This is a genomic window from Emticicia sp. MM (assembly GCF_001649495.1).
Genome location: NZ_LXHX01000016.1, coordinates 1 through 57,160, shown reverse-complemented (window position 1 = coordinate 57,160; position 57,160 = coordinate 1). Strand labels below are relative to the sequence as shown.

50 protein-coding genes are annotated in these 57,160 nt (G+C 36.5%); 31 read left to right on the top strand and 19 right to left on the bottom strand.

What is annotated here, in order from left to right; translation table 11 throughout:
* The coding region (locus A6M55_RS02650; RefSeq protein WP_064196351.1) for a trigger factor at nucleotides 1–1,294 on the top strand (1,294 nt) is incomplete at its 5' end.
* Nucleotides 1,295–1,363: 69 nt separating this feature from the next.
* Here A6M55_RS02650 and gpmI read toward each other — a convergent pair.
* The 6 genes from gpmI to hisS form a co-directional block, all read right to left on the bottom strand.
* Nucleotides 1,364–2,899, bottom strand: a complete 1,536-nt coding sequence (gpmI, locus tag A6M55_RS02645) for a 2,3-bisphosphoglycerate-independent phosphoglycerate mutase (RefSeq protein WP_015029762.1) — start codon at nucleotides 2,897–2,899, stop codon at nucleotides 1,364–1,366.
* 115 nt (nucleotides 2,900–3,014) lie between these two features.
* Complete coding sequence (locus tag A6M55_RS02640; protein WP_064196350.1) at nucleotides 3,015–3,542, bottom strand: hypothetical protein; 528 nt, start codon at nucleotides 3,540–3,542, stop codon at nucleotides 3,015–3,017.
* Entirely contained in the window at nucleotides 3,542–4,045 is a 504-nt protein-coding gene (locus A6M55_RS02635; RefSeq protein ID WP_064196349.1) for a low molecular weight protein-tyrosine-phosphatase, read from the bottom strand. Before A6M55_RS02635 ends, A6M55_RS02640 begins: the two co-directional genes overlap by 1 nt.
* Before the next feature lie 423 nt (nucleotides 4,046–4,468).
* The gene (locus A6M55_RS02630; protein WP_064196348.1) at nucleotides 4,469–6,112 is read right to left on the bottom strand and encodes an amidohydrolase; all 1,644 of its coding nucleotides are present in this window, start codon (nucleotides 6,110–6,112) and stop codon (nucleotides 4,469–4,471) included.
* Nucleotides 6,113–6,229: 117 nt separating this feature from the next.
* Complete coding sequence (gene mltG / locus A6M55_RS02625; RefSeq protein ID WP_015029758.1) at nucleotides 6,230–7,267, bottom strand: endolytic transglycosylase MltG; 1,038 nt, start codon at nucleotides 7,265–7,267, stop codon at nucleotides 6,230–6,232.
* Nucleotides 7,268–7,273: 6 nt separating this feature from the next.
* Nucleotides 7,274–8,635: a histidine--tRNA ligase gene (hisS, locus tag A6M55_RS02620; protein ID WP_015029757.1), complete on the bottom strand. Its 1,362-nt coding sequence runs from the start codon at nucleotides 8,633–8,635 to the stop codon at nucleotides 7,274–7,276.
* 283 nt (nucleotides 8,636–8,918) lie between these two features.
* Here hisS and A6M55_RS17385 point away from each other — a divergent pair, with 283 nt between their 5' ends.
* Nucleotides 8,919–9,062, top strand: a complete 144-nt coding sequence (locus tag A6M55_RS17385; protein WP_015029756.1) for a hypothetical protein — start codon at nucleotides 8,919–8,921, stop codon at nucleotides 9,060–9,062.
* Between the two features lie 56 nt (nucleotides 9,063–9,118).
* Here A6M55_RS17385 and A6M55_RS02610 read toward each other — a convergent pair whose 3' ends face one another.
* Nucleotides 9,119–9,979 (bottom strand): hypothetical protein, encoded by an 861-nt coding sequence (locus A6M55_RS02610; protein ID WP_064196347.1) that lies wholly within the window; start codon nucleotides 9,977–9,979, stop codon nucleotides 9,119–9,121.
* A 159-nt stretch (nucleotides 9,980–10,138) separates the two neighbouring features.
* Nucleotides 10,139–10,492, bottom strand: coding sequence for a hypothetical protein (locus tag A6M55_RS02605; RefSeq protein WP_015029754.1), 354 nt, complete (start codon nucleotides 10,490–10,492; stop codon nucleotides 10,139–10,141).
* A 174-nt stretch (nucleotides 10,493–10,666) separates the two neighbouring features.
* On the opposite strand from A6M55_RS02605, the gene A6M55_RS02600 reads away from it, so the two are divergent.
* The 13 genes from A6M55_RS02600 (at nucleotide 10,667) to A6M55_RS02540 (ending at nucleotide 28,749) form a co-directional block, all read left to right on the top strand.
* Entirely contained in the window at nucleotides 10,667–11,437 is a 771-nt protein-coding gene (locus A6M55_RS02600; RefSeq protein ID WP_015029753.1) for a class I SAM-dependent methyltransferase, read from the top strand.
* Nucleotides 11,438–11,522: 85 nt separating this feature from the next.
* On the top strand, nucleotides 11,523–12,275 hold the full coding sequence (locus A6M55_RS02595) for an SDR family NAD(P)-dependent oxidoreductase (protein ID WP_064196346.1): 753 nt from the start codon (nucleotides 11,523–11,525) through the stop codon (nucleotides 12,273–12,275).
* 67 nt (nucleotides 12,276–12,342) lie between these two features.
* Complete coding sequence (locus A6M55_RS02590) at nucleotides 12,343–13,104, top strand: SDR family NAD(P)-dependent oxidoreductase (protein ID WP_064196345.1); 762 nt, start codon at nucleotides 12,343–12,345, stop codon at nucleotides 13,102–13,104.
* A gap of 90 nt (nucleotides 13,105–13,194) precedes the next feature.
* Nucleotides 13,195–14,010 (top strand): DUF5672 family protein, encoded by an 816-nt coding sequence (locus A6M55_RS02585; RefSeq protein WP_064196344.1) that lies wholly within the window; start codon nucleotides 13,195–13,197, stop codon nucleotides 14,008–14,010.
* Between the two features lie 52 nt (nucleotides 14,011–14,062).
* Nucleotides 14,063–15,238: a glycosyltransferase family 9 protein gene (locus A6M55_RS02580; protein WP_064196343.1), complete on the top strand. Its 1,176-nt coding sequence runs from the start codon at nucleotides 14,063–14,065 to the stop codon at nucleotides 15,236–15,238.
* A complete protein-coding gene (locus A6M55_RS02575; RefSeq protein ID WP_064196342.1) occupies nucleotides 15,231–16,487 on the top strand; it encodes a glycosyltransferase family 1 protein in 1,257 nt (418 codons plus the stop codon). Before A6M55_RS02580 ends, A6M55_RS02575 begins: the two co-directional genes overlap by 8 nt.
* 86 nt (nucleotides 16,488–16,573) lie before the next feature.
* Nucleotides 16,574–18,454: a helix-turn-helix domain-containing protein gene (locus tag A6M55_RS02570; protein WP_015029747.1), complete on the top strand. Its 1,881-nt coding sequence runs from the start codon at nucleotides 16,574–16,576 to the stop codon at nucleotides 18,452–18,454.
* 212 nt (nucleotides 18,455–18,666) lie between these two features.
* Nucleotides 18,667–19,782 (top strand): glycosyl hydrolase 53 family protein, encoded by a 1,116-nt coding sequence (locus A6M55_RS02565; protein WP_064196341.1) that lies wholly within the window; start codon nucleotides 18,667–18,669, stop codon nucleotides 19,780–19,782.
* Between the two features lie 121 nt (nucleotides 19,783–19,903).
* The gene (locus A6M55_RS02560; RefSeq protein ID WP_082892902.1) at nucleotides 19,904–22,894 is read left to right on the top strand and encodes a TonB-dependent receptor; all 2,991 of its coding nucleotides are present in this window, start codon (nucleotides 19,904–19,906) and stop codon (nucleotides 22,892–22,894) included.
* A gap of 13 nt (nucleotides 22,895–22,907) precedes the next feature.
* Entirely contained in the window at nucleotides 22,908–24,452 is a 1,545-nt protein-coding gene (locus A6M55_RS02555; protein WP_064196340.1) for a RagB/SusD family nutrient uptake outer membrane protein, read from the top strand.
* A 92-nt stretch (nucleotides 24,453–24,544) separates the two neighbouring features.
* Nucleotides 24,545–25,864 carry a SusE domain-containing protein gene (locus tag A6M55_RS02550; protein ID WP_064196339.1) on the top strand — a complete coding sequence of 440 codons (1,320 nt, stop codon included), beginning with the start codon at nucleotides 24,545–24,547 and terminating at the stop codon, nucleotides 25,862–25,864.
* Between the two features lie 129 nt (nucleotides 25,865–25,993).
* On the top strand, nucleotides 25,994–26,908 hold the full coding sequence (locus A6M55_RS02545; protein WP_229235466.1) for an alpha/beta hydrolase: 915 nt from the start codon (nucleotides 25,994–25,996) through the stop codon (nucleotides 26,906–26,908).
* Nucleotides 26,905–28,749 (top strand): glycoside hydrolase family 13 protein, encoded by a 1,845-nt coding sequence (locus tag A6M55_RS02540; RefSeq protein WP_064196337.1) that lies wholly within the window; start codon nucleotides 26,905–26,907, stop codon nucleotides 28,747–28,749. The genes A6M55_RS02545 and A6M55_RS02540 overlap by 4 nt, the downstream gene beginning before the upstream one ends.
* Nucleotides 28,750–28,806: 57 nt before the next feature.
* Here A6M55_RS02540 and A6M55_RS02535 read toward each other — a convergent pair whose 3' ends face one another.
* The gene (locus A6M55_RS02535) at nucleotides 28,807–29,151 is read right to left on the bottom strand and encodes an MmcQ/YjbR family DNA-binding protein (RefSeq protein ID WP_015029740.1); all 345 of its coding nucleotides are present in this window, start codon (nucleotides 29,149–29,151) and stop codon (nucleotides 28,807–28,809) included.
* A gap of 2 nt (nucleotides 29,152–29,153) precedes the next feature.
* A complete protein-coding gene (locus tag A6M55_RS02530) occupies nucleotides 29,154–30,062 on the bottom strand; it encodes a diacylglycerol kinase family protein (protein ID WP_064196336.1) in 909 nt (302 codons plus the stop codon).
* Nucleotides 30,063–30,286: 224 nt separating this feature from the next.
* Between A6M55_RS02530 and A6M55_RS02525 the strand changes: the two genes are divergently transcribed.
* From A6M55_RS02525 to A6M55_RS02500, 6 genes are all read left to right on the top strand, one after another.
* Nucleotides 30,287–31,075, top strand: a complete 789-nt coding sequence (locus A6M55_RS02525; RefSeq protein WP_064196335.1) for a DUF3050 domain-containing protein — start codon at nucleotides 30,287–30,289, stop codon at nucleotides 31,073–31,075.
* 106 nt (nucleotides 31,076–31,181) lie between these two features.
* A complete protein-coding gene (locus A6M55_RS02520; protein ID WP_064196334.1) occupies nucleotides 31,182–32,666 on the top strand; it encodes a DUF1501 domain-containing protein in 1,485 nt (494 codons plus the stop codon).
* A 43-nt stretch (nucleotides 32,667–32,709) separates the two neighbouring features.
* The gene (locus tag A6M55_RS02515) at nucleotides 32,710–33,234 is read left to right on the top strand and encodes a hypothetical protein (protein ID WP_015029736.1); all 525 of its coding nucleotides are present in this window, start codon (nucleotides 32,710–32,712) and stop codon (nucleotides 33,232–33,234) included.
* Nucleotides 33,235–33,538: 304 nt separating this feature from the next.
* Nucleotides 33,539–33,814, top strand: a complete 276-nt coding sequence (gene groES / locus A6M55_RS02510) for a co-chaperone GroES (protein ID WP_015029734.1) — start codon at nucleotides 33,539–33,541, stop codon at nucleotides 33,812–33,814.
* Between the two features lie 103 nt (nucleotides 33,815–33,917).
* Entirely contained in the window at nucleotides 33,918–35,549 is a 1,632-nt protein-coding gene (gene groL / locus A6M55_RS02505; RefSeq protein WP_015029733.1) for a chaperonin GroEL, read from the top strand.
* A 126-nt stretch (nucleotides 35,550–35,675) separates the two neighbouring features.
* The gene (locus A6M55_RS02500; protein WP_064196333.1) at nucleotides 35,676–36,200 is read left to right on the top strand and encodes a hypothetical protein; all 525 of its coding nucleotides are present in this window, start codon (nucleotides 35,676–35,678) and stop codon (nucleotides 36,198–36,200) included.
* Here A6M55_RS02500 and A6M55_RS02495 read toward each other — a convergent pair.
* Nucleotides 36,193–36,609 carry a hypothetical protein gene (locus A6M55_RS02495; protein ID WP_156510964.1) on the bottom strand — a complete coding sequence of 139 codons (417 nt, stop codon included), beginning with the start codon at nucleotides 36,607–36,609 and terminating at the stop codon, nucleotides 36,193–36,195. The genes A6M55_RS02500 and A6M55_RS02495 overlap by 8 nt on opposite strands.
* Before the next feature lie 241 nt (nucleotides 36,610–36,850).
* Between A6M55_RS02495 and A6M55_RS02490 the strand changes: the two genes are divergently transcribed.
* Nucleotides 36,851–37,840 carry a YhdH/YhfP family quinone oxidoreductase gene (locus A6M55_RS02490; RefSeq protein ID WP_229235465.1) on the top strand — a complete coding sequence of 330 codons (990 nt, stop codon included), beginning with the start codon at nucleotides 36,851–36,853 and terminating at the stop codon, nucleotides 37,838–37,840.
* A 108-nt stretch (nucleotides 37,841–37,948) separates the two neighbouring features.
* Entirely contained in the window at nucleotides 37,949–39,124 is a 1,176-nt protein-coding gene (locus A6M55_RS02485) for an acyltransferase family protein (RefSeq protein ID WP_015029729.1), read from the top strand.
* A 40-nt stretch (nucleotides 39,125–39,164) separates the two neighbouring features.
* Here A6M55_RS02485 and A6M55_RS02480 read toward each other — a convergent pair whose 3' ends face one another.
* Entirely contained in the window at nucleotides 39,165–40,178 is a 1,014-nt protein-coding gene (locus A6M55_RS02480; RefSeq protein WP_064196330.1) for a zinc dependent phospholipase C family protein, read from the bottom strand.
* 394 nt (nucleotides 40,179–40,572) lie between these two features.
* On the opposite strand from A6M55_RS02480, the gene A6M55_RS02475 reads away from it, so the two are divergent.
* The 5 genes from A6M55_RS02475 (at nucleotide 40,573) to A6M55_RS02455 (ending at nucleotide 44,300) form a co-directional block, all read left to right on the top strand.
* Nucleotides 40,573–40,986, top strand: coding sequence for a Dabb family protein (locus A6M55_RS02475; protein WP_015029727.1), 414 nt, complete (start codon nucleotides 40,573–40,575; stop codon nucleotides 40,984–40,986).
* 156 nt (nucleotides 40,987–41,142) lie between these two features.
* A complete protein-coding gene (gene rpsT, locus A6M55_RS02470) occupies nucleotides 41,143–41,397 on the top strand; it encodes a 30S ribosomal protein S20 (protein WP_015029726.1) in 255 nt (84 codons plus the stop codon).
* A 112-nt stretch (nucleotides 41,398–41,509) separates the two neighbouring features.
* Complete coding sequence (radC, locus tag A6M55_RS02465) at nucleotides 41,510–42,193, top strand: RadC family protein (protein WP_064196329.1); 684 nt, start codon at nucleotides 41,510–41,512, stop codon at nucleotides 42,191–42,193.
* A gap of 134 nt (nucleotides 42,194–42,327) precedes the next feature.
* The gene (locus A6M55_RS02460) at nucleotides 42,328–43,947 is read left to right on the top strand and encodes an ABC-F family ATP-binding cassette domain-containing protein (RefSeq protein ID WP_064196328.1); all 1,620 of its coding nucleotides are present in this window, start codon (nucleotides 42,328–42,330) and stop codon (nucleotides 43,945–43,947) included.
* Between the two features lie 68 nt (nucleotides 43,948–44,015).
* Entirely contained in the window at nucleotides 44,016–44,300 is a 285-nt protein-coding gene (locus A6M55_RS02455; protein ID WP_015029723.1) for a rhodanese-like domain-containing protein, read from the top strand.
* A gap of 277 nt (nucleotides 44,301–44,577) precedes the next feature.
* Here the strand turns inward: A6M55_RS02455 and A6M55_RS02450 are convergent, their stop codons facing one another.
* Nucleotides 44,578–46,230: a S41 family peptidase gene (locus tag A6M55_RS02450; protein WP_064196327.1), complete on the bottom strand. Its 1,653-nt coding sequence runs from the start codon at nucleotides 46,228–46,230 to the stop codon at nucleotides 44,578–44,580.
* Between the two features lie 124 nt (nucleotides 46,231–46,354).
* Nucleotides 46,355–46,858, bottom strand: a complete 504-nt coding sequence (locus A6M55_RS02445; RefSeq protein WP_064196326.1) for a histidine phosphatase family protein — start codon at nucleotides 46,856–46,858, stop codon at nucleotides 46,355–46,357.
* Nucleotides 46,859–47,187: 329 nt separating this feature from the next.
* Here A6M55_RS02445 and gyrB point away from each other — a divergent pair, with 329 nt between their 5' ends.
* Nucleotides 47,188–49,161: a DNA topoisomerase (ATP-hydrolyzing) subunit B gene (gene gyrB, locus A6M55_RS02440; protein WP_015029719.1), complete on the top strand. Its 1,974-nt coding sequence runs from the start codon at nucleotides 47,188–47,190 to the stop codon at nucleotides 49,159–49,161.
* Nucleotides 49,162–49,247: 86 nt separating this feature from the next.
* Nucleotides 49,248–49,778 carry a DsrE family protein gene (locus A6M55_RS02435; RefSeq protein ID WP_064196325.1) on the top strand — a complete coding sequence of 177 codons (531 nt, stop codon included), beginning with the start codon at nucleotides 49,248–49,250 and terminating at the stop codon, nucleotides 49,776–49,778.
* A gap of 44 nt (nucleotides 49,779–49,822) precedes the next feature.
* Here the strand turns inward: A6M55_RS02435 and metF are convergent, their stop codons facing one another.
* Together metF and A6M55_RS02425 are read right to left on the bottom strand one after the other, a co-directional pair.
* Nucleotides 49,823–50,782: a methylenetetrahydrofolate reductase [NAD(P)H] gene (gene metF, locus A6M55_RS02430; protein ID WP_041693557.1), complete on the bottom strand. Its 960-nt coding sequence runs from the start codon at nucleotides 50,780–50,782 to the stop codon at nucleotides 49,823–49,825.
* Between the two features lie 117 nt (nucleotides 50,783–50,899).
* Nucleotides 50,900–52,186, bottom strand: coding sequence for an acetyl-CoA hydrolase/transferase family protein (locus A6M55_RS02425; RefSeq protein ID WP_064196324.1), 1,287 nt, complete (start codon nucleotides 52,184–52,186; stop codon nucleotides 50,900–50,902).
* 226 nt (nucleotides 52,187–52,412) lie between these two features.
* Between A6M55_RS02425 and A6M55_RS02420 the strand changes: the two genes are divergently transcribed.
* Nucleotides 52,413–52,778, top strand: coding sequence for a hypothetical protein (locus A6M55_RS02420; protein ID WP_015029715.1), 366 nt, complete (start codon nucleotides 52,413–52,415; stop codon nucleotides 52,776–52,778).
* Between the two features lie 41 nt (nucleotides 52,779–52,819).
* On the opposite strand, the gene A6M55_RS02415 is transcribed toward A6M55_RS02420, so the two are convergent.
* The 3 genes from A6M55_RS02415 to A6M55_RS02405 all read right to left on the bottom strand — a co-directional run bounded on the left by A6M55_RS02415 (nucleotide 52,820) and on the right by A6M55_RS02405 (nucleotide 56,955).
* On the bottom strand, nucleotides 52,820–53,542 hold the full coding sequence (locus tag A6M55_RS02415; RefSeq protein ID WP_015029714.1) for a Bax inhibitor-1/YccA family protein: 723 nt from the start codon (nucleotides 53,540–53,542) through the stop codon (nucleotides 52,820–52,822).
* Nucleotides 53,543–53,684: 142 nt separating this feature from the next.
* The gene (rodA, locus tag A6M55_RS02410) at nucleotides 53,685–54,962 is read right to left on the bottom strand and encodes a rod shape-determining protein RodA (protein WP_015029713.1); all 1,278 of its coding nucleotides are present in this window, start codon (nucleotides 54,960–54,962) and stop codon (nucleotides 53,685–53,687) included.
* A 1-nt stretch (nucleotide 54,963) separates the two neighbouring features.
* Nucleotides 54,964–56,955: a penicillin-binding transpeptidase domain-containing protein gene (locus A6M55_RS02405; protein WP_015029712.1), complete on the bottom strand. Its 1,992-nt coding sequence runs from the start codon at nucleotides 56,953–56,955 to the stop codon at nucleotides 54,964–54,966.
* Between the last annotated feature and the right edge of the window lie 205 nt (nucleotides 56,956–57,160).

Sequence of the window (57,160 nt, the reverse complement as noted above, 5' to 3'; positions counted from 1 at the left end):
TACCCTCACAGAAGCTGACTATAAGCCAGAGGTTGATAAAAAAATCAAACAATACAGCAAGACCGCTCAAATCAAAGGCTTTCGCCCAGGAATGGTTCCGAAAGAGTATATTCAAAAGCTTCACGGCAAAAGTATTTTAGTTGATGAAGTAATCAATATGGTTTCAAAAACTGTTAATGATTATATCGCTAACAATAAACTTCGTGTAGTTGGTGACCCAATGCCTGACAACGATGCAGCTCAAAATATCGACTGGGATAACCAAAAAGAATTTACTTTTGAATATGAAATTGGTACTGCGTCTGATTTTACTGTAGATTTAGCTGCTGTTCCAGCAATTACTACTTACGAAATCACGCCTACTGAAGATAAAATCAATGAGGCTATCGAAGACGTACGTAAGCGTTTTGGTAAAGATGCTGAAGTGGAAGAAGTAGAAGCAGGTGATATGATTTTTGGCACTTTGAAACAAGAAGCAACTAGCTTTGAAGTGAAAGATGCTACTTTCCCAACTGACCGTGTGAAAGAGGAATCTGCACACATCTTCAAAGGTTTGGAGAAAGGAAGCAGTGTAAAATTTGATATCCAATCAATCTTCAGTAATACTAAAGATTTAGGATTTGCTACTGGCAAACCTGAAGAAGAAGCTGCAACATTGAGTGGAGAATTTGAATTAACAGTTGAGAAGATTACGCGTGTAGCGGCTTCTGAACTTGACCAAGAATTGTTTGACAAAGCTCTTGGACAAGGAAAAGTAAGCAACGAAGAAGAATTTAGAGCTGAGATTGCAAAAATTATTGCTGAAAATTACGCTCGTGAAAGTGCTTATTTATTAGATTTTGAAGTTGAAAAAACATTATTAGATAGCGTTTCAATCGAACTTCCTGATGAGTTCTTGAAAAGATGGTTGTTTAACATCAACGAAGGTAAATTTACAGTAGAAGATATCGAGAAAGATTATGATGCTTTTGCGAAAGGGCTTCGTATGGATTTAATTCGTAACGAAGTTGCTGCCAATAACGACATCAAATTAGAATACAACGATATTTTGGAAGAAGTAAAAGCTGAAATGAGAAATTACTTCGGTGCTTACTCTTACGAAGGTTTAGAAGAAATGATTGACCAAATGGCTCGTAAAACTTTGAAAGAAAACAAAGATGGAGCAGTACGTCGTTATACAGACCGTGCATTCGGAAGAAAAGTACGTGAGTTCTTGAAATCAGCGGTTAAAGTAGAAAGCAAAACTGTAAATGTTGATGAGTTCAACAAAGTAGCAGAAAAAGTTTACGCTTAATTTTATTCTCTTTAAGGGGAATATTAAGGAAGTCTTCGCTTAAAGTGAAGACTTCCTTTTTTATAGGAATTAAATCAAAACATTTCCTGTCATTTCCGCTGGAATCTCTACACCCATTAGTTTAAGAATCGTGGGAGCAATATCTCCTAACTTTCCATCTTTTACATCAAAACGGTCATTCTTATCAACCACAATACATGGCACAAGATTCAACGAGTGCTGCGTATTTGGTGTTTTATCATCATTAATCATGTAATCTGCATTACCGTGGTCAGCAATCACAATTGAAGTATAGCCATTAGCCAAGCCAGTTTCTACTACTTGTTCTAAACATTTATCAACTGCTTCAACTGCAGTTACTACTGCTTCAAAAACACCTGTATGACCCACCATATCAGGATTAGCAAAGTTTAAGCAAACAAAATCTACTTCTCCTTTTTCTAATTCTGGCAAGATAGCATTATCAATATCATAAGCTGCCATTTGTGGTTTTAGGTCATAAGTTGCTACGTCTTTCGGCGATGGGCAAAGTAAGCGGCTTTCTCCAACAAACGGTTGTTCGTGTCCGCCCGAAAAGAAGAATGTTACGTGTGGGTATTTCTCCGTTTCAGCAATACGAATTTGTTTTTTCTTAGCTCTTTCTAATACTTCACCCAATGTGTTGTTTAAGTTATCTTTTTCGTAAATAACCTTTACATTTTTATAGGTTTCATCGTAATTAGTCATTGTAAGGTAATACAAATTCAAGGCTTTCATTCCGAAATCAGGAAAGTCTTTTTGTGTAAGTACCTCAGTAATTTCACGACCACGGTCAGTACGGAAATTGAAACACATCACCACATCACCTTCTGCAATAGTAGCTACTGGAGCACCATTTTCAGTGATAACAATTGGTTTCAAAAATTCATCCGTTACATTTTCTTCATAAGATTTTTGAATCGTGTCTGTTAGTTCACCAATGGCAATTTTAGTATCTGCTACGCCATTCACCATTACATCATAAGTAAGTTTCACTCGTTCCCAACGTTTATCGCGGTCCATAGCGTAATAACGACCAGTAACCGAAGCTAATTTTCCACCTGTTGTATCAAGCGTAGCTTGTAAGTCGGCTAAGAATCCTTTTCCACTTTTTGGGTCACAATCACGTCCGTCAGTAAAGGCATGCACATACACATCTGAAAGACCATAATCTGCTGCTGCTTGCACTAATCCTTTCACGTGGAAGATATGTGAATGCACGCCACCATCAGAAACTAAACCTATAAAGTGTACTTTCTTGCCATTGTTTTTGGCATATTCAAAAGCCTCGACAAGTACTGGTTCTTTCGCCAATTTACCTTCTTCAACGGCAATATTTATCTTCTCTAATTCTTGGTAAACTACACGTCCTGCTCCTAAATTCATGTGTCCTACCTCTGAGTTACCCATTTGTCCGTTTGGTAAACCTACCGCACGACCGCATGCTTCAAGCGTGCTATTTGGATATTCGCTCATGAGTTTTCTGAAATATGGAACATTGGCTGCTTCGATTGCCGAACGCCATTCTTCTCCTTTTTTGGGGATACCCCATCCATCAAGGATAATTAAGACTACTTTCTTGTTCATAAGTTAGACCCCCTGCCTCTAAAGAGGAATTTTATTAAAGCGAATCGTATGAAAGAGGCGAAGAAACATACGAGATTGTACTAAATTCTTTGGTTATTTAATTCCCCAAATTTAGTCATTTTTTTTTCATTTTAGCTAAAATGTTCTTAGCTCTACTTTTAATGGCTGGAGAGCCACCCTCTTGGTGCTTTAGTAGAAGGTCCTCGAGAGTTAAACGAAGTTCGGTTTTAAGTTCTGGAATTTTCAAACTAATATTGTGGCAAACCGTAATCGAAAAGGCAATTATCGCAACTGCCTCTGTGCTTGACAAATATCGAAAACAAATATCATAAATAGCTCCTTGAAATGTATCGGGAATATCAGCAAATTGCCACATTCGAATAATATTTCGCTTAGCAGTATCGCTCAAATTATCATCTTCGATTTTATTGATAAATACCACATAATAAGGTTCAATTAAAGAAGGATAAGCTTCGATACAATGGCTTAAAGCCCACGATGCTTGTTGGGCTGTTACATAATCATCTTGTAGAAAAAGTTGAACCAACTGGTCAAAACGTTGGGAATCTACCCCAATCCAGTTGGTTATTTTTGTGATATTCACTTTAGAATACCTTTGTTGAAGAATTTCAGCAAGATTCATTAGTCTGTTGCCAACAAATGATATTTATCTATTAAATGCTCTACCAGTACTTCGTTGCTCCTCCACACAATTTGATACACTTCCTCAAAAAATGGTTCAGATTCATAGTATGGGTCTGGCACTTCTTTTATCCCACGGGTTTCGGGGTCGTGGTCACGCAGCAAAAATACTTTTTCAGCCGCAGGTGGTTGATGCTTAGTTTTATAATATAACTCATATACATCCTCAAAATTTTGTTCATCCATCACCACAATATGGTTAAAATCATCTAAATCTATTAGTGAAATTTTTCGGCCTTTGTGAGTCAATTTTAGTCCGTGTTTTTCTGCATTCTTCATCGTACGGTGGTCAGGAAGCTGGCCAATATGATAACCTGCAGTTCCAGCCGAATCACATTCAATTTTATCAGCCAACCCTTTTTGTTTAACTATTTCTCTAAAGGTAGCCTCTGCTATTGGCGAACGGCAAATATTGCCTAAACACACAAAAAGTACTTTTATCATCAGGATTTAATTTAATAATTATGGAGTTTCTTTTAATTTACATTATAATCACTGAATAAATTCAGTCAAATAGTCGAATCACATATTATGTTTCTAAACAGTCACTTCGCTTATTTATTACATTAAATGTAGATTTTACTGGCAAATTAATAAGAATTTAATGTTTTTGCAGACACTTTAAAATTAAATGAGTTATCCTGTCATATTAAAAAGACCCTGTTAAGGGTCAAATATTGTCGGCCAACACTAGGTAGTAAATAGTGTTTTTTTCAATTTTAAGTTCCAGAGGAACGACTAAATAGGTCGTTCCTCTGGAACTCGTTTTGGGGGAGCCCAACCTTTCTACCGATATTTAGTCCCAGAGGGACAGTTTTATCTTAAAAGTCGTACCACGCCACGTTCAATCAATTTGAATTTGCTAGCTTAAAATACTTTTTCTCCGCCAACAAATGTATTCAATACTTTCACATTACGAAGTTTTTCTTTGGGTGCAAGCATAATATCATCTTCAAGAATGACAAAATCAGCCATTTTTCCTGCCTCAATGCTACCACGCTCTTTTTCTTCAAAATTTGCATAGGCACTCCAAATTGTCATGGCACGAAGGGCTTGCTCACGAGTAAGGGCATTTTCCATTTGAAAGCCACCTTCTGGGTAATTTTTGGCATCTTGGCGAGCAACAGCCGAATGAAAACCATAGAGCGGATTAACAAATTCAACTGGAAAATCACTTCCATTGGCTACTACTCCATTTTGTTTTAACAAATCTTGGAAAGCATAGGCAGTTTTTACTCGTACATCGCCTAAACGCTCATCTGCCCAGTACATATCAGAAGTGGCGTGGGTAGCCTGAATAGATGGAATAACCGAAAATTGCCCAAACTTTGGCACATCGTTGTTATCTACTACTTGACAATGCTCAATTCTCCAACGACGATTATTCTTGGTTTTCAATAATTTCCCATAAATATCTAAAATCAGACGATTAGCAGAATCACCAATACAGTGCGTATTTGCTTGAAAATCAGAGTTATAAATCTGCGTAAGACTTCTTTCTAATTCAGCAGCACTAAGGAGTAGAAATCCAGTTTTATCTGGTGCATCGCTGTAAGGTTTTAATAAGCAAGCTCCACGAGACCCTAAAGCACCATCGGCATAAAGTTTGAACGAGCGAACATTTAGTCGGTCGGTTTTATAAATACCTTTCTTGATAAAATAATCAAGGTTGCGAATACCTAAAGAAACCATCACATAGTTTCTAATCTTTAGGCTTCCCTCCTTATTCATTTTATCAATCAAATCGATATCATCTTGATTTAGACCAGCATCTGAAACAGTAGTTAAACCATTTTTAAAACATTCTTTTTGAGCATTTAATAGCATTTTTCTACTTTCTACTTCGGTTGGCTTTGGAACTACACGTCGAACCAATCCCATGGCATTATCTACTAAAATACCCGTTAGTTGTCCATTTTTTACTTCTACCAAACCTCCATCTACTTTACTGGAAGGCGAAATTTTAGCTAAACTTATGGCTTTAGAATTAACCAACAAAGCATGTCCATCAATGCGAGTAAGCATCACTGGCTTATTTGGAAATGCTTTATCTAATAAATCTTTTGTTGGAAATTCTTTATTTTTCCAGTCATTTTGGTCCCAGCCTCGCCCGATAATCCATTGGTTTTCTGGATGCTGTACAGCAAATTTTTTCAAACGCTCGACAATTTCTTCATAAGATTCAGTATCAACCAAATCACACTGACTGAGCATTTGCCCTAATCCCATAAAATGGCTGTGTGGGTCATATAAGCCGGGAAAAACAGCTTTACCTTTGGCATCAACTTTTTGTTTTGCGTTGTATTTTTCTAAGATTTCTTTCGATGTACCAGTAGCTAAAAACTTACCATCTTTTACGGCAAAAGCTTCTGCTTTCATAAACTGATTATCAACGGTGTAAACTACTGCATTATGCACAACTAAATCGGCGGAAGACTTCTGTGCATAAGAGAAAGAAAGGGTAGCAAAAATGAGGCTACTCGAAAAGAATGTCTTTTTGAAAGATATCATAAGTTAGGTTTATAGTTTGTTGGTGCAAATTAACAAAAAAGCGAGGTAAACTTATTGCTTACCTCGCTTTTTTGAATATCATTTGAATAACTCTGTGCTATTTTATTCAGTTAATAATTACTTAATATTAGCTTTATCAAGAGCTTCTTGGAAGATACGAGCATTATTGGTGTGTTCTTGGAAGGTTTCGGCGAAATTATGATAGCCCGAAAAATCTTCTTTTGCACAAAAATACATATATTTATGACGCTCATAATTAAGCACAGCATTCAAAGCTACTGGTTCTGGCAAAGCAATTGGGCCCGGAGGTAAACCAGTGTTTTTATAAGTATTATACGGCGAATTGATAGAAAGGTGCTTGTAAAGAATTCGGCGTAAACTAAAATCACCTACGGCAAATTTTACAGTTGGGTCTGCTTGTAATGGCATATTAGCCGCCATACGATTGATATAAGCACCTGCTACACGTGGCATTTCATCAACTTTGTTGGTTTCAGATTGCACAATCGAAGCTAAAATTGCCACTTGAATTGGCGTCATATTGATTGATTTAGCTTGTGAAAGGCGTTCGTTAGTCCAATACTTATTGTATTCATCGTGCATTCTTGCCATAAATTTCTCAGGTGTGGTTGTCCATCTGATAAAATAAGTATTAGGCAAAAACATACACATAATTGTAGTTGTATCGAATCCATATTTTTGACAAGCCTCTGGATTACGCAGAAGTGCCACTAAATCTTCAGTTTTGAATTCAAAACGACCACCCATTTTCTTGATGAGGTCAGATTTAAGACGAACATTATTGAATGTCAGACGTACCTCATCTTGCTGGCCTCGGCGTAATCTTGAAAGTACTTCTCTATTTCCTGAATTAGGTTTGATAATATATCTACCAGCTTTTACTTTTTCAGGATAACTCATCCATTTTGATAAAAACTGAAAAGATATTTCATCATGAATCATTTTATGCTCATGCAAAGAATCAACTACACTTTTGTAAGTTCCTCCCGTTGGAATATACAATACAAAATCTTTTTTACCATCAACATTTAGGTTTGCACTATTGGCTACTTGCCAAAAATAAAAGGTTAGGGTAGCCGCCACAGTCGTAACAACAACTAATGCGTAGGCAATAAATTTTCTGTTTTTTAACATTGATTTTTATTTTAGCTTTTCTATAATTAGGTCTATACTTAGCTTCTCTTGCTCTCCGAGTTCCATGTTTTTTAGAGTAAGTTCACCTGATTGTATTTCATCTGAACCTACAACGATAACAAATGGAATATTCTTGCGATTGGCGTAATCAAATTGTTTTTTGATTTTACTTGATTCAGGGTAAATTTCGGCATTGATTCCTGCATCACGCAGTTGTTTTAAAAGTGGCAATGAATATTTTTCAGCTTCTGCATCGAAATTCGTAACCAAAACTTTAGTCGTAACATCCTGATTATCTGGAAATAAATTCAATTCTTCCATCACATCAAAGATACGGTCAACCCCCAATGAAATACCAACGCCCGAAAGCCCTGGCATTCCGAAAGTACCCGTCAGATTATCATAACGGCCACCACCCGAAATACTTCCAATTTGTACGCCGTTGGCTTTCACTTCAAAAATTGCACCTGTATAATAGCTCAGTCCACGGGCAAGCGTAATATCAAGTTGGGTTTGAGCATTAGTCAAGCCAAATCCTTCTACCAAACTCCATACTTTCTCTAACTCCTCGATTCCTTTCAAGCCTGTTTCCGAATCTTTTAACCACAAACGTAGTTTCTCGAAAACCTGTGTATCATTACCTTGAATTTCAAAAATTGGTTGTAGTTTTCCAATAGCTTCTTCCGAAAAACCACGTTCACGGAGTTCTTCTTCTACTTTTTCTTTGCCAATTTTATCTAGCTTATCAATAGCTACTGTAAGCGGAACCTCGCTACCCTTCACCCCTATTACTTCTGCAATGCCTGATAAAATTTTACGGTTATTAATTTTTATCGTAAAGTTTTTGATTCCTAAGTTTTGGAGAATTTCTTGCAACATCAATACGATTTCCGCTTCACAAATTAATGAATCGGTTCCTACTACATCGGCATCACATTGGTAAAACTCACGGTAACGACCTTTCTGGGGGCGGTCTGCACGCCAAACTGGTTGAATTTGATAACGTTTAAATGGCATTACCAAATCGTTGCGATTCATCACCACAAAGCGAGCAAACGGAACCGTTAAGTCATAACGCAAACCTTTCTCCGAGATTTTGTGTGTAAGCTTCTTCGAACCTTCATCAAGGTCTTTTTGACTCAGGTCTTTTGCGAAATCGCCTGAATTCAAAATTTTAAATAAAAGTTGGTCGCCTTCATCACCATATTTACCCATTAATACCGAAAGATTTTCGATAGTAGGTGTTTCAATTGGCTGAAAACCAAACTTTTGAAAAGTGCGTTTGATTGTATCAAAGATAAAATTTCGCTTAACCATCACCGATGGTCCAAAATCACGTGTTCCTCTTGCTAAACTTGGTTTACTCATTTTATTTTAAGTGTTTTCGAAGTGTTCATGAAATAGAACAAAACCTTCGAAATACCGTCAAAACTTTGGTAAAGACGGTGTATTTTTGATAATTAATTTTCTTTGCCACAAAAATAGCTTAAAAAAGTTATTGTTAATTATTAAATGTGAATTGATTTTTGTAGCTTTGCACCCTAATTTTGCCCCAAACCCCAAAATGGGGTCACTGATATTCCAAAAAATTTTTTACTATGCTCTAAATCTCATTAGAAAATGGGTTTTGGGGTTTAAAATACATAATACAATGGCAGTAACACGATTGAAGCGTAAAGCAAAAAGAAATCAAGCAGTAGCTAAAAATAGAATTGCAACCATCAAACGTTTATCTTTAAAAGTAGATATTAAGCGTGTAGATGCAGAAGAATTGAAAGCTGAGTTTGCTAAATAATTCTTAATAAAGCATTTCAAAAAAAAGAGACAACTTTAGGGTTGTCTCTTTTTTTGTTAAAACTCAAATGCAGCTTCAATAGGCTCTCCTCTTTTAGAAAAAAATATCGGAATCTTTGGACTAAAAGGAATCTTAACATCTTCATTTTCAATAAACGGCCTAAAAAAATCCGAATCGCTACTCCAAGGTATCACAACGCTCTCGCATTGAGTCTCTTTAATATATTTCAAAAAGTTATAGTAAGACTTATCACACTGAGCAACAAAGGTAAACGTATAGCTTTCTCGAAAAAACGCTTTGTAATCTTTAGCCACACACTGGCAATGCACTAAATCATCTTGATTATCTGCAAAGATGACAAAGTTCAAAAAAGCGTTATAGTGCGAAATGTATCTATTAAATCCTGTTAATTTTTCGATACTTTCTGGATGAGTAGTTTCGACTAAAATACTTATGTTAGTTGGAAATGAAAGTATCACGTCTGGCGGAATAACAAATAGGTTTAAATCACTCTGCAATAAGAGTTGAGAAGTAAGCCGACTCATTTTGTTAGATTCTATACTATTCGAAGTTCCTACAAATACACAAGATTGAAAATTCTGAGCATGAATCTCATTAATTGTTGCGAGTAGATTATTTTTCGAAAAAACTTTAACTATTTTTTTTTCTACTGATAACGAAAGATTATAAGATGCTTTTCTAACTATTTCATCAATTTTTTTAGATAAAGCAATTTCATCTTCATTTTCTTTCATGCAATGTACAACCGTATAATTACATGGAAAATCTTTGGTGAGAAGTAGTGTGTAGGTCAATTGAATTTCGGAATAAGGCCCTAAGTCAATTGCAATTAGAATATTTCTGGAATATTGAACACTTGGCAATACTGCAGCATCTTTTGCTGAAAAAAAAGTCATGTACAAATACAAATCTAATATGCATGATGCCATGCAATATTAAATTAATTAGTTTTATAATTTTGCAAAATTATAAACAAAGTCAACAATATACAAGTATTTGATTATCAAATATTTACACACAAAATCTAAGTACAAATACTTATTTGCAATATAATACTATTCTATCTTAGAATTGTCTATTTTTGTAATTGTAAGTTTTTTCTTTGCTACTTTTTCTCTCTGTTTGAGAGCCTTTTTAATTAGCTTCTTATTCTCAATTCTGACTTTGAATATAATCCCTTGCCCAAATACAGATAAACCGCTGCAAATCATAATTAGGCTATAAGTACCGAGCAAAAACCAACGCAAAAAAGGTTCATTTGTATGCTTTAAATGCCCTGCTTCGCTAAAAAGGCTTAATCCAAAGCCAATCAATAATAGCCCTCCTACTGAAGAAAGTAACCATTTGGTATAAAGACTCATTCGTTTCAACATTTTCTTTCCAGGCGGTTTTTTATTTTTTAGTTCCATCTTAATTGAATCTTTATCGTTCTTGGTGTAAAATCTAACCACAAAAATAACTAATTTTGAGGCAAAGTTTCAATAATTATCAACAATCAGTAATGAATTATTCGTTTTTTAAAGTAGAAGTTACACCTTTAATAACAATTAGTTCAGCACTCCTAAAATAGCACTCCTAAAAGAATGGGCAAAATTATTAGTCTTTTACTCCGCTTTATCCCACGTAAATATTTACAGCTATTTAGCCATATTCCACTTAAAATATATACTTTTTTCCTAAAAGGAAATACCGTTGAATGTACAGTATGTGATGCGAAACTGACTAAATTTATGCCTTATGGCCGCTTAGTTTCTCGTCCAAATGCACTTTGTCCAAACTGTTTGGCACTCGAACGCCACAGATTAATGGCACTTTATCTAAAAGAACGCACTAATTTCTTTAAGGCAGAAAACCTAAAAGTATTACACGTTGCACCTGAATATTGTTTCATCGACCGTTTCGAGTCCATGAAAAATTTAGATTATATCACGGCTGATATTGAATCGCCATTAGCTAAAGTTAAAATGGATATTCATCAGATTCCATTTGAAGCAAATACCTTTGATGTAGCCATCTGTAATCACGTAATGGAGCACGTTGATGACTACCACAAAGCCATGTCGGAGCTATACAGAGTTTTAAAACCAAATGGTTGGGCGATTATTCAATCACCACAAGATTGGACAAAAGAACATACATTCGAAGACCCAACAATCACCGACCCACGTGAACGTGAACGTGTTTTCTGGCAAAACGACCACCTTCGTCTGTTTGGGCGTGATTATGGGCGTGAACTTGAAAAAGCAGGTTTTACCGTAACAGAAGACGATTTTGTAATGAAAATGCCGAAAGAATTAGTGAAGCGTTATTCTTTACCAAGCGAAGAAATTGTTTACTTCTGTGAAAAAAAGTAAGGCATTTTTATAAATTGCTAATAAATTCATCAATACACAATTCAGAGGATTGTGCTACATCTATCAACCAAATAATAATTAACTAATGAGATTTAAAGACAAAGTTGTTGTCATTACTGGGGGCAACTCTGGTATTGGCAAAGCAGCAGCTATTTTATTCGCCAAGGAAGGTGCCAAAGTAATGATTGCCGATTTATCTGAGAAAATCGGTGATGATGTAGTAGAAGAAATCGAAACCAATGGTGGCGAAGCTTCATTTATAAGAGTCAATGTAACTGACCTTGATGATGTGCAAAGAATGATTGAACAAACCATCAGTAGATTGGGAAGATTCGATATTTTAGTAAATTCTGCGGGAGTTCTTGGACCAAGAGTTCGTACAGATAAATATCCTGAAGAAGATTTCGATAAAGTAATCAATGTCAACGTCAAAGGTCTTTGGAATTGCATGAAGGTTTCCCTTCAGCATTTTATTGCACAGCGTAGTGGAAATATCGTAAACATCGCCTCTGTTGCTGGACATCTGGGAATGGTTGGTCATATCGCCTATTCAGCTAGTAAACACGCCGTTGTAGGTATGACTAAAACAGCAGGAATAGAATACGCCAAACATGGTATCCGAATCAATGCTGTTTGTCCGGGTTTTACCCAAACCCCAATGCTTGAAAGTGCAGATACCGACGATGCTTATTTAGAAGCTCTTCAACACGCCACTCCTATGAAACGTTTTGGCAAACCCGAAGAAATTGCCAGTGCTATTCTTTATTTAGCTGCCGAAGAGTCTTCATTCATTACAGGTCAAAGCATAATTTTAGATGGTGGACTGATTTTGCAGTAGCCCAACACATCAAGAGGTGCTGTATTCAAACTATCAAAAACTATCAACCATTTAAAATTTACACAGTATGAAAAATGTATTCGATTTAACAGATAAAGTAGCAGTGATTACAGGAGCTAGCAAAGGAATTGGTGAGGCAATTGCTAGAATCTATGCAGCTTATGGTGCAAAAGTAGTCATTAGTAGTAGAAAACAAGCCGATTTAGATGAATTGGCCGCAGAAATAAAAGCCGAAGGGGGCGAATGTGTGGGCATAGCTGCACACGCAGGCGATATGGAGCAACTTCGTCAATTAGTAGAAAAAACGGTTGAAATTTACGGTGGTATTGATATTCTAGTCAATAATGCAGCAACTAACCCTGTTTATGGGCCTTCATTAGAGTGTTCAGATAGTGCATTCGACAAGATTATGCAAATCAACGTTAAAGCACCTTTTGAATTAGCTAAAATGGTTCATCCAATCATGAAAGCACGCGGGGGTGGCAGTATCATTAATATCAGTAGCATTGCAGGACATACACCTGACCCCGGCTTAGGTATTTATAGCGTAAGTAAAGCTTCATTGAATATGCTTACCAAAGTATTAGCCAAAGAATGGGGAGAAGATGGTATCAGAGTAAATGCCATTGCTCCAGGCTTGATAAAAACGAAATTCAGTCAAGCTTTATGGGAAAATGATAAAGTTTTGGCTCATTTTACTAAGCGTTTACCTATTGCACGTATGGGTTCTGTCGAAGAAATATCTCCGATGGCACTTTATTTAGCTTCGGCCGCATCTGGCTATACAACGGGTGGTATTTTTGCCATTGATGGTGGAACGATAATTTAATTAGGAATTAAGACTAGAGAATTAAGTACTTTCCTTTATTCTCTAGTCTTAATCGCATGGACGACCCCATCTCAATTTTAATCACAAAGAATGAATGTTTGTGTAATAATACCTATTTATCAAGATAAACTAAGTCAGTTTGAGCAAATATCGCTTTCCCAAGGGATGCGAGTTTTGGGGCATTACCCTATCATAGTTGTAAAGCCCCAAACACTCAATTTAAGCCTTTTACAAGAGCAATACCCTCAAATTACTTTCGAATCATTTGAGGATTCTTTTTTTAAAAGTACACTTACCTATAATCGTTTACTTTTATCGGAAGAATTCTACAGCAGATTTTTGGCACATGAGTTCATGCTTATTTATCAACTTGATGCTTTTGTTTTTCGAGATGAATTAGAATACTGGTGCCAACAAGGTTATGATTATATTGGAGCTCCGTGGCGAATTGAAATTGACTTTGATTCAAAAATTAAGGAACTAATTTGGCATTTCAAGCGAAAAATTGCTTTATGGTTCGACCTTAAAGAAGAACTTCATGGCAAATATGGCCCTAAGGAAATTATTATGAAACGAGCCGTTGGTAATGGCGGGTTTTCTTTGAGACGCACGAAAAAACTTTTAAGTTTAATTCCCAAAAATAAAGCTAAAATTGAAGAATATTTAGAAAAGGTAAAGACACACCCAGCCTATAATGAAGATATGTTTTGGGGCATTGAAATGAATCGTTTTTGGCCAAACCTACGAATTCCTAATTGGCGAACAGCTCTCAAATTTGGCGTTGAACATCTGCCTCAAAAAGCATTTCAACTCAACGGCGGCTTACCTTTTGGATGCCACGCTTGGGATATTTACGAAACCGAATTTTGGAAAAAAGAGATTGAGAAATTTGGGTATAAATTTTGATTTGCTCTTCTAAATTAAATTGACAGGTTAAAAACCTGTCCTACCTATCAATATGAGAAAATACTGCGGCACTCCAAAAGAAACCATTCCGTTTAGAATCATGGATTTTTTTGTGGATATTTATGCAAATCTTTTCTATAAAAAACGAAAATTAGCACCCATTAATCATAATTCACCAAGAATTTTAATTGCCTCTTTAGGGCATCTTGGCGATGCTTTGACGGTAACGTACATGTTTCCTTTGATAAAGAAAACATACCCAAATGCAAGCATTGATTTATTGACAGCTCAATGGTGCGAACCCGTAAACTTGCACAATCCGCACATCAATCAGACAATTTATATCAATCATTTTCAAACCAACCGACGTAAAATTTCGTCATGGGAGAAAATCAAGGATTTTTATCGCACATTTCGTCAGGCTCTACCCCTACTTCGTCAAAACGATTATGATTACTACATAGACATTCGTTACAGCGATGCAGTCGCCCATTTTGTTTTGCCATTTATTAGTGTAAAAAAAGCTTATGGCTTTTCGAGACGTGCTTTGGGTGGACTTTTAGACATAGAATTTGATGTTCCAACTCACGAGTTTCATCATTTTGATATGTATTTTATGTTACTTCGTGAAATTGGCGTTAAAGGCTCTTTTGCGGATATCGAACCTTATTTCCCAATTCCGCCGAATGTTAGTTTTGAAAAAATTCAAGAAAAAATAGGATTAGCAAATAAGCCATTCTTAATGCTTTTCCCAGAATCAGGCGGTGAACATAAGCAACTTTCAGTAGAATTTTGGGCGAAAATCATTGATGAAACCCTGAAAGCACACCAACTAAATGTATTACTTTGTGGTCAAACCCAAATGTCGAAACAGATTTTAGATTTAGTTGATGGAGCACATAAACAAAATATTATTGATACCTCAGCAAAAATCAATATTCAAGAAATTGCAGTTTTATCAAAAAACGCCAAATTTGCACTAACACTTGATTCATTTCCTGAACACTTGTGTTGTATTTTTAGTCAAACTATTACTATTTTCAAAGGCACAGGCTATCCATTTTTTCCTTTAGCCAATTTCCCAGTTTATCTTATTCACAATCACAAACCAAGTGTAGGCATGACTTTTGAGCGAGATAATGTCGAGGTTGTGTATCAAGAAAATGTTGAAACCGATGCAGTAAAAGCCTTGGTTTTAAACAAAATAAGCAAATTATTACATGAATAAAGTCATTTTAGATACATCAGTTTTGGGGCTTGGCCATTTCAATGAACAATCACGTACAGGAATTTTTCGTGTAGTTGAAGAACTTTTTAAAGGATTACATACTTCTCCTTCAATTGAATTATCATTAGCCAATACTGAGCATCTACCCGAAATGATAAGTTATTTAAAGGAGCATTTTCCTGAAAAATCTTTCAATATTGTAAATAAAAATTCCGATAAAGTAAGAGCGAAACTCGAAAGTTCGCTTATATCAATATTTCCTTTTAAATCGCTGCCACAAAAAGCAGTTCGTGAGGCGTTCGTGCGTACACGTGGGTATCTTAAGCCTAAATTTAAGTTTGATACTACATCGCTCTCTAACTATGATATTTATCATTCACCTTTTTTGCCGATTCCAGAAGAATTTGAAGGATTTGCTAAACCTAAAAAAATCATCACTATCCATGATTTGATTCCGCATATATTCCCTCAATTCTTTGGCGAATGGAATAAAATCATTACCAAAAAAATATTGGCAAGTATTGATGAACATACTACTCCTATTTGTATCTCGGAAGCTACTAAAAACGACCTCTGTGAGGCCACTGGCATTGCCACTAATCGAGTAAAGGTAGTACATTTAGCGGCATCAAAAGACATATTTTATCAAGAAAGTAATCAAGAAAAAATAAGTAGAACCTTAAAAAAATATAATATATCAGCTGAAAGTAAGCACCTACTTTCGGTTTCTACTTTAGAACCACGTAAAAACCTTGAGCGTACAATCAGAGCATTTTTGAAACTCATTCAGCAAGAACACATCACCGATTTAAATTTAGTATTAGTAGGCACAAAAGGCTGGCAATTTGATGGAATTTTTGAAGAAATAAAGTCAAACCCTACCTTAAAAGAACGTATCATTACCACTGGCTTTGTAGCCGATGAAGATTTAGCTTCTTTATACTCTTCGGCAATTGGATTCGTTTATCCTTCGCTTTATGAAGGTTTTGGGCTTCCTCCGCTTGAAGCAATGCAGTGCGGTACACCCGTTATTTCATCTAATAAAAGTTCTATTCCAGAAGTAGTTAGCGATGCTGGCTTATTAGTAGAACCAACCGATGAAACTGCCATTGCAGCAGCAATGTTTGCGTTTTACAAGAATGAAAAACTTAGAAATGAGTTCAGTAAAAAAGCCATTTTACAGGCGAGCAAATTTTCTTGGGAAAGATTTATATCTGAGCATGTGAATATCTATCAACAGGTTTCTTAAATTACAATAATTTCTAAATGTTTATTGCTTAACTTTGATAAACTAACGACAAAAAATTTGTCAAAAACCTAAGTTTTTTGACCTTAATGAAGCTATATATTTCAATAATATCCATTCTTCTTCTAATATTAGGAAATCGGGCGGAAGCACAAATTAAAATTGTGGTTTCGGAGTATCCTACTTTTCTGATACCTGATGGTGAGCTATATATGGCCAGTTCGATAAATAATTGGAGTCCAGGAGACCCCAATTATGCCCTGAAGAAAGATATTGATGGTTCTTACTTCATAATATTACCCGACTCAATCCCCTACTTTGAATATAAATTTACACAAGGAAATTGGATGCTTGTGGAAGGAGGAAAAGACGGCCGAAGCAGACAAAATCGAATTTATGATGCCTCTTCAGAAGCCAATCCTAAATTTATAAAAGTAAAAATTGAAAGTTGGGAGTCGAAACCATCATACGTCATGGTGATTGAAAAAATACCAGAGAATACGCCCAAAGATGCTCATATTTATATCACTGGTAATTTTAATAATTGGAATCCCGGAGAAGAAAAATATCGTCTCAAACGCCAAGCTGATGGTACTTATCGCACCATAATTTACAGCGATTTAGCTCGATTAGAATATAAATTTACTCGTGGTACATGGGAATCAGTTGAAGGCCGCCAAAGTGGAAAAGCTCGCCCAAATCGAGTATTTAATCGTTCGAATACGACAGATTTAAAGACAATTCAGATAAAAATCGAAAGTTGGGAAGACTTTTCAGGAGCTTTTAACTTTTTTTCACTTTTCGATTTATTAATGCTATTTGCCTCCTTTCAAGGCATTTTGCTCATAATCGCCATTCCTACTATTCAAGATTACAATCGGGCGGCTAATCGTTGGTTGGTATTATTGATAGCTGTGACTTCTCTCATGGTACTTCTAAGGGAAATGTCGAACCATAAAGAATTTGCCCAAACCTATTCTAAACTTTTACTAATTCCCAATTTATTACTATTCTTATATGCCCCTCTTTTTTATTTTTATTTAAGTAAACTTCTCTTTCAGACTAAGAAGTTACCAAAAAAATGGCAGTTCCATTTCATTTTACCAGCTATACAGTTGGTAGTATATTTGCCCTATTTTTTGATGGATTTTAATGTTTTTAGGTTAAAATTAGTCAATGAAGACAATGATTTACAAATCATTTTAGCAATTATGGGGCTGATTGGGTGGTGTAGTAATTTTTACTACTGGAATATCTGCCGTAAAATGATTCAAACCTATAAAAGAGATTATAGCCATAATTATTCATACGAGCAAAATCTTCAATACCTCAACACTGTACTTTCAATTCAGGCTGTATGCTTAACACTTTGGTTATTTACAGGAATCTGGACTATATTTTCATACGAAGGATTAGTAAATGATAGTCTAATTGCCGAGCGAAGCATCGATACAATTTGGTTAGTATTCTCTACAATTGTTTATTTTTTGGGTTATTTTGCCATTCATCAACCTGAAATATTTAAACTTCCCCAACGAGAAGTTGAGTTTTTTCAAAATCCATTACCTATTAATCAGGCCAATAATTATGCTCCTACTCCCGATAAAAGCGAGGTGGTCGATGAAAATATCATGGTTTTGAAAAGTCAGTTGGAAACTTATATGGACAAACACAAACCTTATGAAAATCCAAAACTGACACTCAACGACCTTGCCGCAAAACTCAAGATTCAGCCGCACGTATTATCAAAAGTTATCAATGATGGCTTTGATAAAAACTTTTTTGATTTGATAAATACCTACCGAATCGAAGAGTTTAAACGTCGTATCGAAGACCCACGTTATAAAAATTTTACACTACTCAGCTTAGCTTTTGAGGTAGGGTTCAATTCTAAAACTGCCTTCAATCGTTCATTCAAAAAGATTACAAACCAAACTCCAAGCGATTTTTTTGAACAAATCAATGATTAAATTGCTCATTTTGTAGTTCCACTTTATAAAGTGGATACTTATTTGGCTTTTATAATCATCTACACATCAACACATTACATCTTCAGTATTATAGTTTACCGCACTTTTTATAATATTTATAAAGTGGGGCGACACGCCTTTATATCAATTGTACTTTTGCAGGAAATACTTTAACTATACTCACCGTATTTCGTAAACATCATTTCTTTTCGATGAAACAAACTTACTTGTTAGGTATCGCTTTTTTGTTTTCGAGTTTTTGTTGCCAAGTAAAAGACATTGAAAAAGAACCACTCTTTTTGGGTGGAGATTTATCGTATGTCAATGAAATGGAAGACTGTGGTGGAACTTACCAAAGCAATGGTACGAAAGTTGACCCCTACAAACTCTTCAAAGACAAAGGGGCAAACATAGTAAGAGTTCGCTTGTGGCATTCGCCCGATTGGACAAAGTATTCAACTTTTGAAGACATCAAGAAAAGTATTCGCAGAGCAAAAGAGCAAAATATGCAAGTACTGCTCGATTTCCACTACTCCGATACTTGGGCCGACCCTGCTCATCAAACTATTCCGAAAGCATGGGAGAATATTAAAGACACCAAAATTCTGGGAGATACTGTTTATACCTACACTTTTAATATACTCAACAAACTCGCTAATGCCAATCTTACGCCCGAATTTGTGCAAGTAGGCAACGAAATCAATAGTGAAGTAATGCAATACACAAAAGATGCTGCCAAAACTATCAACTGGCAACGAAATGTGGCATTGCTGAACAGAGGAATTGAGGCTGTCAATAAAATTTCAGCTACAAGAGGAACAAAAATCCAAACCATGCTGCACATCGCTCAGCCCGATGACGCTTATAATTGGTTTGAAAATGCTAAGAAAAACGGCATCCTCAACTATGATTGGATTGGTCTTTCTTATTACCCAAAATGGTCGAAATTCAGCCTTTTAGGTTTAACAAATGAAGTAAAAAGACTGAAAGTCGATTTTAATAAACGAGTGATGATTGTTGAAACGGGCTATCCGTACTCGCCAAAAAACTTTGATGCTGCCAACAATTTGCTGGACGGTGAAGGAAAAATTGCAGGCTATGACTACACGCCTGATGGGCAACTAAAATTTATGATTGACCTGACAAAAGCAGTCGTGAAAGGTGGTGGAGAAGGAATTATCTACTGGGAACCCGCTTGGATTTCGACCAATTGTAGTACAGCTTGGGGAAAAGGCTCCCATTGGGACAATGCCATTTTCTTTGATGCTGAGAAAGGTAACGAAGCATTGCCAGTTTTCGATTTTTTCAATCAAAAGCTTTATAAGTAAAAGATTTATTCCGCAGTCGATTGTCCACAGTCAACAGAAATGGAGTAAAATCAGACTTCTTGATAAACAAAAAACTTTAACTAAATACTTTAATTTTTAAAACAAACTACTTTTCAAAACTATGAACAAATACTTTAACAATTGGAAAGTCTTAACTGCGGCGGGAGTCCAACGCATGGCTTACTGTAAGGGTATCGTTTCGGTATTGCTTGCGGTAATGCTCACGAGCGTGACTTTTGCACAAAAAACAGTAAGCGGAAAAGTTACTGACCAAAACGATGGGTCTCCTATGCCGGGTGTATCGGTTTCGGTCAAAGGAACAAGTACAGGAACACAAACCGATGCCAGTGGTAGCTACCAAGTAGCAGTGCCAGCTAATGCAACATTAGTTTTCAGTTTTATTGGTAAAGCAACTCAAGAAATTGCGGTGGGTAATCGCTCAACGATTGATGTAAAATTGGTTGATGACAACAAAATCTTGCAAGAAGTGGTAGTGGTAGGTTACGGTACACAAAAGAAACAAGATTTAACAGGTTCAATTACTTCAATCACTTCGACTGACTTCGTAAAAGGAAACATCGCTACGCCTGAGCAATTGGTTTCGGGTAAATTGGCGGGTGTGCAAATCACCTCAAATGGTGGAGCTCCAGGGTCGGGTAGTCGTATCCGTATTCGTGGTGGTTCGTCGTTAAGTGCCAGTAATGACCCACTTATTGTCATTGATGGTATTCCGCTCGACAATAGCAATGTTTCGGGTGCTGCTAACCCTTTGAGTTTTATTAATCCAAATGATATTGAATCGTTTAATATCTTGAAAGATGCCTCAGCAGCAGCCATTTATGGTTCACGTGCGGCCAATGGTGTAATCATCATCACTACCAAAAAAGGAAGCAAAAAAGATAAGCTTAATGTGGCGTTTAGTACATTGTTTTCGTCAGCCACAAGAGTGAATAACGTAGATGTACTTACAGCTGATGAGTTCAGAACAGCCGTGAAAACTTACGGAACTGCCACACAGCAAAAACTTTTGGGAAATGCCAATACCAACTGGCAAGACCAAATTTTCCGTACAGCTTTGAGTAGCGATAATAATTTGAGTGTAACAGGAAATTTGAAAACAATGCCTTATCGTGTATCAGTGGGTTATACCAAACAAAATGGTATTTTGAAAACTTCGTCGATGGATAGAACTTCAACATCGGTTGGTCTTACGCCTACGTTCTTCAAATCGCATTTAAAACTTGATATTAACTTCAAATATTCATCAACCAAAAGCAATTTTGCTGATGAAGGAGCTATTGGAAGTGCCATTGGTTTCGACCCAACTCAAAATGTCTATGCCGAAAACAAATTTGGTGGTTATTTCCAATGGTTGGCACAAAATGGTGATTTGGCTGGTTTAGCACCAATTAATCCACTGGCTTTATTGAACCTAAAAAGTAATGTCGGAACGCTTAATCGTATGATTGGAAATATCCAAGCTGATTACAAATTCCATTTCTTCCCAGACCTTCGTGCCGTTTGGAATGTTGGTTTCGACCGCTCAAATACCAGAGGCGACCAAACTGAATCAAACTTACTTTCGGCTACTTCATTTACTAATCAAGGTTCGGTTGGCTATTATACCCAAACTCGTAATAATTTCACCAACCAGTTTTACTTAAACTATGTAAAAGGCTTGAATGGTCAGTCGATTAATATCATGGCGGGTGCTGAAAACCAAGGATTTGTGAGAGAAAACGAAAACGGAACTACTTACGGTAACAGCGGTGTAGTGCCAATTTACTCGTACTTCAAAACTGACTATGCTCTACTTTCATTTTTCGGTCGTTTGAATTATTCATTAAATGATAAATATTTGGCAACCGTAACCGTTCGCCGTGATGGGTCGTCTCGTTTTGCTCCAGAAAATCGTTGGGGAACATTCCCGTCGGTAGCTTTAGCATGGAAACTCAACAAAGAATTCAAAAACGATGAGATTTTCTCTGATTTAAAACTTCGCTTCGGTTGGGGACTTACTGGTCAACAAGATTTATCAACAGGCGATTATCCGTACTTGAATGCTTACACGAAAGGACAAGGCTTGAAGTACCAATTTGGTGATAGATACTACGATGTACTTCGCCCAAATGCTTATGACCCAAATATCAAATGGGAACAAACGGCTTCTACTAACTTAGGATTAGATTTTGGATTGAAAAAAGCACGTATTTCGGGTAGCATTGATGTTTACCAAAAGAAAACTACCGATTTGATTAACGAAATCGACGTAGCGGCGGGCTCAAACTTCAGTAATAAAGTAACAACCAACGTTGGAACACTCGAAAACAAAGGTCTTGAAGTGGTGATAAACTATACACCAATCATGAACAAAAACTTCAATTGGGATATTAGTGGAAACTTTACTTATAACGAAAGAAAAATCACGGCTTTGACCAAAGTTGATAACCCGACTTACGTAGGTGTTTTGGTAGGTGGCATCAGTGGTGGTGTAGGAAACTACGCACAAGTGCATTCAACTGGCTACACGCCAAATACATTCTTCGTGTACAAACAAGTATATGACGAAGCAGGAAAGCCAATCGAAGGCTTATTTGCTGACCTCAATGGCGATGGAAAAATTACGGAATTAGATCGTTATCGTTATCAATCGGCTGTTCCTAAATATTTCTTAGGTTTTAGCTCTCAGATGTCTTACAAAAAAGCAAGTTTAGGCTTTGTAATGCGTTCAAACATCGGCAATTACGCCTTGAATAATATTTATTCAAGCATGGCTACTTACCAAAACATTACGGGTGCGGGCAACTTCATCAATAACGTTTCGGCCAATGTTTTAGAAACAAACTTCAAAACTCGCACTGACCAAACCATTCTTTCAGATTATTACGTACAAAACGCTTCATTCTTACGCATGGACAACTTGAACGTAGGTTATAATTTGAGCGATTTGTTTAGAGCGAAGAAAATCCAAGCTCAATTATCGTTTGTGGTGCAAAATGTATTCGTAATCACGAAATATAAAGGTTTAGACCCAGAGATTGCCGATGGTATCGACCGTCAAATCTATCCAAGACCACGCACTTATTCGGTAGGCTTAAACATCAACTTCTAATTCTAAATTTCAAATGAAAAATATATCTAAAAAATTAATAGCCGTTTTAGCACTGATTTTCGTGATGGGGTCGTGCAAAGACTTAGATACCAAGCCCTATGTGGGGCAAGTTTCAGAATTGGTTTATCAAGATGCCAATAATTACAAAGAGATTTTGGCAAAATTATACGCAGGTTTGGCGGTTTCAGGTATCAAACCAAAAGACGATGATGTAGATTTGAAAAACTTCGATGGTGGTTTTCAGGGCTATATGCGTGTGTATTGGTACTTGCAAGAATTTACGACCGATGAAGCAATCGTAGGTTGGGGTGACCCAGGTTTACCTGATTTGCACAAAATGTCTTGGACAGCCTCAAATGCTTGGACATCAGCATTTTATTCAAGAATCTTGTTCCAAGCAGCCGTAGCTAATGAGTTTTTGCGTGAAACGACCGATGCAAAATTAAGTAGCCGTGGCATTGCCAATTCACAAGATATTAAAAACTACCGTGCAGAAGCACGTTTTATTCGTGCATTGGTTTATTCGCATGGAATCGACCTTTTTGGTAGTATTCCACTCGTAACCGAAAACGATAAAGTAGGTTCTGATTTGCCTAAACAGGCATCTCGTCAAGAATTATTCAATTACTTAGAAACCGAATTGAAAGCTCTTGAAACCGAACTTCCTGACGCTCGCAAAAATGAATACGGTAGAGCCGATAAAGCAGCTGCTTGGATGGTTTTAGCTAAATTATATTTGAATGCAGAGGTTTATACTGGTCAGAAAAAATACAGCGAAGCAGCCCTTTACGCCAAAAAAGTAATTGATGCGGGTTATACGCTCGAAAACAATTATCAGCACAATTTCTTAGCTGACAACCACCTTTCTACCGAAAACATTTTTGTTATCAACTATGATGGAAACGAAACCCAAACTTGGGGTGGAACTACAACCATCATTCACGCTTCGATAGGTGGAAGCATGAATGCCGCTGAATTTGGCGTTGACGGTGGTTGGAGCGGCTTCCGTACAACCAAAGAATTTGTGTCTTTATTCAATGACAAAGCCGATAAACGTGGAATGTTCTACACAAACGGACAAGAATTAGAAATTGATGAAGTAGGTACTTTCTCGAATGGTTATGCCGTTACGAAATGGAAAAACGTAAAAAGAGATGGAAAACCAGGCAAAAACCTAACGCATACGGACACCGATTTCCCGTTATTTAGATTAGCCGATGCTTATTTAATTTATGCCGAAGCCGTTACTCGTGGCGGTAGTGGCGATGGTACTTTGGCTCTTAGCTTAGTAAACTCACTTCGCAAACGTGCAGGTGCAGCCAACCTTTCTTCACTGACACTCGACAATCTTTTGGCCGAGCGTGGTCGTGAATTATACTGGGAAGCACATCGCCGCACTGACTTAGTTCGATTTGGGAAGTTTACAACTGGCTATAATTGGGCTTGGAAAGGTGGAATCAAAGCAGGAAAAGACGTAGAAACTTTCCGTTCGGTATTCCCGTTGGCGGCTTCTGACCTTATTGCAAACCCTACTTTGAAACAAAATACAGGATATTAATAAGGCAATAGAAGATAGGTTTTAGACATAGTTTATTTTAAAATTAATACCTAAAACCTCAATTCTAAAACCTAAAAATCTAAGATAAAAATATGAAAACATTCAATAAATTATTTCTTTTCGGGCTGGCGATTTTGTTTGCGTGGGGCTGCGAAAAAGAAGAAGAACGAGCAATTTTAAGCACAGGGGCAGCTCCTGTGGTTACGCTTTCGAGCAAAAGCGTTGTATTGAATAAAGACAATGCCACCAAAGAAGCTCTAACTATCTCATGGGCAGTCGATTATGGTTTTAGTGCAGCAGCTACCAATACCATTTTGATTGATAAAAAAGGTGGAAATTTCTCGAAAGCATCGGCCATTACAGCTGGTTCTGACCTTAAGAAAACCTTTACGACTGCTGAGTTAAACGGCATTTTATTGGGACTTGGACTTGCCCCTGGCACACCTGCCGACATCGACATCAAGATAACCGCTACGATGGGAGCTTCTACGGTTTTGAGTTCGACAGTGAGTAGCCTTACGGCCACGCCTTATCTTGACAAATTAGACCTTAGCTCAACTTGGGGTGTAGTGGGAAGTGCCACAACCAACGGCTGGGATGGCCCTGATATGCCATTCTACAAAACTGAAGTTCCGAATGTATTTGTAGCGTATGTAACGTTGAAAGACGGTGAAATCAAGATTCGTGAAAACAACAACTGGGCAGTAAATTATGGTGGAACAAATGGTGTTTTGAAAAAAGATGGTGATAATATTGCTGTAAAAGCGGGAACTTATAAAATCACCTTTAACCCAGTTGCACTTACTTACAAGGTTGAGAAATACTCTTGGGGAATTGTGGGAAGTGCCTTCAATAACTGGGGGGCAACGCCCGATGCTCCGCTCAACTATGACCCAAGCGTTGACCTTTGGACTGGCATTGTGACACTTATTGATGGTGAGTTCAAGATTCGTAAAGACAACGACTGGGGGGTAAATTATGGTGGTTCGAACGGAGTATTGAAAGAAGGTGGCGATAACATTGCAGCAAAAAAAGGAACATACTTAATTACGGTAGATTTCAAAAAAATGAAATATACGATTACAAAATATGCTCCGTGGGGGATTGTGGGCGATGCTACTGCCACAGGTTGGGGCGACAAACCTGACCAAAAATTCAGCTATGACCTCAGCACCGAAACTTGGTATCTGAACAATGTAGTGCTGAAAGATGGCCAAATCAAATTCAGATTGAATGATGATTGGGGTGTAAATTATGGCTCAGCCAATAGCACCGAGCCAGACCCAATTGCCGCAAGTGGAGCATTGAAAGACGGTGGTAAAAACTTTGGAGTAAAAGCTGGTACGTGGAACTTTGTTTTAGACCTAAAAGACCCTGCCAAGCCAACTTACAAAGCTACAAAGGTGAAATAAGATTCATCATAGGTTTAATAATCAGAATCTGCATAACGTTTGTTATGCAGATTTTTTTGAGTCTTTGCACAGAAACCACTATTCATATTCCACTTATAACCAACACTTTAACCTATTTTCATGATAAAAATGAATGCTATCATTAATATTCTTCTGTTTTGTTTTTTCGCACTCAACACGTATGCACAGGTGGTATCGAGTGGTCGATTAGAAAGACAAACTGATTTTCAATCGAAATATGTTGCTGCTCGAAATGTAGATGTTTGGCTACCGAAAAACTACGATGGTAAAAGCAAATTTTCAGTGCTTTATATGCACGATGGCCAAATGCTCTTTGATGCCTCAAGCACTTGGAATAAACAAGCTTGGGATGTAGATGAGGTAATGACAAAATTACTGGATGAAAAAACCATTCAAAACTGCATCGTTGTGGGTATTTGGAATATAGCAGCTAATCGACATTCCGATTATTTTCCACAAAAACCCTTTGAAATGCTCAGTCAAAACCAACAAGATTCAATCTACAAGGCCACTCGTGGAAAAAACCAAGCACTTTTTGCAGGTAAAATCAATTCTGATAATTACTTAAAATTCATCGTAGAAGAACTCAAACCTTTCATTGATAAAAAATACGCTGTTTTCACAGACCAAAAACATACATTTATTGGTGGCTCAAGCATGGGTGGATTGATTTCGATGTATGCCATTTGTGAATACCCCCAAATTTTTGCGGGTGCCGCTTGTTTGTCAACGCACTGGGTTGGCACTTTTACGGTAGAAAATAACCCTATTCCAGCAACATTTTTGCAATACTTACAATTATATTTACCTTCGCCGCAAAAGCATAAAATATATTTCGATTATGGTACAGAAACCTTAGATGCACTTTACAAGCCTTTCCAAGAAAAGGTCGATATTGTTATGAAATCAAAAGGATTTTCTGATAAAAATTGGCTTACAAAAGAATTTATTGGTGCCGACCATTCAGAAAAATCTTGGAATCAACGTCTTGATATTCCATTAAAATTCTTATTAAACAAATGAAAAAAATTTACTTCCTTATATATCTCTGCTGCTTTCATTTCGTGGCAAATGCTCAAATTCATCACGTTGAGCCATTGAATTGGTGGGTAGGCTTGAAGAATCCAAACTTGCAATTATTGATTCATGGTGAAAATATTTCCGAAACTCAACCCTCTATTAATTATGCAGGGGTAAGTATCAAAAAAGTCAATAAAGCTGATAGCAAAAACTATCTTTTCCTTGATTTAGTAATTGCCAAAACCGCCAAAGCGGGTAATTTCACTATCAATTTTAAGAAAGCGGGCAAAACCGTTTATACGTACAATTATAGTCTGCTACCTAAGCAACAAGCATCAGCCCAAATGCGTGGGTTTAATTCTTCTGATGTCATTTACCTTATCACACCCGACCGCTTTGTCAATGGTGATTACTCAAATGATGTGGTTGCGGGCATGAATGAAGCAAAAATCAATCGTGGTTTTGATGGCGGACGCCATGGCGGCGATATTAGAGGAATGATCAATAGCCTTGACTACATTGCCACCATGGGTTTTACGGCTATTTGGCCAACTCCTGTGCTTGAAAATAATATGTCGGGCTACTCTTATCATGGCTATGCCATTACGAACCATTACAAAGTTGACCCCAGATACGGCACAATCGATGACTATAAGGAACTTTCGAGCAAAGCTCGCCAAAAGGGTATAAAATTAATTTTTGATGAAGTATTGAATCATACTGGCTACGGCTATTGGTGGACAGATGATTTGCCCTTTAAAAACTGGCTCAATTATCCCGATACCAAAACCTCAACCAATCATCGTCGCACGGTCAATCAAGACCTTTATGCCTCTGATTATGACAAAGCGTTTATGAAAAAAGGTTGGTTTGATAGAATGATGCCTGACATGAACGGTGAAAACCCTTTTATGGCTAACTACTTAATACAGAATACAATATGGTGGATTGAAACCCTTCAATTGGGCGGAGTTCGTCAAGACACCTACGGATATTCGGATAAGACTTTCTTGAAAAACTGGAGTTGTGCAATTATGGATGAATACCCAAATTTTAGCATCGTTGGTGAAGAATGGAGTGTAAATCCGCTCATCACTTCGTACTGGCAAAGAGGCAAAAAAAATGCCGATGGCTATAATGGTTGCCTGACAAGTATCATGGATTTTCCACTGCAAGAAGCCCTCGTCAATGCCCTCAAAGAAAAAGAAACTTGGGGAAAGGGCTTGGTTGTTTTGTATGAGGCATTGGCAAATGATTTTGTGTATGCCGACCCTTCGAATATTCTAATTATGGGCGATAACCACGATATGGACCGCATTTTTACACAACTCAACGAAGATGTTGACCTTACTAAAATGGCATTAGGCTACTTGCTTACTACGCGTGGAATACCTCAAATTTATTACGGAACCGAAGTTTTGATGCAAAACACGGGGCATCATAAAGTAGATGGACTGATTCGTTCGGATTTGCCCGGTGGTTGGAAAGAAGATACTGTCAATGTTTTCACCGAAAAGGGCCTTACAGAAGCACAAAAAAGTACTAAAGCGTATTTGAAGGAACTGCTAAATTGGCGGAAAAATAATTCAGTAATTGCCCATGGAAAAACACTACATTTTGCACCTTTTGATGGAATTTATGTGTATTTTAGATACGATAATAAGAAAACGGTGATGGTTGTGATGAATAAAAATGATAAATCTTCTACGCTCGATACGAAGCGTTTTGATGAAATCTTGCAGAATAAAACTTCCGCCAAAAATATTCTGAACAACGAAATCCAAACCTTGAAAAATGGCCTAACAATTTCGCCAAAATCTACGATGATTTTTGAGGTTTTCTAAAATATAGCAACCAAAAAGTCCGAAATTCTATAATAACATTTCGGACTTTTTTGGATTTTAACTATTCAAATATTTTTCTGCGAGAATTTTTGGTGCAACTTCGCAGTAAGCCGCTACGAGTGCATCATAAAAAAAAGCCTCTTCAATTTTATCCAAGCGAAATTGCGTCCATCCCATTTTGCCCCATTTATTCGGTACAGGATAAACCGTCGTTTTATCGCCATACAGCGAAAATATTGACTGATCAGTTTCTGAGAGTTTAAGTGTTGCTCTATTTTCTTTCAGATTGAGTGTGGCAAAAATTTTCTTTTTCACTCGAAATGAAATCTTTTCGAAATGCGGTAATTCTTCGGCATTTTCAAACGATAAAGCCAATGCTCGAACACGTTGTTCAGTAATCATTTTTAGACGATAAAATTTATACTTTTATGTTTCACGGTAACACTCATCGGTAAAAAACCAACGAATTCTCCATCCATATCAATAGGAGTATTTGCACTTTCTGACTCAAAACTTAAAGATTTTGATTTAAAATATTTGACTGCTTTATGTGTCAAACGTTCACATCTTTTAATCTTAGGGAAATTCAAAAAATAATCAATCAAATTCACATCTCCAATTGCAACTGCTTCAATCAAGCCATCATCTACTTTTGCTTCGGGGGCAATACCAAGTCCACTCCCAAAAAACTTTCCATTAGCGGCACAAAAATTCATAACTTTACTTTCATACACAAAATCATCGCCTTTAACAATGATATTTTGAGGTCTGTAAGTGATAAAGTTTTTAAGAATAAAATACTGATAAGTTAAAGTTGCACCAAAAAACCTACTTGCATAAAAAAGCTCTTTGGCAATTACACCTCCAATGCCAACATCGGTAATATTGATGTAATAGCGGCTTGCTTGCTGACCATTTTTATCTTTAAAGGTGGCCAATCCTACATCAATTTTTTTAATACTTCCTGTCAAAATAGCTTCCTTTAAAGACTCAATGGTTTGTGTTGGAATAATGGTTTTAGCAAAATCATTGCCCGAACCATTGGGCAATAAACATACTTTTACACTTTCATTCCCTACGTTCATAACTCCATTGACAACTTCATTGAGGGTTCCGTCTCCACCACAAGCAACAATAATTGTAAATCCTTCGTTTACTACACTTTCTGTTAGCAATATTGCATGGCTGGCATATTCAGTTTCTATGATTTTTACTATAAAATTATTAGCATCGAAAGTTTTTTTTAGCTTACCGCTTAGCGAAACTTTATTTGTGGTTTTCCCATGAATAATGAAACAAATCTTAATCATCATAAGTAGGTTAGGTTTGATATTTTCTCAATTTAGTAGAAAATCAACATTAAACTTCCAAGTTTAATGTTAATAATAAATCAGGTAATATTTTAAACATTTCTTTATTAAAGCATCATAAACTTAATCAGAGAAATAACTTAATTATTTTTATCAAGTATTTTTAAGGCCACATTCAAACTATTCAGTAAGACAGAAAGTTTAAGAAATAAACAAACCAAAGTAAAATGAGTCATTACATTAACCGTATTCAAGAAAAAATCGAACCGCTCCGACAGCAAATTATTAATCACAAAGTTTACTCTGTCATCAATGATCTCAACGACCTAAAGGTATTTATGCAATACCACGTGTATGCCGTTTGGGACTTTATGTCGTTACTGAAATCACTTCAAAATAACCTTACGTGTACAAAAGTTCCTTGGTTTCCTACCGCTTCTGCCGATACTCGTTATTTAATCAACGAAATTGTAGTTGGAGAAGAATCAGATGTTGATATGGATGGTAATCGTAAAAGTCACTTTGAACTTTACCTCGATGCCATGCACCAAGCTGAGGCCGATACAAGCCACATTGAAAAGTTTATTGAAGTATTGAAAGAATCTGAAAATTTCGATTCAGCATTTGTAGTTGCAGGTACACCAAAAGCTGCTCGTAGTTTTGTAAATTTTACCTTTGATATTATTAAAAGTCAAAAATCTTACCTTCAAGCAGCTATTTTTACATTTGGTAGAGAAGATTTAATACCGGGAATGTTTCTATCAATTATCAATGATATTCATTTGAGTATTCCTGAGAGAATATCAATTTTTAAATATTATCTCGAACGACACATCGAAGTAGATGGCGACCATCATAGTCATTTGGCCTTAGAAATGACCGCTAATCTCTGTGGAGATAACGAAACATTTTGGCAAGAAGCCGAAAATGCTACCATCGAATCGCTCAAAAAGCGTATCGAACTTTGGGATGGGGTATATGAGAGTATCAATGCAAAAAAAGTAAGTTTATCATAAAACTTTTTAAAGTCCTCAATCTTAAAAACGTTGAGGACTTTTTATTTTTTTAATAGTGTCTTCTCGCAATAAATACCTAACTTAGTAGGCAAATTCAACCCTTACCATGCAAAAGTTAATCAAAGAATTTTTATTGGCTGAAGCTCAATACCAAACCCGTCGCCATTTCTTACAAACCTGCACAACTGGACTAGGCACAATGGCATTTAGCTCATTACTTGGTGGCTGTTTTTCGGGCAATGAAAAAGCATCAAATGATATGCTTCAAACTGACCCAATGTATCCAAAACAACCTCATTTTCCGCCAAAAGTTAAGCAAGTGATTTACATACACATGGCGGGAGCTCCTTCACAATTAGAACTTTTTGATTACAAACCTGCTCTTCAAAAATTTGATGGGAAAGACTGTCCACAAGAATTTTTAGAAGGGAAAAAATTTGCATTTATTAGAGGAGTACCTAAAATGCTTGGCTCAATTGGAAAATTTAGTCAACATGGAGAATCGGGGGCTTTAATTTCAGACTTCCTACCCTATCTACCCGAAGTAGCTGATGACCTTACCTTTCTGAAGGCCATGTATACCGACCAGTTTAACCATGCCCCTGCCCAATTGCTCATGCACACAGGCAGTGCCCGATTAGGGAGGCCAAGTTTAGGTGCTTGGTCAGTGTATGGTTTAGGTTCTGAAAATCAGAATTTACCCGGTTTTATCGTACTGGCTTCTGGAGGCCGAAGCCCCGATGCAGGTAAAAGTGTTTGGGGAAATGGTTTTTTGCCATCTATTTATCAAGGTGTGCAGTGTCGTACGGGTGGTGACCCTGTTTTATACGTTTCTGACCCACATGGCATGAGTAGAGATATTCGAAAACAAACTATTGAAGCAATTAACGAAATCAATCGCCAACAATATGAGACCGTACAAGACCCCGAAATTCTGACACGTATTTCACAATACGAAATGGCTTTTAGAATGCAAGTTTCAGTGCCTGAAGTAATGGACACCAGTAAAGAGCCTGAATGGGTAAGAAATATGTATGGGGCGGTTCCAGGTGAGGGTTCATTTGCCAATAATTGTCTTTTAGCAAGACGTTTAGTGGAGAATGGTGTACGTTTTGTGCAACTTTTTCACTGGGGCTGGGATTCGCACGGCACCGACCAAAGGCTTTCACTCGATGGAGGCTTTAAAGATTTATGTCAGGTTACTGACCGTGCTGTCACGGCTCTCATCAAAGACTTAAAAATGCGTGGTTTACTCGATGAAACACTCATTGTTTGGGGAGGTGAATTTGGTCGAACACCCATGCAAGAAAATCGCGATGGGCAAACGCTTCCATTCAAAGGCCGAGACCACCATTTAGAAGCATTTACTGTTTTTATGGCAGGTGGTGGATTGAAAAAAGGAGTTTCTTTCGGCGAAACTGATGATTTGGGTTATTATGGTGTAAAAGACCGCACGCACGTTCATGACCTCCAAGCAACCATTTTAAACCTTATGGGTTTTGACCATGAAAAATTAACCTATGCTTTCCAAGGACGACCATTTAGGTTGACCGATGTAGGTGGAAAAGTCATTAAACCAATATTAGCATAAGCGAAAGTTTCAAGGCAATTTGCCTTTCATAAAATAAACATTCATGAAAACCCTTACCATAGTTATACTGATAGTGTCATCATTTAGTCTATTTGCTCAAAAAGATTCAAGTTTTTATAAATCGAATATAACCCGTAAACATTATTACCTAAAACCTTTACAGAAGGTAAACGGAACATATTATTATGGAGAAAGAAGATTAAGCGGTTTCAATTCGCTTGAAGTACCTTTTTTTGAATTGAATGACCCTATTGTCAATTATCATTATAAACGCTACAAAATATTTAATGGTGTAGGGCAAGCTATCAGTTTTATTCCGACCATCTACATACTTTCAACGCTCAATAAAGCACGAACCCGACAAAGTGGCTATTATTCTGGCACCTATCTTGGCATGCTTGGGGTGTCGCTTGTAGGCAGTATCACCTGCAACATTATTGGCAAAGCTCATATAAAAAGAGCTGCAATTAGATACAATCAAGCACTCGGACAACCCACTTCTGCCAATTTACAACTCAAACCCGATGAAAACTCATTGGGTTTGGCATTAAGATTTAACTTCAAATAATACAGTTTTTTCTGAGTTAAATACTGACATTTATTGCTATTTCGGAGTATGACACAAAAAAACATGTCAGTCTTTGAAACATTTTTGTCAGTCAAAACTGAAATTTTGGCAGAAAACAGTACCTTTGTCGGCCGTTGGCAAAACTTTTGTGGAATTGTCATCGCAAAATCATTAGATATGAGATACGAATTATGAGTTGCTCGATTATCATAAATTTTGCTACGACAAAACCGACAAATAATCTCATAATTCATATTTCATTACTCATAACTAATTTTTTAAACTCTAAAAATTCAAAAATAAGATGTCAGTAAACATTAAGCCTTTAGCAGACAGAGTATTGGTAGAAGCTGCTCCGGCAGAAGAAAAAACAGCATTTGGTATCATTATCCCTGACACCGCAAAAGAAAAACCACAAAGAGGAATCGTTGTAGCGGTTGGCCCAGGAAAGAAAGACGAACCAACTTTATTGAAAGTAGGTGACAACGTTCTTTACGGTAAATATGCTGGAACGGAAATCACTGTTGATGGTAAAGAATATCTTATCATGCGTGAATCAGACATTTACGCTATTGTCTAAAACAATTAAGAATGTAGAATGAAAAATGTCATTTTACAGGATACACTCTATAATTTTCGACAATTATTAATTTTTAATTCTTAATTTTTTATTTTTAAAAAAAATGGCAAAGCAAATTATATTTGATACAGATGCAAGAGAGAAATTGAAAAGAGGTGTTGACACTCTTGCAAACGCAGTAAAAGTAACATTAGGACCAAAAGGTCGTAACGTAATCATCGACAAAAAATTCGGTTCTCCATCAATCACTAAAGACGGTGTGAGTGTGGCAAAAGAAATCGAATTGAAAGATTCGATTGAAAACATGGGTGCTCAATTAGTAAAAGAAGTAGCTTCTAAAACTGCTGACCAAGCGGGTGATGGTACTACAACTGCTACTGTATTAGCACAAGCTATCTACACTATCGGTGCTAAAAACGTAGCTGCTGGAGCGAATCCAATGGATTTGAAACGTGGTATCGACAAAGCGGTTACCGCAATAGTTGGTGCTTTAAAAGATCAATCTAAAGCAATCTCTACTTCAAAGGAAATCGAACAAGTTGCTACTATCTCGGCAAACAATGACCATGAAATTGGTCAAATGATTGCAAATGCAATGGAGAAAGTAGGTAAAGAAGGCGTTATCACTGTTGAAGAAGCTCGTGGTACTGAAACAGAAGTAAAAACTGTAGAAGGTATGCAGTTTGACAGAGGTTATTTATCTCCATATTTCGTTACTAACGCTGAGAAAATGGAAGTTGAGATGGAAAAACCATTCATCTTGATTTCTGAGAAGAAAGTTTCTTCAATGAAAGAACTTCTTCCAGTGTTAGAAGGTGTAGCTCAAACTGGCCGTCCGTTATTAATCATCGCTGAAGATGTAGATGGCGAAGCTCTTGCTACATTAGTAGTAAACAAAATCCGTGGTGCATTGAAAGTTTGTGCTGTAAAAGCTCCAGGCTTTGGCGACCGTCGTAAAGCAATGTTGGAAGACATCGCAATCCTTACTGGTGGTACTGTAATCGCTGAAGAAAGAGGATTCAAACTTGAAAATGCAGATATTTCATACTTAGGTCACTGCGATAAAATCATTATCGACAAAGACAATACTACAGTTGTTAATGGTGCTGGTGACCAAGACCAAATCACTGCACGCATAAACCAAATCAAAGCTCAAATCGAAACTACAACTTCTGACTACGATCGTGAGAAATTACAAGAGCGTTTAGCTAAGTTGTCAGGCGGTGTAGCTATTATCTACATCGGTGCTGCAACAGAAGTTGAAATGAAAGAGAAAAAAGACCGTGTAGATGATGCACTTCACGCAACTCGTGCTGCGGTAGAAGAAGGTATCGTTGCTGGTGGTGGTGTAGCTTTAATCCGTGCTCAAGCTGCTTTAGCAGGTCTTGAAGGTGCAAACGCTGACGAAACAACTGGTATCGCAATCATCCGTTCGGCAATCGAATCACCATTGCGTACAATCGTTGCTAATGCTGGTGGCGAAGGTTCAGTAATTGTACAAGAAATAAAAGCTGGCAAAGATGACTACGGTTATAATGCTCGCGAAGATAAATTTGAAAATATGTTAGCGGCTGGTATCATCGACCCTACGAAAGTAACTCGTTTGGCTCTTGAAAACGCTGCTTCGATTGCTGGTTTATTGCTTACAACTGAAGCAGTCGTATCTGATATTCCAGAAGAAAAAGCTCCAGATATGGGCCATGCACACGGTGGTGGTATGGGCGGCATGATGTAATAGTCATTCAAACCATATTTTATAAAAAAGGCTTCAAGAGAAATCTTGAGGCCTTTTTGTTTTTATATTATTTTTTCTACAAGTTTGTATAGAAACGCTATTAATTTCACTAAAATCACATTCAACATGAAAGCTACTTTGGCATCTTTTTTATGCATCTTCATTACTACTCAAACCTACGCCCAAAAAGATTTAGATAGAAATTTGGTATTCTTTGAGTTAGCGAAAAAAACAATTGAATATCCTAAAGTAGCTACGCTTTCAAGTATTTATGGACGAATATTCACGAAATTTAGTGTAACCAAATCTGGTAAAATTGAGGGTGTAGAGATATTTTACCCAAAAATGGCCAATCATGTTGAGAAAAGTATCGGCTTTGAGGCATCTATCAAAAGGGGCTTGAAAAAACTACCCCTACTCGGTTTAGGCTATGAAGGAACTTATATTTTACCCATTGCTTTTGTCTTTGAAAATCTCAGTGAAAATCCTTCAATGAAATATCCAGATAATCAGCTCCCTGAGTTTATCAATACTGAAACTATGACAGTTTTAACCGAAATTCAAATCTTTAGTTCAAGCAATCGTTATGCAAAACCTGATTTTAAAGGCGGTTTTCAGCCTACAATTCCCAGCCAACAAATTGTTAGGTAAACCTAATGTTCTTAAACAATACACCGCTCACAATCAACCAAATAACACTAGAAGTTAATAGATAAACTCGATGAAGAGCGTAGAATTCTTGTTTTTCTACAACTACACGCGTTTTAAAATTAAGCATTGGGTCTAATTTATAATGCCAGAAAAACAAGCTTATTTGACCCAAGATTAATAAAAAACCTAGAATGTACGCCCATTTAACTTTCCGAAAAGCAAAAGTAAAAAAGATAAATATCGACAATGCCAAATAATTAAAGTACACAGTAACAGCTTGCGTGATAAAACCCATTGGGGTGTGGCTTCCCAATGCTTTTGAACCGATGGGAATAACCACACCTGCATAAAAAGTAAATGCTCCCCACCAAATAATTAATAATAATATCGCTGTTTTTTCTTTATTCATTATGAAATATTTTTTCAAGATAAAATTATTCATTCAAAATACTAAAATTACCATTACTTAAAACTTACTTCTAATACCTTTTATAAATTATAATAACTTGCAAAGGAAAAATCATAATGTTCTTACAGACACTATTTTTTATCCTTAAAATAATAATCTCCAGAAAAACTCCTATTCTAAAACAAAATTGCGATTTTTGATGTATTCAAATGTAAAAGAGTACAACCAAATCTATCAAACAATGTCAACTTTCCAAGCATTCTACATTACCGAAAACGAAGATAAGACTTTCTCTCAAAATATCATTGAGCGAAAAATTGAAGATCTACCAGCTGGTGAAGTACTAATAAAGGTACAATATTCTTCACTCAATTATAAAGATGCCCTATCTTCAACTGGAAATAGAGGCGTTACGCGTAATTATCCTCATACACCCGGTATTGATGCTGTGGGAATCGTCGAGGATAGTCAATCTACTGATTTTCAAAAAGGAGATAAAGTACTCGTAACTGGCTTCGACCTTGGCATGAATACAGCTGGTGGTTTCGGGCAATACATCCGTGTTCCAGCCAAATGGGTAGTAAAACTTCCGCGTGGATTAAAACCCAAAGAAAGTATGATTTTCGGCACGGCTGGTCTTACTGCCGCACTTTGCATTGACAAACTTTTACAAAACGGACTTACTCCTGAAAAAGGTAAAGTTATTGTAACAGGGGCTACTGGTGGCGTAGGCACAATGGCAGTAATGATTCTTGCCAAACTTGGTTTTCATGTGGTGGGGGTTACGGGAAAACCCGAAGGGAAGGATTTTCTTTTAAAAATTGGGGCGAAAGAAGTAATTTCTCGCGAAGAAGTAGATGATAAATCGGGGCGTCCATTACTTAAAGGTGTTTATGCAGCTTGTGTAGATACTGTTGGCGGCAACATGCTAGCAACTATCTTAAAATCAATGCAATACAATGGAGTTGTTGCTATTTGTGGTTTAGTTAATTCGCCTGAATTACCTACAACTGTTTTTCCATTTATCCTAAGAGGGGTTTCGATGTTTGGAATTGATTCTTCAGAATGTGATATCGAATGGCGAAAAAAAATGTGGAAAAACTTAGCAAAATCATGGAAACCAAAAGATATTCAATCTATTATAAAGACAATCACAATCAAGGGTCTTTCTAAAGAAATAAAAAGAATACTCAAAGGTGGACAAATGGGGCGTGTTATCGTACGTTTATAAAATTAAGTCTTAAACTTATTATTTTCACATTAACCTATAATGACAAGTTGAAAACTTGTTCTATAAATTCAGAAATTCATTATATTTAGGACATAAACCCTAATCTTAATGAATTCACAAAATCGACTAACTTCGGCCGACATCTATCGTGGTTTTGTAATGCTACTGATGATGGCCGAAGTACTCCACTTCGGAAAAGTATCTGAAGCACTACCAGAAAGCTCATTTTGGGCATTCCTAGCTTTTCACCAAGACCACGTAGAATGGGTTGGTTGTTCATTACACGACCTCATTCAACCCTCATTTTCATTCTTAGTTGGCGTGGTTCTTCCGTACTCTATTGCACGCAGACTTACACAAAGAGAAGGTACTAACGCTGCATTTTTACACGCACTTAAACGTTCTTTAATTCTCATTCTTTTAGGTATCTTTTTGCGTTCTCAGTACAAATCTCAAACTTATTTTACATTTGAAGATACGCTAAGTCAAATTGGAATGGGCTATCCATTTTTATTTTTATTGGCTTTTCGCTCTCAAAAGGTTCAGATTTCAGCTCTAATAATTATTCTCGTTGGCTATTGGTTAGCTTTTGCACTTTACCCACTTCCCGATGCTAATTTCGACTATGTCAATGCGGGTGTTGCCAAAGACTGGGAACATAATCTGAGCGATTTTTCTGCTCATTGGAATAAAAACACCAACTTTGCTTGGGCATTTGACCGCTGGTTTCTCAATCTTTTTCCTCGTGAAAAGGCATTTTTATTTAATGGTGGAGGCTATGCTACCCTCAGTTTTATCCCTACACTTGGTACAATGATTTTGGGACTTTTAGCAGGAAATATCTTAAAATCAGAAACAAAAGCAGACGAAAAACTCAAGCAATTCATTATTTTAGGCGTTTCTGGGCTAATGCTTGGCATAATATTTAATCGTTTAGGAATATGCCCAAATGTCAAACGTATTTGGACACCCACTTGGGTGCTTTTCAGCGGCGGCTTATGCTTTTTGTTCTTAGCATTTTTTTATTGGATAATAGATGTTCGAGGAAAGTCTGATTGGGCTTATTTCTTGAAAGTAATTGGTATGAACTCAATTGCGGCCTACTGTATTGCCGATGCTCTTGGCGTTTATATCTCAAAATCTTTAAAAATCCATTTAGGTGAAAATTATGCCAATCTGTTTGGGCTTCCTTATCAGTCGCTTGTGCATGGTGGGCTCATGCTTCTCATTTATTGGTTAATTCTAAATTGGCTTTACAAGAAGAAAATTTTCATAAAAATATAAAGAAAATAGCCCGACAGGCTAAATACCTGTCGGGCTACCTTTAATTATCACTTTCTTTTCTAACATCCAAAACCCTTTTCAGCCACGACTGTTTTTCGGCTAATTCCGCCTCTTTTTCTTCTTTACTTGGCTGATAGGCTAGCAAACTATTCAAATCTGGCTGCCCCGCATCAACCCAGCACGTTAGCCAAAAATCTCCAACCATTTTTATAGAGGCACGCATCTGACGCTCTATTTGATTTTTAAGCATTGTATGGTATCGCTCCGAAAACTCTTTTGAATAACTTTTAGTAGTAATACCATTTCGCTCATCAAAACCAAACTTTTTATCTTCAGCAAAATGGCTGGTTAATTCTTGTTCGAATCTTAGTACAGAATCTAAAGCTGTGTTTGCCCCCAAAACAGCTTGCCAAGCTCTTTTTTGTGGGGATTTTACATAATCGGCTTGTCCAACAAAAAAATCGTAATTATCAGCGAATAATTCAGGCAATCTACTTTCCCAAAATCCATGAATACCAGTCTGGTTAGTTAATTGTCCATTATAATTTTGGGTAGTGTGTAGCGGCACATTTGCATCAGCAATGTAGTGACCAATATCAGCCGAAAGCATTAAAATTCGTCGAGCATCTTTTTTTCGAAAAGCCTCTGTTAGTTGGTACTTTATGAAGTTTATATGCCAAGGTACAATCCCGTGCCGATTAAGCGTATCTTCTGAAATTTTCTCACTCACTTCTTTCCAAGAAAGCAATGGTAGCTGCTTACGAATGGAATCAGAATATTTATCTAAATCTATGAAATGTCTCGGAGCTTCCCCCTTAACAGCATAACGCCGTTGGTCAGGATTTACAGCATTTTCAGTAATGAAATCAATATTCTTTTTGTAGAACCTAAACATTTCAGGAGGTAATGTAAAAACTGCTAAACGATTGATTCGCTGGTGGCCGAAAAATCCCCAAATAATTGATTGATAACGAAAAGATGATAAACACCAAATACTACTCAATAAAAGGCACCAAATCAGGCCTTTTTGTTTTACACTTTTTAATAAATTCATTACAGCAAGTTGTTTTTTACTTTTTTTTAATATTTCTCGATTTTGAGGTCACAAAACAAAGTATTATGTACACTAAAAATTCCAAAAGCATAAATTTTACATTTGAAAACGCAAAATATTATACTTTTTTTCTAATAAGTTCCAAATTTTGAACCTAATTTTAACGAAAGGATTTTTTTTTTTCGAAAATCCTTAAAATTTAAACTTCATTCCCAAAAAAATATTTTTTCATCAGAAAGACACCATATTTCTCTTAGATTAAAAATCAGAATAATATTTGGCAAAATACTAAATTTACAAAAACAATAAAATATTTTCTAGAAATAATGCAATTTTTTTGAATAATATCTGTTATATTTGCAGTGTAATACAAAATATTATTCGGTTTCACAAAATGAGTCAAGCACAGAAAAAATCATTATTAAGATATTTAATGCCAGCAATGGCTTTGGGTCTATTTGCTTTTTTAATGGTAGCATATGGTTCGGCATATACACCTCCTAAGGCCCAAAAACAACGTATTGTTTGCTTTAAGTTTAAAAAAGGAACTTCAGCAGAAACAATTAAAAAGCACATGGCTGACTTTCAAGATTTGAAGCGTCAGTTACCAGAAATTGCAGGGTATTCGGCTGGTAAAACTTTTAGCGACGAAAACTCAACAGCGGAGTATGATGTAATGCATTATCTTACATTCAGAACAGATGCTGAAATTGAGAAATTCCGTGAAAGTAGTCAATACAAGTCTTTTGAGAAAGCAAACGAAGCAAACTGGGAAAAAGTATTGGTTATCAATTCAGAGATTAAATAATTAGTATTTAGTTATTTGCAATCTTCAATAAAGGCTTCGCTTTGTGCGAAGCCTTTATTTTTTAGGAAAAATATTTTAGATTAAGTTTTTTGTTTCATATAAAATAGTTAATTTTGCACTCCAATTTCAGAATAAGACAATTATTTATAAAATACAATGGCAAATCATAAGTCAGCATTAAAGCGTATCAGAGCAAACGAAGCTAAGCGTTTGAGAAATCGTTACCAACATAAAACAACTCGTACTTTAGTTAGAAAATTACGTGGTCTTACTGATAAAGTAGCAGCTACAGAGTTGTTCAAATCAGCAGCTTCTGCTTTAGATAAATTAGCTCGCAAGAATGTTATTCACAAAAACAAAGCGGCTAACTTAAAATCAGGTTTAGCTAAGCATATCGCTTCTTTAGCTTAATTAGCTCTAAGATTTTCAATATTTTGCTCATGGAACACTTTTCTCCGTGGGCATTTTTTGTTTCAGTTAGGATTTCGAAATCCATATTTCTTTTGCTGTTTCTCTATAAAAAATGATTAGTAAAATCTTATCTTGGGCTGAAGAAGACCGTCCGAGAGAAAAACTTTTACTGAAAGGTAAAGCTGCACTTTCGGATGCCGAGTTGATTGCTATCTTGATTGGTTCTGGTACAAGAGAACTATCTGCCGTTGATTTATCAAAGTTAATTTTACAGAGTGTCAATAATAACCTCCATGAATTAGCTAAGCTGAGTATCAACGATTTAATGAAGTTTAAAGGCATTGGCGAAGCTAAAGCCATTTCTATTGCCGCCGCACTTGAATTAGGCCGAAGAAGAAAAGATAGTGAGGTTCTAAAAAAAACGAAAGTGGGTTCATCATCAGATGCTTACAAGGCTATTCGCCCCTACTTAATGGACTTACAACACGAGCAATTTTGGGTTTTGTTACTCAATCGAGCTAATGAAGTAATAAAACCACACCAAATAAGTATCGGAGGAGTGGCAGGAACGGTAGCCGACCCAAAGATGATTTTTAAAGCTGCATTAGAATATTTAGCTTCGGCGATTATCTTGGTGCATAATCATCCATCAGGTAATTTAACTCCAAGTCAAGCTGACAAGGAATTAACTAAAAAAGTAAAAGAAGCAGGCAAAATGTTGGATATACCCGTACTAGACCATCTTATTTTTGGCGATAACGGCTATTTCAGCTTTGCTGATGAAGGGATTTTTTGAGTAATAAAGAATGATTTTACCCAAACGCTCTATTCTTTGTGTATAAAATATATTATTGTATTTCTTAAAACTTAAAAATAGAATTTTGAATTTTAATTGAACTTAGTTTAATTCTTCATTCTACACTAATTAAAATGCTTACAGTATCTAACATCTCACTTAGTTTTGGCAAAAGAACTCTCTTCGAAGAGGTAAATCTTAAATTCACGCCAGGCAACGTATATGGCCTTATTGGAGCAAACGGGGCTGGAAAATCGACGTTTGTAAAGATTCTTTCGGGCGACCTTGAACCAACAACGGGAAATGTAAGCATGGACCCAGGTGAAAGGATGTCGGTTTTGAAACAAAATCAAAATGCCTTTGATGAAGAAACAGTTTTAAACACTGTTATCAAAGGGAATGAGCGTTTATTTGAAATTATTGCCGAAAAAGATGCGATTTATGCCAAAACAGATTTTACCGAAGAAGATGGAAATCGTGCAGCTGAATTAGAAGCAGAATTTGCCGACATGAATGGTTGGGATGCAGAATCTGATGCGGCATCATTGCTTTCAGGCTTGGGCATCAAAGAAGATTACCATTATACGCTCATGGCTGATATGAACCCTTCAGAAAAAGTGAAGGTTTTGTTAGCACAAGCTCTTTTCGGAAATCCAGATATTTTATTACTCGATGAGCCAACCAACAACTTAGATATTGATTCTATTTTGTGGCTCGAAAATTTCTTGATGGATTTCAAGAATACCGTAATCGTAGTATCTCACGACCGTCACTTCCTCGATAACGTTTGTACATATATCGCTGACCTTGATTTCAAGAAAATTACGCTTTATGGCGGTAACTACTCTTTCTGGTATGAATCAAGCCAGTTAGCCGCTCGCCAAAAAGCCGACCAAAACAAGAAAGCTGAAGAGAAGAAAAAGGAATTGGAAGAGTTTATTCGTCGTTTCTCTGCCAACGTGGCTAAGTCTAAGCAAGCAACGGCTCGTCAGAAAATGATTGAAAAACTGAATATCGAACAAATTCAGCCTTCTTCACGCAGATATCCATACATCGGTTTCAAACCCGACCGCGAAGTTGGTGACCAAATTTTATTGGTTGAAAACCTCAGCTACAAACTTGAAGATGGCACATATTTGTTTAAAGATTTGAATTTTCAGGTTTCTCGCAATGAAAAAATAGCATTTTTGAGCAAAGATGGATTGGCAGTTTCGGCCTTATTTGATATTCTTTCGGGCGAAAAACAAGCAGATAGTGGTTCATTCAAATGGGGGGTAACAATTACTCATTCGTACTTACCAAACGATAATGCTAAGTATTTTTCCGATGGAAACCTTGACTTAGTAGATTGGCTCAGACAATATTCAGTAGAAAAAGATGAAACTTTTGTACGTGGTTTCTTAGGTCGTATGTTGTTTTCGGGCGAAGAAGCCTTGAAAAAATGTACAGTACTATCAGGAGGTGAAAAGCAACGTTGTATGTTTTCACGCATGATGCTTTCGGGTGCAAACGTTTTATTATTTGACGAACCAACCAACCACTTAGATTTGGAATCAATCCAAGCATTGAATAAAGGCATGGAAGATTTCCCGAGCAATATCCTTTTCACTTGTCATGACCACCAATTAACTCAAACAGTAGCGAATCGTATCATTGAGTTAACACCAAATGGTTGTTTGGATAAGTTAATGGATTTTGATACTTTCTTGACAGATGAGAAAATCAAAGGGCAACGTGATGCTCTTTACAAGTAATTGCATTTCAAAATTTGATATACTTTATGGCACACTCGACAAGCGTGTGCCATATTCATTTATAAACTATGCAAACATATACCGAAATTTCACAAAGCGAATTAGATGAAGTTCTTTCGAAACCAAAGACTATTTTGGTTGATGTAAGAGAGAATACTGAATTTGCAGATTTTAATATTGGCGGAATAAATATTCCTCCTCATGAAATTACTGAACGTTTGGAAGAACTAAACGACTATCAAACAATTGTGGTTGCGTGCTCAAATGGCACCAGAAGTAGTATTGTAGCTCGTTTATTAACAAAAAAATTACCCGAGAAGGTAATTTTGCATTTGGAAGAAGGAATTTTTTGAGTGCTGAACCTCAAAATCCAGCACTCAAGATATGATTAAATTCCGTCGTAATCTCTTTCTTTCTTTACTAACCATTTACCAACAGCGAAAGATAACGCCATTAGAACGACAAAGAATGTGATTGCAACCCAAGTTGGATATTGATAACCGAACATAAGCGTACTAAGTTTAGATTTACCCTGCAAAAATACAACAAAATGAAAAAGTTAATAGACTTTTTCTAAAAAAATTACAAAACTTCTTGAATCAATTTCAGAAATGAAAAATTTAGCGTTTCTTACTTCCCTCCTTTCAGAATTGACTGATAACGTGGCATATCTTTAAATAATTTCAGAGCTTCTTGAACTTCCTTGTCACGGTCGAAAGCTACAAACTTCATTGCTTTTTGATAATAATAACGACTCAGAATTTCAGCTTCTAATTGCTCTTTGATATCTTCTTTGTTTTTTGCCAAATCTTGTAGCTTTCCTTGTTTGATTTTTTCACGCAAAGATTTGATTTGTTCTTGCACTAAATCCAATGAGTTTTCCTTTTTAGCCGATGCTTCTAAGTTATCAAGATTACGCTCCATTGTTGTAGTGTAAGTAAAATCTTTAGTTTTTAACCAATTGATAAAATCTTGATACTCTGCTTCCGTAAGCGTAAACTTCTCTTTTGGTTTTTGATTAGCATGTTCGAAGTAGTACTTAGTAGCATAATCGAAGATATAATTCTTTTGCAATAAATTCGCGGTTACTGCTGCCATAGTTGCCACTTCTGTTTTGATGTCTGGGTCAACTCCTCCACCATCGTAAACCGTTCGACCATTTTTTGTTTTAAAAGCTGTTTTTAAGGAGTCTGGTACACGTCCTACGCTACCATCTGGATTACGGTGGCTGTAATCTAATGCTTGAATACAACGGCCGCTTGGAATGTAATATTTAGCAGTTGTGATTTTCATTTTGGTATTATAACTCAAATCACGTGTTGTTTGTACTAAACCTTTTCCAAACGAACGTTGGCCGATGAGCACCGCACGGTCATAATCTTGTAAAGTTCCACTCACAATTTCTGAGGCAGAAGCACTCATACTATTAATAAGCACTACAATTGGCATTTCAGTATCGAGTGGAGCTTCCATAGCCATATATTTATGATTCCATTCGGCAACTTTTCCACGTGTTTCTACAATTAACTGGTCTTTTGGCAAGAAAGCATTACAAATCTCAACTGACATATTCAATAAGCCACCTGGGTTTCCACGTAAGTCTAGGATTAGTTTCTTCATTCCTTGACCTTTCAATTCAGTGAAAGCACCTTTCACTTCTTTCGCCGCAGTTGCTGTAAAATCGTTTAATTGAATATAACCCACTTCATCATTAATCATGCCTGAGTGTGGAACATTTGGTGTTTTCACGATGTCTCGCCCAACGACTAATTCAAGCGGAGAATTTTGTCCGTATCTTTTTACCGACATCTTGACCGTAGTACCAGTCTGGCCTTTCATTAATCGACCAATATCTACACCTTTACGATTCACTACATCAACACCATCAACTTTTACTATTTCATCTCCGATTTTCATTCCTGCCTTGTCAGCAGGTGAGCCTTCGTATATCATCACAACCACGTGTTTATCATCGCGGTGCGATACCGTTGCACCGATTCCATTGTACTTTCCGGTAGTCATGGTCATATAATCTTCAATATCATCTTCAGGAAAGAAATTGGTGTATGGGTCGAGTTGCTTCAACATCGACTCAATACTCATCCTCATGGCCTTATTCGGGTTAATTTCATCTACGTAGTAAGCGTTGAGTTCTTTAAACATCGTAGCGAAAATATCTAAGTTTTTGGCTATTTCGAAGTAACGGTCATCGTACTTAAAGGCAACAAAAGGTACCGTTAGGATAGCTAAAGCGATTAATGTAAATTTTCGTAGATTTTTCATTGATTGAATACTTTATAAAAGATTTTTGTAACACAATTACTTCGGCAATGCAATCTTGCAATTGTGTGCATCAAATAAGTTTAAAACTTATTTTACTTTAAACGCAAAACTTACGCAAAAGGTGTTACTGTGGCGAAGTTTTTCCGTACGTTTTTGCAAAGAAACGCATTTTCCTTACCGGAAAAAAGTTCCTTTCTATAATATAGAGATTATCGAAATCATTATCAGGTATATCAGAACGCAACGTATCTTTTTCGAGCAGACCATTTACCACATATTTACAAGTATTACTATGCCCAACAATCAATACTTTTTTCCCTTTCATAGTCTTCAGTCTTTCAATAAAAACCCTCATCGAATCAGCGGGACTTGCTGCATAAACTTTTATTTGTTTACCCAAAGCATCAGCCAAAGGTTTGGAGGTATTTTGGGTACGCAAAAAATTGGTTGAGTAAATGTCTGTAATTTGTTTATTGAGCAATGCTTGCTTGAGGTCTTCGGCTCGTTCTTTACCCAGAGTACTCAGAGGTGGATTTGCCGAATTATCGACTTTTTCGGCATGTCGTGCAATATAAAAAGTTGATTTACACGAACTTAGAATTAATGCTAAAATAATAAACTTCTTCATAAATGATTGTCAATTAGTGTCTATGTTATAAGTTTTATCATTATTTAAATTTTTACCAAAAAAATGCTAAAAAAACGTCATTTTGAAGCATTTTGAGCATGGAATAAATTTTAAAAATCCGATATTTTTTTGTATCTTTACAACTAAATTAGACAAAAAACTGTGAGTAACAAACTTAAATACTCAGGTATAGGTTGCCAACAAAAAAGCACAGTTTTTTTACATCTTTTACTGTAGTTAAAAAAGTAAATTTTCGATATAAACTGTTTACTATTTTAAGATATTCTATTCGGAAAATCTGATAGTTAAATTTTTTTAAACAATTAATTATGGCAGAAAATCAAGAAGGCTTAGAGCCTCAGAAGTCAAAGGCAGATTATGGTGCGGAAAACATTCAAGTTCTTGAAGGATTAGAGGCAGTAAGGAAACGTCCGGCCATGTATATTGGTGATATTGGTGCCAAAGGACTTCACCACCTCATTTGGGAGGTTGTTGACAACTCAATTGACGAAGCCTTAGCAGGACATTGCGACACCATCAACGTAACAATTAATCCAGATAATTCGGTAACAGTAAAAGATAATGGCCGTGGTATTCCAACTGGAATGCACTCGAAAGAAAAGAAATCAGCTTTAGAGGTGGTAATGACCGTACTTCACGCTGGTGGTAAATTCGATAAAGATACCTATAAAGTTTCAGGTGGTTTGCACGGTGTGGGGGTATCCTGCGTAAATGCTCTTTCTACTCACTTACGTGTAGAAGTGCATCGTGAAGGAAAAGTCTTCGAACAAGAATATAGTATCGGAAAACCACTTTATCCAGTACGTGAAATCGGTACGGCAGAAGATACAGGTACGCAAGTAACTTTCAAGCCCGATAATAGTATTTTTACAGTTACTGAATATAAATACGAAACAGTAGCGAATCGTCTTCGTGAGCTATCTTTTTTGAATAAAGGTATCACAATCGTATTGACTGACCTCCGTGAAATAGACGAAGACGGAAATGCATTAACGGATACATTCTACTCAGTAGGCGGACTAGCAGAATTTGTATCTTATATTGATGCAGGCCGTGAGCGTTTAATTCCTGAACCAATGTTTATGGAAGGAAATAAAGATGGCGTTCCAGTTGACGTGGCCATGCTTTATAACACAAGTTACAGTGAAAATGTATATTCTTTCGTAAACAATATCAATACGCATGAAGGTGGTACGCACGTATCAGGCTTCCGTATGGCGTTGACTCGTACTTTGAAGAGTTATGCCGAGAAATCAGGTATTTTAGCCAAAGAAAAAATTGATATTAGTGGTGACGACTTCCGTGAAGGATTAACGGCGGTTATTTCAGTAAAAGTTGCCGAACCTCAGTTCGAAGGTCAAACAAAAACTAAATTAGGCAATAGCGAGGTAACATCGGCGGTAAGTGCTTGTGTAGCAGAAATGCTTGAAAACTATTTAGAAGAGCATCCAAAAGAAGCTCGTATAATTGTTGATAAAGTAATTTTAGCAGCCAAAGCCCGTATTGCAGCTAAGAAAGCTCGTGAAATGGTTCAACGCAAGAATGTTTTGGTTGGAACTGGCTTACCTGGTAAATTAGCTGACTGTTCAGAATCAGACCCAAGTATTTGTGAGGTCTACTTAGTTGAGGGTGACTCAGCGGGTGGTTCGGCTAAGCAAGGTCGTAATCGAGCTTTCCAAGCTATCTTGCCTTTACGTGGTAAGATCCTTAATGTTGAAAAAGCACAAGAGTTCAGAATTTACGAAAACGAAGAAATTAAGAATATATTCACGGCTTTAGGCGTACAAATCGGTAGAGATGGCGATGAGCGTGCCTTGAATACCGATAAACTTCGCTACCATAAAATTATCATCATGACCGATGCCGATATTGATGGTAGCCACATTCGTACGCTTATTCTTACGTTCTTCTATCGTTATATGAAAGAACTTATCGAAAGAGGCTACATCTACATTGCCCAACCGCCACTTTATTTGGTAAAGAAAGGAAAAGAGGAAGAATATTGCTGGACAGAAGAGCAGCGTGAATTAGCGGTGAAACGTTTAGCTGGTGCTGGCCGTGAAGATAGCGTAGGTATTCAGCGTTATAAGGGTCTTGGAGAAATGAACCCAGAACAGCTTTGGGAAACTACCATGCGACCAGACAAGCGTACTTTAAAGCAAGTAACGGTTGAATCTGCTGCTGAAGCTGACCACTTATTTGCCATGCTTATGGGCGATGAGGTTGGTCCTCGTCGTGATTTTATTGAAAGAAATGCAAAATATGCGAAAGTAGATATTTAATTGAAATCTAACATATTATTGATAAATTTAGGAGCAGATAATTCACGTAGTTATCTGCCCTTTTTTTACTCTAAATATTCATAAACATGAACAAAGTACTTTTATTGTTATGTATTCTATTAGCCACTAAGGGATTTTCACAAACAAAAGTTTTTCCAGTGATTAAAAGTGGCGGCGGTATGTTTGAAGTACCCGAAGCAACACCAGTTGCCGATAAAAAAATGAAATATAAAATCATTGTTGATTTATCAAAAGCATCTGATAAGCCCGATTCAGTGAATGCTTCCTTAGATAAATTAGCCAGATTAGTAAACCTTCATGCGGAAGCTGGAATTCCTAAAGAGAATATTGATGTTGTTGGCGTATTTCATTTTTTAGCTACCCCAATTATTTTAGAAGATGAAGCTTACAAGAAAAAATTTGGTATACCCAACCCAAATACGGCTCTAATCAATGAATTGGCGAAAAACGGAGTCAAATTCTTTGTGTGTGGACAGTCTTTGAGAGCAAGAAAATTAGTAGATGAAAAACGTAATGCCAATATCAAAGTGGCTCAATCGGCACTCATTACTTTTAGTACCTTTCAGAATAAAGGGTATGCGTTGATATTACCTTAAAAATAAAGTAGAGACGTTTCATGAAACGTCTCTACCTAGTATTATTAAAATACTTGTCTCGCAACTGCCATTGTAGTGTCAGACTTACTCATTGTATAGAAATGCAATGCTGGCACACCAAAATCAATTAATTCACGGCATTGTTGTACTGCCCATTCTATTCCTATTTGTTTAGCTTGTTTATCATTTTCACAGGCTAAAACTTCTTTTCTAAATGCTTCAGGAATGTCTAAATAAAACAATTTAGGTAAAATATCTAATTGCTTTTTAGTAGCCAAAACTTTCAACCCCGGAATAATAGGAATTGTAATTCCTTCTGCACGACATTTATTTACAAAATCAAAATACTTTTGATTATCAAAGAACATTTGCGTCACGATATAGTCGGCCCCAGCGGCTACTTTTCGCTTTAAATTTTCCATATCTTGCTCTAAATCTTGAGCTTCGAAGTGTTTTTCAGGATAAGCCGCTACTCCAATACAAAAATCACTGGCATTTAAGTATTCGGCATCTTCGTGCAAATACTTTCCTTGGTTCATATTTTTAATCTGACCAACCAATTCATTGGCGTACTGATGTCCATCTTTTTTGGGCTTAAAAGTATCATAAGGCTTAGCAAAATCACCCCTTAGAGCCAATACATTATCAATCCCCAAATAATTGAGGTCAATCAGTAAGTCTTCTGTATCATCTTTCGTAAAACCACCACAAAGTACGTGCGGAACAGGGTCTATTTTAAAACGATTCATAATTGATGAACAAATACCAACCGTACCTGGACGTTTACGCGTACGAATCTCTTTTATCGAACCATCAGGCATCTGCTTCGTAAAATATTCTTCACGATGAAAAGTTACATCAATAAATGGTGGCTTCAACTCCATCATTGGCTCAATGGCGTTGAGTAATTCATTGATATTCGTACCTTTTGTAGGCGGAATAATTTCTATCGAAAAAATAGGTTTCCCATTATTACTCTTCAAATGCTCGGTTACTTTTGCCATTTTATAAAAGATTATTTTATCCTTATTTTTCGACAAAAATAGATATATTATTTATAAAAACAAAAATTGGTAGTTATTTTATCTAAATACCAATCAATGTGTAGTTATATTTTTTCTTTAAAACATTGCTGAACTATAATGTTTAAAACGTTCGTAGGCCTCACGAGCCAATGTTTCTTGGTGAGCAGGATGAGCAATTTTAATTAATTCTCTAGCTCTTTCAACCAAATTTTTCCCAAATAAATAGGCAATTCCAAATTCAGTCACCACATAATGTACATGAGCACGAGTAGTTACTACCCCTGCACCTTCTTTTAAATGAGAAACGATTTTTGACAAACCTTTTGCAGTAGTTGCATTTAGAGCAATTATGGGCTTTCCGCCTTCAGAAAGGGCAGCACCTCTAATAAAATCCATTTGACCACCAACACCAGAATACATACTATAACCAATACTATCAGCACAAACTTGCCCTGTAATATCAATCTCAATGGCACTATTAATTGCAGTAACTTTAGGATTTTGGCGAATAATAGAGGTATCATTCACATAATCAACACGCATCATTGTTACGAGGGGATTATCATCAACAAAATCATACAATTTTCTTGAACCACACATAAAAGTAGAAACAATTTTACCTCTATTCCGCTTTTTAAATTTACCTGTAATCACCCCTTTTTCAACCAATGGAATTATCCCATCAGAAAACATTTCTGTATGAATCCCTAAATCTTTGTGCTCTTCTAAAGCAGCTAATACCGCATTAGGAATACTTCCAATACCCATTTGAAGCGTTGCTCCATCGTCAACTAATGATGCAACATGCTGACCAATCTTTTTATGCTCAGGCGTTGATTCACCCCAAGAAACTTCGTGCAGAGGCTCATCAAATGGCACAAAATAATGAATTCGACTTGTATGAACTTGGGCATCACCCAGCGTACGAGGCACATTTTTGTTAATTTGTGCAATCACAATATCTGCGGAGTCAATCGCAGCAATGGTAGCATCTACCGAAGTACCCAATGAACAAAAACCACTTTTATCAGGTGTAGAAACCGAAATGAGAGCAATATTTAATTTAATGATGTTTTGGGTAAACAATCTCGGTATTTCAGATAAGAAAACAGGTATGTAGCTACCACGCCCTTCTGCAATGGCGGTTCTGGTATTTTTAGCTATAAAGAAAGCATTTGTGTGAAAGTTTTCGGCATATTGTTGCTCGGTATAAGGTGCTTCACCCTCTGTATGCAAGTGATAGATTTCAATACCTTTAATTTCATTAGCTCTTGCCACTAAGGCTCTAACTAAATGATGTGGTACGGCAGCTACACTATGAATAAAAATTTTATCTCCTGATTTAACAAATTTAAGAGCTTCGTCGGCAGTTGTGATATGCATAAGATTCGATTTTTGGGTGCAAAAAAACAGTTTTCAGTGCTTGTCATACATGATAAACATCATAGGGTAAGAAGCATATTATCAAGTTTTATCTCATTTCTAGCTTAATTAACCATTCATCAAATTATTTTCAAAAAGATTATTAAAATAATTATATTTACCGATGCATAATTTAGATAAAACAAATTATCTAAGATAAAATAACTTTCAATTAAATTAAATAATAATGAAGAAAATTGCACTATTCGTAATCTTAGGCATTTTTGCATGTAGCTTTGAAACTGTAGCACAAAGTACATCTACAACACCTGTCGCTGCCATTGATACCGTTGCGGCAAAAGCCTACGTTGGTAAATATAAGGTAAAAGAAGGACCTTTTGAAGAATTAATCGTTAGTATTCAAAACGGCAAATTATTCGGTGAAGCTGTTGGACAAGGCTCGGCAGAACTAGCACCTACAAAAGAAGTTGAGATATTTGAAGTACTAGGTTATGGCGGTACCGTAGAATTTATTAGAAATGAAAATAAGAATGTTGTAAAAGTCAAACTCTCAATACAAGGCAATATTATTGAAGCAGAGAAACAGCCTTAAAAATAGAAAATCCCCGCTAAGTGCGGGGATTTTTTTATATCTTACTTACGTGAAGCTAACTTCAATAAAAGCTTCAAAATTTCTAAATATAACCAAATAATCGTAACCATTAGGCCAAATGCGGCATACCATTCCATGAATTTTGGTGCTTGCATTTCAGCACCTTTTTCAATCAAATGAAAATCAATAATGAGATTCATGGCTGCAATAGTAATAACTATCAATGAAAAAATGATTCCAATTAAGCCTCCTTCATGAATATATGGTATAGCTACCCCAAACATATCTAAAATCCAAGTAAGCATATATAAGAGAAAAACTGCACCAGTAGCAGCCGCAACACCAAAAATAAAACCTTGTGTAGCCTGTAAGATTTTAGTTTTATATAAAAACCACATCACAAATACTACCCCAAAAGTCAACCCAGCGGCAATTAATGCAAACTCTTGAAATATGGCAGAAATAGCTCCGATTGCCAAGCCTTCTAGCAGAGCATAGGTAGGTGCTAATTGAGGTGCCCACTCTTTCTTAAACGCTAATACAATTGCACATAGAAGCCCCCCAATGCAACCTGCAGGAATAAGCATAGGTGCAATACTCCATCCTTGCATAAGGCCTATCCAAGAAACTGCCGATGAAGCTCCGAGAATCGCTAGTAAAATACCAACCTTTGTAAGAGTTGACTCAACGGTCATTACCTCTTGGCGGTCAAAAGAATAGTCAATATTAGTAAATGTCTTTTCTGAAAATGCTGGATTTGCCATAAAATAATGTTGGTTTAGTTTTAATAAAATAGGGATTTAATGAATTTCAAGCATCTATGAGCAAATAAATGAAATTTTATTTCATCTCAAAATTTTACTCTGATGAATTACATTCCATCATAAATCACTAAATCTTTACACATTAAACTTTATAACTTCTATGAGCATCGAGTTTCAAGAAAATAAACAATAAAATAGTAAATGACCAAAGCGAAGAACCACCATAACTCAAAAATGGTAATGGAATACCAATTACAGGCATTAAGCCGATAGTCATTCCGATATTGACAAATAAATGGAAGAAGAGAATACTGGCAACACAATAACCATAAATTCTCGAAAATTTACTTCGCTGTTTTTCAGCTAAATTGATAAGTCGATTCAACAAAGCTGCAAAAAGAAGAATAACAATTACACTACCCACAAACCCCCATTCTTCTCCAACCGTACAAAAAATAAAGTCAGTCGATTGTTCAGGTACGAAATCAAACTTTGTTTGTGTTCCTTGTAAATAACCTTTACCAATAACACCTCCCGAACTAATCGCTACCCTTGATTGCGTTACGTTCCAGCCAGCCCCAAGCGGGTCAGAATCTGGATTCACCAATACCTGAATACGCTTCTGTTGGTGTGGTTGTAAAACACTAGTAGTAAAGAATTTAACACCAAAAACAAAAGCAGAAGCAATAACAAAAACACCAATCAAACGCATAAGATTTTGACGTGTACGTTCATAACGCTTCAAGAAGAAATACCAAAATAACCCACACGCTACGGCCAAACCGGCAACTACGTAGAATTTATTAAAGAATAGTACTAGTACAAATAAAATAACCAAAGCGATGCCTAAGGCGGGATAAATACCCGGTAAACCTTCACGGTAAAAAACGGCAATAAACGCAGCAAAAGTAAGAGCTGAACCTGTTTCCTTTTGAAGAATAATAATGATCGGCGGCACAAAAACAATCAAACCTGCCACAATGGCATCGCGTACTTTCGTAATATTAACCCCCTGAGTACTTAAATATCTTGATATTGCAAGTGCCGTAAAGATTTTCGAAAACTCGGCGGGTTGTAAAGAAAAAGTACTTCCTAATTTAATCCAAGACCTAGAGCCTTTAATTTCAGTTGCCAAAAAGATGGTTGCAAACAGCAAGAGTATAATAAATCCGTAAAATATATAGGCAAATGAATCATAAACCTTATAATCTACGAATAGTATAATTAAAATTAGAATAAACGTTGATGCAATAAACAACAACTGTTTTCCAGCATTATGAGACGTAGAAAAAATGGTTATCGGATTTTCAGGATTATAAACCGCTGCATAAATATTCAACCACCCAAAAATAACCAATAAAGCATAAAGCCAAACGGTTGTCCAATCAATTCCTTCTCTAATATCTATATCACGTGCCATACTATTTTGTTTGATTTACGTTTTGTTCTTTTGGTTTTACGAATGTTGTTTTGATTACTTTTTCTGTAGCACCTTTTTCAGGCTTTACAGGAGCATTTGGCTTCGAATTCGAAGGTGTATTGATTTTAGAGTCTTGCGTAGTCGATGGAATTGGTTTGGCATTAGCACCAGCAGCCATAGCTTCCACAGTTTTGATGTGAGTATTCATCATGCGTTCTTTCAAAGCCGTACGTTCAATCTTACGTTTCAAGTACTTCTCAATCATCAACGTAGCAATTGGAGCCGCATACGAACCACCAAAACCTGCATTTTGAACCATCACCGCAATAGCAATTTTGGGATTATAACGTGGAGCAAATGCAATAAAAATAGAGTTATCTTTACCTTTTTTGTTTTGCGAAGTACCTGTTTTACCACAAATTTCAATACCTTCAACTATACCTGCTCCTCCACCTACGGTACCACGCTCAACTGCGTCTTGCATACCACCAATGATAGCTTCAAAATTACGGGTATCAATATCTGTTCTGTGCACTTCACGATGTTCAGGTTTCACACCTTTCCCATTTTGTCCAATACCTCTAACCAAGTGAGGAGTAACCCAATAACCACGATTGGCAATCGTAGCAGCCAAATTAGCCATTTTGAGCATATTCACTGAAACTTCACCTTCACCGATACTTAATGAGTAAATATTCGAGAATTTCCACTGATACTGACCATAGCGTTTATCATAGTATTTAACGCTTGGTAGTAAGCCTGATGATTCGGAAGGCAAATCAATTCCTAATTTCTGACCGTAACCAAACTTAGCAACCATTTCGTGCCATTTCGATAACATAATAGGAGCTTCTTTGAAGGGATTTGTTTCGCCAGCCATACCCATTGTTTTTCTGAATACCTGATAAAAATAAGGGTTACACGAAAAACGAACGGCATTATGTAAATCACCCGATGGGTGTCCGTGACATTTTACTGGAGCGTTTCCACAAACATAGAATGTTTCGGGCGTAATAGCTCCTAATTGTAAAGCCACTAATGCCTGAACTAATTTAAAAGTAGAACCTGGTCGGAAGAAACCAGTTGCTACACGGTCATTGAGTGGTTTATCAGGATTTCGGTATAATTCTTTAAAATTCTTGGCAAACTGTTTACCTGAAAGTATGTTTGGGTCGTAATAAGGATATGAACCAATGGCTAAAATTTCACCACTTCTTGGCTCAATAGCCACCGCACAGCCTGTTTTTCCTTGAAAAAGACTGTCGGCCAATTGTTGCACTTCAACATCAACCGTTGTATATAAGTTTTTGCCAATTACAGCAAGTGTATCAAACTCGCCATTTGAATAAGAGCCTTTATTTTCACCGTGAACATTCATCATCGTAAATTTCACTCCTCGCCTACCCCGCAATTCCATTTCATACTCTTTTTCAAGACCAGTAATGCCAATATAATCTCCACTACGATAATATTCAACTTCTTGCTCTTCGTAAGCTTTTTTACTAATTTCACCAATATAACCTAAAGCATTGGCCATTGTGCGGGCAGGATAAGTACGGAAGAAAGATTGCTCAAAAGTAAATCCTGGGAAATTCACCATTGCATCTGCCACACGAGCATAATCTTCTTTAGAAAGTTGGCGTAGAAAAAGAGTAGCACGGTTACGAGAATAGCTTTTAGCTGCAGTCATCGTGCTATCAAAATATGAACGAGTAATATTGAACAAACGACAAAACATCGTTGTGTCCATTGGTTTCACTTTATACGGCGTAACGTACATGTCATAAACATCTACATTGGCCACTAAAAGTTTTCCGTTTCTATCGTAGATTTGCCCTCTGAGCGGAACCTGAACCTCCTTCTTCAAAGCCCCCGTCGAGCCAATCGTTTGGTAGGTATCATCTATTACTTGTAGGTAAAATAACCTAAATGCATAGATACCGCAGATTAAAAAGAAAAAACTAAGAATGATTTGCTTTCTGTCTTGGAACATTCTACTTAAAAATTCTTTTGAGTTTAGCTAAAATATTAAGTCACTGCAAAATGAAACTGCTTTTGAGCGATTCGTAGAGTTTCATTCGAAAAGCTAAATTCAATCGCTACTGACTAATTACACGTGTGTTTTTGAATTCGAATAACAAAGTTCTCGAAAAATCAACAGATTTCTACATATATTGCCTAAGAAAATTTGATTTTTC

Excerpts from the sequence above, each read along its gene's own strand:
- gpmI (WP_015029762.1), bottom strand. The coding sequence starts at position 2,899 with ATGAACAAGAAAGTAGTCTTAATTATCCTTGATGGATGGGGTATCCCC.
- A6M55_RS02640 (WP_064196350.1), bottom strand. The coding sequence starts at position 3,542 with ATGAATCTTGCTGAAATTCTTCAACAAAGGTATTCTAAAGTGAATATC.
- A6M55_RS02635 (WP_064196349.1), bottom strand. The coding sequence starts at position 4,045 with ATGATAAAAGTACTTTTTGTGTGTTTAGGCAATATTTGCCGTTCGCCA.
- A6M55_RS02630 (WP_064196348.1), bottom strand. The coding sequence starts at position 6,112 with ATGATATCTTTCAAAAAGACATTCTTTTCGAGTAGCCTCATTTTTGCT.
- mltG (WP_015029758.1), bottom strand. The coding sequence starts at position 7,267 with ATGTTAAAAAACAGAAAATTTATTGCCTACGCATTAGTTGTTGTTACG.
- hisS (WP_015029757.1), bottom strand. The coding sequence starts at position 8,635 with ATGAGTAAACCAAGTTTAGCAAGAGGAACACGTGATTTTGGACCATCG.
- A6M55_RS17385 (WP_015029756.1), top strand. The coding sequence starts at position 8,919 with ATGGCAGTAACACGATTGAAGCGTAAAGCAAAAAGAAATCAAGCAGTA.
- A6M55_RS02610 (WP_064196347.1), bottom strand. The coding sequence starts at position 9,979 with ATGACTTTTTTTTCAGCAAAAGATGCTGCAGTATTGCCAAGTGTTCAA.
- A6M55_RS02605 (WP_015029754.1), bottom strand. The coding sequence starts at position 10,492 with ATGGAACTAAAAAATAAAAAACCGCCTGGAAAGAAAATGTTGAAACGA.
- A6M55_RS02600 (WP_015029753.1), top strand. The coding sequence starts at position 10,667 with ATGGGCAAAATTATTAGTCTTTTACTCCGCTTTATCCCACGTAAATAT.
- A6M55_RS02595 (WP_064196346.1), top strand. The coding sequence starts at position 11,523 with ATGAGATTTAAAGACAAAGTTGTTGTCATTACTGGGGGCAACTCTGGT.
- A6M55_RS02590 (WP_064196345.1), top strand. The coding sequence starts at position 12,343 with ATGAAAAATGTATTCGATTTAACAGATAAAGTAGCAGTGATTACAGGA.
- A6M55_RS02585 (WP_064196344.1), top strand. The coding sequence starts at position 13,195 with ATGAATGTTTGTGTAATAATACCTATTTATCAAGATAAACTAAGTCAG.
- A6M55_RS02580 (WP_064196343.1), top strand. The coding sequence starts at position 14,063 with ATGAGAAAATACTGCGGCACTCCAAAAGAAACCATTCCGTTTAGAATC.
- A6M55_RS02575 (WP_064196342.1), top strand. The coding sequence starts at position 15,231 with ATGAATAAAGTCATTTTAGATACATCAGTTTTGGGGCTTGGCCATTTC.
- A6M55_RS02570 (WP_015029747.1), top strand. The coding sequence starts at position 16,574 with ATGAAGCTATATATTTCAATAATATCCATTCTTCTTCTAATATTAGGA.
- A6M55_RS02565 (WP_064196341.1), top strand. The coding sequence starts at position 18,667 with ATGAAACAAACTTACTTGTTAGGTATCGCTTTTTTGTTTTCGAGTTTT.
- A6M55_RS02560 (WP_082892902.1), top strand. The coding sequence starts at position 19,904 with ATGAACAAATACTTTAACAATTGGAAAGTCTTAACTGCGGCGGGAGTC.
- A6M55_RS02555 (WP_064196340.1), top strand. The coding sequence starts at position 22,908 with ATGAAAAATATATCTAAAAAATTAATAGCCGTTTTAGCACTGATTTTC.
- A6M55_RS02550 (WP_064196339.1), top strand. The coding sequence starts at position 24,545 with ATGAAAACATTCAATAAATTATTTCTTTTCGGGCTGGCGATTTTGTTT.
- A6M55_RS02545 (WP_229235466.1), top strand. The coding sequence starts at position 25,994 with ATGAATGCTATCATTAATATTCTTCTGTTTTGTTTTTTCGCACTCAAC.
- A6M55_RS02540 (WP_064196337.1), top strand. The coding sequence starts at position 26,905 with ATGAAAAAAATTTACTTCCTTATATATCTCTGCTGCTTTCATTTCGTG.
- A6M55_RS02535 (WP_015029740.1), bottom strand. The coding sequence starts at position 29,151 with ATGATTACTGAACAACGTGTTCGAGCATTGGCTTTATCGTTTGAAAAT.
- A6M55_RS02530 (WP_064196336.1), bottom strand. The coding sequence starts at position 30,062 with ATGATGATTAAGATTTGTTTCATTATTCATGGGAAAACCACAAATAAA.
- A6M55_RS02525 (WP_064196335.1), top strand. The coding sequence starts at position 30,287 with ATGAGTCATTACATTAACCGTATTCAAGAAAAAATCGAACCGCTCCGA.
- A6M55_RS02520 (WP_064196334.1), top strand. The coding sequence starts at position 31,182 with ATGCAAAAGTTAATCAAAGAATTTTTATTGGCTGAAGCTCAATACCAA.
- A6M55_RS02515 (WP_015029736.1), top strand. The coding sequence starts at position 32,710 with ATGAAAACCCTTACCATAGTTATACTGATAGTGTCATCATTTAGTCTA.
- groES (WP_015029734.1), top strand. The coding sequence starts at position 33,539 with ATGTCAGTAAACATTAAGCCTTTAGCAGACAGAGTATTGGTAGAAGCT.
- groL (WP_015029733.1), top strand. The coding sequence starts at position 33,918 with ATGGCAAAGCAAATTATATTTGATACAGATGCAAGAGAGAAATTGAAA.
- A6M55_RS02500 (WP_064196333.1), top strand. The coding sequence starts at position 35,676 with ATGAAAGCTACTTTGGCATCTTTTTTATGCATCTTCATTACTACTCAA.
- A6M55_RS02495 (WP_156510964.1), bottom strand. The coding sequence starts at position 36,609 with ATGAATAAAGAAAAAACAGCGATATTATTATTAATTATTTGGTGGGGA.
- A6M55_RS02490 (WP_229235465.1), top strand. The coding sequence starts at position 36,851 with ATGTCAACTTTCCAAGCATTCTACATTACCGAAAACGAAGATAAGACT.
- A6M55_RS02485 (WP_015029729.1), top strand. The coding sequence starts at position 37,949 with ATGAATTCACAAAATCGACTAACTTCGGCCGACATCTATCGTGGTTTT.
- A6M55_RS02480 (WP_064196330.1), bottom strand. The coding sequence starts at position 40,178 with ATGAATTTATTAAAAAGTGTAAAACAAAAAGGCCTGATTTGGTGCCTT.
- A6M55_RS02475 (WP_015029727.1), top strand. The coding sequence starts at position 40,573 with ATGAGTCAAGCACAGAAAAAATCATTATTAAGATATTTAATGCCAGCA.
- rpsT (WP_015029726.1), top strand. The coding sequence starts at position 41,143 with ATGGCAAATCATAAGTCAGCATTAAAGCGTATCAGAGCAAACGAAGCT.
- radC (WP_064196329.1), top strand. The coding sequence starts at position 41,510 with ATGATTAGTAAAATCTTATCTTGGGCTGAAGAAGACCGTCCGAGAGAA.
- A6M55_RS02460 (WP_064196328.1), top strand. The coding sequence starts at position 42,328 with ATGCTTACAGTATCTAACATCTCACTTAGTTTTGGCAAAAGAACTCTC.
- A6M55_RS02455 (WP_015029723.1), top strand. The coding sequence starts at position 44,016 with ATGCAAACATATACCGAAATTTCACAAAGCGAATTAGATGAAGTTCTT.
- A6M55_RS02450 (WP_064196327.1), bottom strand. The coding sequence starts at position 46,230 with ATGAAAAATCTACGAAAATTTACATTAATCGCTTTAGCTATCCTAACG.
- A6M55_RS02445 (WP_064196326.1), bottom strand. The coding sequence starts at position 46,858 with ATGAAGAAGTTTATTATTTTAGCATTAATTCTAAGTTCGTGTAAATCA.
- gyrB (WP_015029719.1), top strand. The coding sequence starts at position 47,188 with ATGGCAGAAAATCAAGAAGGCTTAGAGCCTCAGAAGTCAAAGGCAGAT.
- A6M55_RS02435 (WP_064196325.1), top strand. The coding sequence starts at position 49,248 with ATGAACAAAGTACTTTTATTGTTATGTATTCTATTAGCCACTAAGGGA.
- metF (WP_041693557.1), bottom strand. The coding sequence starts at position 50,782 with ATGGCAAAAGTAACCGAGCATTTGAAGAGTAATAATGGGAAACCTATT.
- A6M55_RS02425 (WP_064196324.1), bottom strand. The coding sequence starts at position 52,186 with ATGCATATCACAACTGCCGACGAAGCTCTTAAATTTGTTAAATCAGGA.
- A6M55_RS02420 (WP_015029715.1), top strand. The coding sequence starts at position 52,413 with ATGAAGAAAATTGCACTATTCGTAATCTTAGGCATTTTTGCATGTAGC.
- A6M55_RS02415 (WP_015029714.1), bottom strand. The coding sequence starts at position 53,542 with ATGGCAAATCCAGCATTTTCAGAAAAGACATTTACTAATATTGACTAT.
- rodA (WP_015029713.1), bottom strand. The coding sequence starts at position 54,962 with ATGGCACGTGATATAGATATTAGAGAAGGAATTGATTGGACAACCGTT.
- A6M55_RS02405 (WP_015029712.1), bottom strand. The coding sequence starts at position 56,955 with ATGTTCCAAGACAGAAAGCAAATCATTCTTAGTTTTTTCTTTTTAATC.